Below are 54,609 nucleotides of genomic sequence, written 5' to 3' on the forward strand. Positions count from 1 at the left end.
GCGGCGGGGCTCTGAAAGGAGCACCACGATGGCCAAGCCGGCACTGCGCAAGCCTAAGAAGAAGGTTTGCCTGTTCTGCCATGACAAGATCTCCTACGTCGACTACAAGGACACGGCGCTGCTTCGGAAGTTCATCTCCGACCGCGGCAAGATCCGTGCCCGCCGGGTGACGGGCAACTGCACCCAGCACCAGCGTGACGTGGCGACCGCTATCAAGAACGCTCGTGAGATGGCGCTCCTGCCGTACATGAGCACCGCGCGCTAAGGAGGTCGGACAGATGAAGCTCATTCTCACCAGTGAGGTCACCGGCCTCGGCGCCCCCGGCGACATCGTCGAGGTCAAGAGCGGCTACGGCCGCAACTACCTGCTCCCCCGTGGCTTCGCGATCCTGTGGACGCGCGGCGGCGAGAAGCAGATCTCCTCGATCAAGAAGGCTCGCGACGCCCGCGAGATCCGCGACCTGGGCACCGCCCAGGAGGTCGCGGGTCAGCTCAAGTCCCTGAAGGTGGTCCTGAAGACGAAGGCCGGCGACTCCGGCCGTCTCTTCGGCTCCATCACCACGGGCGACGTCGCCGACGCCGTCAAGGCCGCCGGCGGCCCCCTGCTCGACCGCCGTCGCATCGAGATCGCGCCCGCGATCAAGAGCCTCGGCTCCCACCGGGTCAGCGTCAAGCTGCACCCGGAGGTCTCCGCGGCCCTCGACATCGAGGTCGTCGCGGCCTGACCGGTCACGCATCATGAGGGCTCTTCCCCGTCCGCGGGGAAGAGCCCTCATCCGTATGGCGAGACGATGTCACCCGGGGTCACCGCACATACGTAGAATTCGTGAGTCGTTGCTTGATTCTGGAGGTTTGTCATGATCCGTCCTTCGATGCTGCTCGCGCTCGGCGCCCTCGCGGTGGCCGCCGTAGCATGTGCGCCGGCCTCGGAAACGGCGGTTCAGGCAGCCCCCTCCGCCCCGGCCACCTGCGCCAAGGACCAGCTCACGCTGAAGACCCCGGGCAAGCTGACCATCGGCACCGACAAGCCCGCCTACGAGCCGTGGTTCAAGGACGACGACCCGGCCAACGGCAAGGGCTTCGAGAGCGCGGTGGCCCATGCCGTCGCCAAGCAGCTCGGCTTCGAGAGCGGTGAGGTGGCCTGGGCCACGGTGAAGTTCGACACCGCGTTCGCCCCCGGCGCCAAGCAGTTCGACTTCGACCTCAACCAGGTCTCCGTGACGCCTGACCGGGCCAAGGTCGTCGACTTCAGCAAGGGCTACTACACGGTCAAGCAGGCCGTGGTCGCGCTGGACGGCTCCAAGGTCGCCTCCGCGACGGACCTGGCCGCCCTCAAGGACGCCAAGATCGGCGTGCAGGTCGGCACCACCTCGCTGCAGGCGGTCAAGGACGTCATCAAGCCGGCGGCCGAGCCGAACGTCTACAACGAGCAGATCGACGCGGTGAACGCGCTGAAGAACAAGCAGGTCGACGCGGTGGTGGTGGACCTGCCCACCGCCTTCTACGTGACCGCCGCCCAGGTCGAGAACTCCAAGATCGTCGGCCAGTTCGGCGCCGCCTCCGGCACGCCCGAGGTCTTCGGCGCGGTCTTCGAGAAGGGCAGCCCGCTGGTCGGCTGCGTGAACGAGGCGATCGACAAGCTGACCTCCTCCGGCGAGCTCGCCAAGATCGAGACCGAATGGCTCGGCTCGGCCGCGGGTGCTCCGGAGCTGAAGTGACCGGGACGGCCTCACCGGGCACCGGCATGTCTGCGGCGCGGGCGGCGTCCCGCGGACGGGACGCCCGCACCCGGCGGACAGCGGTGATCGTGTGACGGCCCAGACGGCCTGGGTGAAGAGCGAGCGGCAGGCGGAGCGGGAGCGACTCCGCAGGAAGAGGTCGATCCGGTCGAGTTCGATCGCGACCACCTCGACGGTCCTGCTGATCGTCCTGCTCGTCTGGGTCTTCACCAACTCGCCCGGCTGGCCCCGGGTCCAGGAGACGTTCTTCAACCCCGAGCAGTTCGTGAAGGCGCTGCCGGACGTGCTGAGCGGCTTCCTGCTCAACATCAAGATCTTCCTGATCGCCGAGCCGCTGATCCTGATCGTGGGCCTGCTGGTGGCGCTGGCGCGCAACCTCAAGGCGCCGGCGTTCTTCCCGCTGCGTGCCCTCGCGGTGGCCTACACCGACGTCTTCCGCGGCGTGCCCACGATCCTGGTCATCTACCTCGTCGGCTTCGGCCTGCCCGCGCTCGGCCTGCAGGGCATGCCGACGGATCTGGCGACGCTGGGTGTCATCGCGCTCACCCTGTCCTACGGGGCGTACGTGGCGGAGGTGTTCCGGGCGGGCATCGACTCGGTGCATCCGAGCCAGTGGGCGGCGGCCCGCTCCCTCGGGCTGAGCCACGGCAGGACCATGCGGTACGTGGTGGTGCCGCAGGCCGCGCGCCGGGTGGTGCCGCCACTGCTCAACGACTTCGTCTCGTTGCAGAAGGACACCGCGCTGGTCGCCACGATCGGCCCGCTGGAGGCTCTGCGGCAGGCGCAGATCCACGCCGCCAGCACCTTCAACTACACGCCCTATCTGGCGGCGGCGCTGCTGTTCATCCTGCTCACCATCCCCATGGCCCGCTTCACCGACTACCTGGCGGCCCGGTCGCAGCGGCGGCGGGGCCAGTGAGCGCGCGCACCGGGCGGGCCGGTGGTCGCGGCGGCGGGTACGGCGGGCGGGCCGGCGGGTACGGCGGCCCCGGCTCACGGCCCGGCGAGCCGCCAGTCGAGGAGAACCCATGAGCCTGCTGAGCATCGAGGGCGTCTGGAAGAACTACCACGGCAGCAGCGTGCTGCGCGGAGTCGACCTGTCGGTCGAGGCGCACGAGGTGGTCTGCCTGATCGGCGCCTCCGGCTCGGGCAAGTCCACACTGCTGCGCTGCGTGAACCTGCTGGAGACCGTGGACGACGGTGTGATCTACCTGGACGGCGACGAGATCACCGACGTCCGGGTCGACGTCGACCAGGCGCGCAGGCGCATGGGCATCGTGTTCCAGGCCTTCAACCTCTTCCCGCACATGACCGTGCTGGACAACATCACGCTGGCCCCGCGCAAGGTGCACAAGGTCGGCCGGGGGCAGGCCGAGGAGGAGGCCCGCGAGCTGCTGGCCAGGTTCGGCCTGGCGGACAAGGCCGGCGCCTACCCCGACCGGCTCTCCGGCGGCCAGCAGCAGCGCGTCGCCATCATCCGGGCCCTCGCCACCCGGCCCAGCCTGATGCTGCTGGACGAGGTCACCTCGGCGCTGGACCCGGCGCTGGTCAAGGAGGTGCTTGAGATCATCCGGGAGCTCAAGGCGGGCGGGATGACCATGATCCTGACCACCCACGAGATGGGCTTCTGCCGGGAGATCGCGGACACCGTCTGCTTCCTGGACGGCGGCGTGCTCCTGGAGCGCGGCACCCCCGAGCAGATCTTCACCGATCCCCGGGAGCCCCGGACCCGGGAGTTCCTGCGGAGCGTGCTCGACAGCCGGCGGCTGTAGGGGCCTCAGCGGCGGTGCCGGCCGCGGCCCTCGACGCCGCGGCTCTCGGCGCCGAGGGGGGCGGCCGCCGGCCGGGCTCCGGCGAGCACGCTGTTGCGCCTGCCGTACAGCAGGTAGACCAGCACGCCGAAGGCCATCCAGGCGGCGAAGTACAGCCAGGTGATGACCTCCAGGTTCACCAGCAGCCACAGGCAGGCGAGGATCGAGGCGATCGGCACGCCGGGGGAGAGCGGGACCCGGAAGCCCCGGGGCAGGTCCGGCATCGTCCGCCGCATCCTGATCACCCCGCCGGCCACGGCGATGAAGACGAACAGGGTGCCGATCACCACCAGCGGTTCGAGCGTCAGCACCGGTACGAACTCGGCCAGCAGGATCGCCACCCCGCCGATGAGCAGAGTGACCCGGGTCGGGCTGTGGTAGGTCCGGTTGATCTTGGCCAGCGAGCGGGGGAACAGCCCGTCGCGGGCCAGGGCGAACATCACCCGGGTCAGGCCGACGAGCAGCACCAGGACGACCGTGGTGAGACCGAGGACCGCGCCGATGTTGATGATGTGCGCCATGAAGCCCTCCTCCGCCTGGCGGAAGGCGTTGGCGAGCGGAGCCTTGGAGCTCATCTTGTCGTAGGGGGTCATGCCGACCATCACCAGCGCGACCGCGATGTAGATGATCGTGGTGATCACCAGGCTGCGGATGATGCCCTTCGGGATCGACCGGGGGGCGTCCTCGGCCTCCTCGGCCGCGGTGGCCACGATGTCGAACCCGATGTAGGCGAAGGTGATGACCGCCGAGGCGGCGAAGATGCCGAACCAGCCGAACGCGCCCGTCTGGCCGAACAGGACGCCGAGCAGCGGGGAGTGCAGGGTGTCGTCGGCGGTCCCGGCGGGGGTCGCCGGGACGGGGATGGTGGAGAGGTTCCGCTGGTCGAAGTGGGTGGCGCCGACCACGATGACCGCGCCGACGGCCAGCAGCTTGGCGACCACGATGATCCACAGGGTGCGCAGGCCGACCCGGGCGCCCAGCGCCACCACGGCCGTCAGCACCACCAGGATGAACAGCGCGAACAGGTCGAACCCCTCGGCCTGGCCGGTGATCTTCGCCAGGAGGTCCGGGAGGCGCACGCCGAGGTCGGCGAGCATCTGGGCGGCGTAGAGGGACCAGGCGCGGGCCACCACCGCGGTGGCGAGCAGCAGCTCCATCACCAGCGCCCAGCCGACGAGCCAGGCCCACACCTCGCCGAAGATGACGTAGGTGAAGGTGTAGGCGCTGCCCGAGGTCGGCATGGCCGACGACAGCTCGGCGAAGCAGAAGGCCACGAGCAGGCTGGTGATTCCGGCGATCATGAAGGAGAGGATCACGCCGGGGCCGGCCATGGTGGCCGCCTGCCGGCCGGCGACGCTGAAGATGCCCGCACCGATCATGACGCCGACGCCCAGGACGACGAGGTCCGTACGGCCGTAGGCCTTGGGGAGACCGTGGCGCGCGCCGGTCCAGCGGTTCGTGACCTCGGTGGGTGGAAGGCGGCGTAAGATCGATAAAGACGTACCTTCGGGCACGGCGCGACCCAATCATTATGGGTGGAACACCTTCATAGCGGACGTGTTCACAGTGCCGCAGGGGGTTGCGTCGTACAAGAGGTAGCCGGTCACGTGGTGGACACCGCCAGATCACGCACCGATCACCAACCACGCCCTGCCGTAGGCGCGTGTTCCCAGAGTGACCAGCCGGGCCGTCATCCACACCCCCAGCGCCAGCCAGAGCGCGGTCAGGCCGCCGCCGGCACCGACCACCAGCAGCGCGGCGGGCAGGTAGGCGAGCGTCGTCCACATGCTCGCCCAGGCGAGATAGCGCTGGTCACCGGCGCCGATCAGCACCCCGTCCAGAACGAAGACCACCCCGGCGACCGGCTGCAGTGCCGCGATCACCCACATCAGGTCGAGCAGCTCCCCGGCCACCGCCGGGCCCGCGTCGAACAGGCCGGGCACGAACGGCCTGGCCACGACCACGGCGAGCCCCAGCACCACGCCCGAGCCGATCCCCCACATGACCATCCTCCAGGTCGCCGTCCGGGTCCCGGCGACGTCGCCGGCGCCCAGGGTGCGGCCGGTGATGGCCTGCCCGGCGATGGCGATCGCGTCCAGGGCGAAGGCCAGCAGGGTCCAGATCCTGAGGGCGACCGTGTGGGACTCGATCTGGTCGTCTCCCATGCGGGTGGCCACGGCCGCCGCGATGGTCATCACCACCTGCATGCAGGCCGTACGGATGACCAGGGCGACCCCGGCGGAGCCCGCCGCCCTGATGCCCGCCAGGTCCGGCCTGAGCGGCGCTCTGTGCCGCCCGAAGACCAGGGCGAGGTAGACCGCGGCGCCGAGCGACTGGGCCAGCACCGTGCCCCAGGCCGAGCCCGCGACACCCCAGCCCATGCCCAGGACGAACACCACGTTGAGCACCGCGTTGAGCGCGAAGGAGCCGACGGACACCAGCAGCGGGGTCGTGGTGTCCTGCATGCCGCGCAGCACGCCGGTCCCGGCCAGCACGAGCAGCATGGCCGGGACGCCCAGCAGGCTGATCCGCAGGTAGGTCACCGCCTGCCGGGCGAGCTCGCCCTCGGCGCCGATCAGGTGGACGAGCGAGGGCGCGAGGGGCCACACCACCGCGATGATCGCCAGGCCGACCCCGGCGGCCAGCCAGAGGCCGTCCACCCCCTGCCGCATCGCCCGCAGGGTGTTGCCCGCGCCGATCTGCCGGGCCACCGCCGCCGTCGTGCCGTAGGCCAGGAACACGCACAGTCCCACCAGGACGCTCAGCACGGTGCTCGCCACCCCCAGCGCGCCGAGCGCGGGGGCGGGCAGGTGGCTGACGATGACGGAGTCCGTCAGCAGGAACAGCGGCTCGGCGACCAGTGCTCCGAAGGCCGGCACGGCCAGCCGGAAGATCTGCCTGTCGTGTTCGCGGCCGGCTCTGGGGGTAAGAGGCACCCCTCTATTGTGCCTCTTACCGCTGGGGCGGCTCCCATGAGGATCAACGGGACGGGACACGCCATGTGAGGATAGTCTCGGCGTGTCGCCCCAACTTTCTTTCCTCCACAGGCAGTGGATGACGTTTTTGCTGGTCAGGCGGCCATGTGGGGCTGTGGACAAGAGTTATCCACAGAACTGTCCCCAGGCTGTCCCTGCCCCTGGGGAAGAACTGGCCACCTTATCCACACCCCTGTCTACAGGTCGCGTTGCCACTTGGTCCGGGGAGCGTGGAAACTGTCAGACTGGTCGGCTAAAAATGGGGATAGCGTAACTGTGTTCGAAAGAGGGGGTGTGCGGTGAGCATCGCGGAGCCACCGGTCTTCGAGCCGGGATTCGAGCGCACCCCACCGAACAACATCGAGGCGGAGCAGTCCGTCCTCGGCGGCATGCTGCTGTCCAAGGACGCCATCGCCGACGTCGTCGAGATCCTGCGGTCCGACGACTTCTACCGTCCGGCCCACCAGATCATCTACGACATCATCACCGACCTCTACGGCCGGGGCGACCCCGCCGACGCCGTCACCATCTTCGACGAGCTGCAGAAGCGCGGCGAGGTCGCCCGGGTCGGCGGCGGCGCCTACCTCCACACCCTGACCGCCGTCGTGCCCACCGCGGCCAACGCGGGCTACTACGCGCGGATCGTCCGCGAGCAGGCCATCCTCCGGCGGCTGATCGAGGCCGGCACCCGCATCGTCTCCTTCGGGTACGGCGGGCAGGACGAGGAGGTCGACGACCTCGTCGACCGCGCCCAGGCCGAGATCTACAAGGTCACCGAGCGCCGCACCTCCGAGGACTACGTCCCCCTGGCCGACATCATGCCCGGGGCCCTCGACGAGCTGGAGGCCATCGGCGGCCGGGGCGGCCAGATGGTCGGCGTCCCCACGGGCTTCCAGGACCTCGACGCCCTCACCAACGGCCTCCACCCCGGCCAGATGATCGTCGTGGCCGCCCGCCCGGCCATCGGCAAGTCGACTTTGGGGCTGGATTTCGCGAGATCTGCCGCTATCAAGCACGGTATGACGACTGTCGTGTTCTCGCTGGAAATGTCGCGTAATGAGATCACGATGCGTCTGCTGTCCGCCGAGGCGAGGGTGGCGCTGCACAACATGCGTTCGGGCACGATGACCGACGACGACTGGGCCAAGCTGGCCCGGCGGATGGGAGAGGTGGCCGAGGCGCCGCTGTTCATCGACGACTCGCCCAACATGTCGATGATGGAGATCCGGGCCAAGTGCCGCCGTCTCAAGCAGCGCAACGACCTGCGCTTCGTCATCATCGACTACCTGCAGCTGATGTCCTCGCCGAAGAAGACCGAGAGCCGCCAGAACGAGGTCTCCGAGATCTCCCGTGCCATCAAGCTCCTCGCCAAGGAGCTGGAGGTCCCGGTCATCGCGATCTCCCAGCTGAACCGTGGTCCCGAGCAGCGGACCGACAAGCGCCCCATGGTCAGCGACCTCCGTGAATCGGGGTGCCTCACAGCGGACACCCGCATCCTCCGGGCCGACACCGGTGCGGAGGTGCCATTAAGGGAGTTGCTGGACAGCGGGGAGCGTGACATTCCCGTGTGGTCGCTCGACGAACGGCTGCGGCTCATCCCGAGGACGATGACTCACGTTTTCTCGAGCGGAGTCAAGGAGGTCTTCAAGCTCCGGCTGAAGTCCGGCCGGGAGGTCGAGGCGACCGCGAACCATCCCTTCATGACCTACGACGGGTGGCGTCCGCTGGGCGAACTCCACCCAGGCACCCGGCTTGCGGTGCCACGTCATGTGCCGGCTCCCGCGCAGCTTCAGGAATGGCCGGACGAGGAAGTCGTTCTACTGGCTCACATGATCGGTGATGGGTCGTTCGTGAAGACCCAGTCGATACGCTACGCGAGCAAGGACGAGGCCTGCCTCGAAACGATGACCGAGGCGGCGAGGCACTTCGGCATCACCGCCGTCCGGGACGAATACGCGTCCGCCAGGGTGACCACCCTGCGTCTGCCCGCGCCTTATCGCCTAACCCATGGCAAGAGGAATCCGATCGCCGCTTGGCTGGACTCGCTTGGACTCTTCGGGCTGAGGAGCCACGAGAAGTACGTCCCTGAAGGGATCTTCTCGCTTTCCAAACGGCAGATCGCTCTCTTCCTGCGCCACCTCTGGGCCACCGACGGCTGTGTCTGGTGGGACGAGAAGCTTGGACAGGCCCGGATTCACTACGCCTCCACGAGCCGGCGCCTGATCGACGACGTCGCTCGGCTTCTTCTGCGCTTCAACGTGATGACCAGGGTGAAGGAGGTGCGGAAGGGTGACTGTCGGCCGGGTTATCAGTTGCTCCTCTACGGTGCTGAGAACCAACTGCGCTTCCTTGACGACATTGGTGTCCACGGTGAACGATCGGTGCAAGCGGAGTGGTGCACCTCTGCGTTGCGTGGAATAAAAGCGAACACGAACGTCGACACCGTCCCCCGTGAGGTATGGGACAGGGTGAGAAACGTACTGGCCGAGAAGGGCATGACTCAGCGGGAGTTCTCGGCTGAGCTCGGCACCCAGTTCTGCGGAAGCAGCCTGTGGAAGCGCGCCCCCGGTCGTGAACGCCTGGGACGGGTCGCCACGATTCTCGATGACGCCCAACTGGAGATGCTCGCCACGAACGACGTCTTCTGGGACGAGATCGTCTCCGTAGAAAGTCAGGGAGAGCAGGTCGTATACGACGCCACCGTTCTGGGCACCCATAATTTCGTAGCGAACGGCATCAGCGTTCACAACTCGATCGAGCAGGATGCCGACATGGTCATCCTTCTCCACAGAGAAGACGCATACGAGCGTGAATCGCCCCGGGCGGGTGAAGCCGACCTGATCGTGGCCAAGCACCGTAACGGCCCCACCGCCACGGTCACCGTGGCCTTCCAGGGCCACTACAGCCGCTTCGTCGACATGGCCCCCCACTAGGCCCGTCCTGTAGGGCCACGGTTTCCGTGGCGGAGTACGGCTTGGCGGGCGGAGTGCGGCCTCCTGGGGTGCGGCCGGAGTACGGCGGAAACTGTCACGGACAGTCCCTTCGCTCGTGTTCCGGCCCCAGCCTCAAGGCGAGCAGATCTTCGGCGGCCCCTTGCCGGGGGCGTGAGTCGATGTGTCCCCGTCAGTCGGTTCCGGACTCCATCGCGGCGCGGTCGAGCATCTCGTCGTCGTCGGAGATCGGGCCGCGTGAGGCGATGGCCTCGGCGCCGCCCTGCGGCATCGCGCCGATCAGTCCGGTGGAGGCCGCCTGGGCGGCGCCGATGAGCGCGGGATGGTCGGTGCCGACCATCCCGAGGCTGGCGTACTGTTCGAGCTTGGCGCGCGAGTCGGCGATGTCGAGGTTGCGCATGGTGAGCTGGCCGATCCGGTCCACCGGACCGAACGCCGAGTCCTCGGTGCGCTCCATCGACAGCTTGTCCGGGTGGTAGCTGAAAGCCGGGCCGGAGGTGTCCAGGATCGAGTAGTCCTCACCACGCCGCAGCCGCAGCGTCACCTCGCCGATGACCGCCGTGCCGACCCAGCGCTGCAGCGACTCTCGCAACATCAGCGCCTGCGGGTCGAGCCAGCGGCCCTCGTACATCAGCCGGCCGAGCCGCCGTCCCTCGTTGTGGTAGCTCGCCAGGGTGTCCTCGTTGTGGATGGCGTTGACCAGCCGTTCGTAAGCCGCGTGCAGCAACGCCATCCCGGGCGCCTCGTAGATGCCGCGGCTCTTGGCCTCGATCACCCGGTTCTCGATCTGGTCCGACATGCCCATGCCGTGCCGTCCGCCGATCGTGTTCGCCTCCATCACCAGGTCGACCGGGGTGGCGAACTCCTTGCCGTTGATCGTCACCGGGCGGCCCTGGTCGAAGCCGATGGTCACGTCCTCGGTGGCGATCTCGACCGCGGGATCCCAGAAGCGCACGCCCATGATCGGGTCCACGGTCTCGATGCCGGTGTCGAGGTGCTCCAGGGTCTTGGCCTCGTGGGTGGCGCCCCAGATGTTGGCGTCGGTCGAGTAGGCCTTCTCGGTGCTGTCGCGGTAGGGGAGGCCGTGGGCGAGCAGCCACTCCGACATCTCCTTGCGGCCGCCGAGCTCGGACACGAAGTCCGCGTCGAGCCAGGGCTTGTAGATGCGCAGGTGGGGGTTCGCGAGCAGGCCGTACCGGTAGAACCGCTCGATGTCGTTGCCCTTGAACGTCGAGCCGTCGCCCCAGATCTGCACGTCGTCCTCGATCATCGCCCGGACCAGCAGGGTCCCGGTGACGGCACGGCCGAGCGGCGTGGTGTTGAAGTAGGCGCGCCCGGCCGAGCGGATGTGGAACGCGCCGCAGGTGAGCGCGGCCAGGCCCTCCTCGACCAGCGCCGCGCGGCAGTCGACCAGGCGTGCGATCTCGGCGCCGTACGCCACCGCGCGGCCGGGCACCGAGGCGATGTCGGGCTCGTCGTACTGACCGATGTCGGCGGTGTAGGTGCACGGGACGGCACCCTTGTCGCGCATCCAGGCGACGGCGACCGAGGTGTCGAGGCCGCCCGAGAAGGCGATGCCGACGCGCTCGCCGGTCGGCAGGGAGGTGAGAACCTTGGACATGAGACAAGAGTATGCATTGCATCGCATGATCATGCAAAATCTCGATCGGCCCGCCCGAGGTTTGGCGGCCCGTGACGCGTTTCTTGACCGCACCCCGACTCGCCGGTACGGGGAACTCCTCGGTCGGCCGCGGCGGCTCGATCACGATGTCGCGGGCCTCGGCGTGGGGTGCGAGGGGGCTCCGGGCGCGGAGAGGGGGAGCCTACGCTCCGGTGGAGGCGATGCCGCCGTGGAGCACCAGGGCCCAGGCGAGGCAGCCGAACGCGGCCGTGGACGTCACCGCGCGGATGAGGTTCCAGCGGTTCCACGTCGCCTCGAAGGCCTCGCGTACCGCCGCGAGGTCGGCGATGCCGTCGGGCTGTCCGGCCGCGGCGAGCTGGTCGTTGAGCGGCACGTTGACGGCGGCGGTGATGGCGAACGTCAGCCCGTACAGCACCAGGGCGGCAACGATCCAGGGCAGCACGTGCCGCCCGTCCCCACGCAGGTGAAGCGCTCCCGCCAGGGCGATCAGGGCCAGCGTGCCCACGAAGGGGACGAGGAACCAGCCGTTGAGGATCTTCACATTGATCCACTGCATCGCGCTGACGAAGGTCCGGTCGTCCGTCCGGCCGAGACCGAGCATGACCGCGCAGGTGAACGCGTAGAACAGGCCCGCGATGAGCCCGGTGGTCAGTGTGGACGCGACCAGCGCGGCGCTCCGAAACAACTCGAACATCCCATCCTCCGTTACGGAAATCCAATGTGCGGTCACGGACGCCGGGCGTGCCCCCGCGGGATCCCGCCCGGCGTCCGTGGATCGCGGGTCTCTCAGCCGTTCCAGACGCCGGTGGCCGCCGCGTCCCGCGCGTAGTCGGCGAAATCCCGGGGCTCCCTGCCCAGGGCGAGCCGGACGCCGTCGGTCAGGTGGGCGTTGCGGCCGTCCAGGACCTTGGTGAACAGCTCGGTCAGCATCGTCGCCTCATCGGCCGGTACGCCGTGCTCCACGAGCGCGTCCGCGTACTCCTCGGCGGAGACCGGTACGTACCGTACCTCCCGGTCTGCCGCTTTGGCGATCTCGCCGGCGGCGTCGGCGAAGGTCAGCAGCCGGGGGCCGGTCAGCTCGTATGTCCGGCCCGCGTGTCCGTCCTCGGTCAGCGCCGCGACCGCGACGTCCGCGATGTCCTCGACGTCGATGAACGGCTCCGCCACGTTCCCGGCGGGCAGCGCCACCACGCCGCTGAGCACCGGCTCCAGCAGGTAGTGCTCGCTGAAGTTCTGGTTGAACCAGCTCGCCCGCAGGATCGTCCACTCGGCGCCGGACTCCTGGACCGTCCGCTCGCAGGCCCGAGCCTCCTCCTCGCCCCGGCCGGACAGCAGGACGAGCCGCCGGACGCCGCCGTCGGCCGCCAGTGCGGCGAAGGAGCCGATCGAGGCGGCGGCGCCGGGGGCGGCCAGGTCGGGGTAGTACGTCACGTAGACCGACTCCACGTCCCGCAGCGCGGCTGCCCACGTGGCCTGGTCCTCCCAGTCGAACGGGGGCGTGCCCGAGCGGGAACCGGCCCGCACCGGCAGGCCGCGGGCCGCGAGCCGTTCCACCACGCGGCGGCCGGTCTTGCCCGTTCCGCCGAGGACCAGCGTCGTTCCCTGTCGCGTGTTCTCTGTCATGCCACAAGTGAAGCGCCGACGAGGTGAGACTGGCCATGGCTGAGAGCCGCAAAACCATGTTCATGCGTCTAAAATCAGGCGCATGGACGTACTCGCGGGTCTCCTGGACGGGCCGAGGGCCCGGGGAGCGTTCCTGCTACGATCGATCTTGAACCCACCCTGGTCCCTGCGGATCCAGGACCGGGCGCCGCTCACCCTGGTGGCCATGATGCGGGGCCAGGCGTGGGTGATCCCCGACCACGGGGAAACGGTACGGCTGCGCCCCGGAGACGTCGCGATCATGCGCGGCCCGGATCCGTACACGGTCGCCGACGACCCGGCCACCCCGCCCCAGGTGGTGATCCAGCCCGGACAGCACTGCACCACCCCCGACGGCGAGTCCCTGGCCCAGGAGATGGCTCTGGGCGTCCGCACCTGGGGCAACGGCCCGGACGGCTCGACGGTGATGATCACCGGCACCTACCAGATGCACGGAGAGATCAGCCGGCGGCTGCTCGCGGCGCTGCCCGCGCTGCTGGTCCTGCCCGAGGACGCCTGGGACTGCCCGCTGATCCCGCTGCTCGGCGACGAGATCGTCAAGGACGAGCCGGGGCAGGAGGCCGTGCTCGACCGGCTGCTCGACCTACTGCTCATCGCCGTCCTGCGGGCCTGGTTCTCCCGCCCGGAGGCGGAGGCCCCGGCGTGGTACCGCGCCCACAGCGACCCCGTGGTGGGCCGGGCACTGCGGATGCTCCACAACAACCCGGCCCACCCCTGGACCGTGGCCGCGCTGGCGGCCGGGACCGGCGTCTCCCGCGCGTCGCTGGCGCGTCGCTTCACCGACCTGGTCGGCGAGTCGCCCATGGCGTTCCTCACCGGCTGGCGGCTGGCCATGGCCGCCGACCTGCTCCGCGAGACCGACGCCACCATCGGCGCGGTGGCCCGGCAGGTCGGCTACGGCAGCTCCTTCGCACTGAGCACCGCCTTCAAACGCGTGCTCGGCGTCAGCCCGCAGGAGCACCGAGCCATGTGAGGGCGCGGGCCGCCTCGCCGTAGGCGGTCAGAGGACCGGGCGCATGTGGGTGGTGAGACGGCCGTCGTCGAAGACGTGCACGGCGATCTGGGGCGGCAGGTCGAAGTCGCGGGGGTCCGGTGAGGCGTACTCCTGGGGGAGCAGCGCGGTGGAGACGACCCCCGGGGCGACGATCAGCGGCAGACCGGCGAAGGTGGTGCTCGCCGGAGTGTGGGCGTGGCCCGCCAGCACGGCCACCACCTGGGGGTGCCGCCGCAGGACCTTCTCCAGCCGCTCCGGCTCCCGCAGCCCGATGGTGTCCACGTAGGGGATGCCCAGCGCCACCGCCGGGTGGTGCATGCCCACGATGACCGGGGTGGCGGGGGATTCGGCGAGCACGGTCTCCAGCCAGGCGATCGTCTCGTCCTCCAGGACACCCTCCGGCCGCCCGGGGACGCTGGAGTCGCACAGGGCCACGGTCAGGCCGTCGAGCCGCAGGACCTGGTTGACCGGGCCGTCGCCGTCCTGGCCGAGAAGGACCTCGCGGAAGGCCGGGCGGACGTCGTGGTTGCCCGGGCAGACAACCGTCGGGTAACGCGAGGCCAGCAGCTCGCGTGCGGTCGTGTACTCCTCGGCCGTACCGTGGTCGGCGATGTCCCCGGTTACGATGACGGCGTCCAGCGGGCCGGGCAGGTCCTCCAGGTGTCGCATTACGGCCCGCGCCCGCTCGACGCTGCGGGGGGAGCCATCGATGTGAATGTCACTCACATGCGCCAGTGTCAGCATGCCCCACAGGGTGCCACGCGCCGCCCTCCGCCCACCCACCCGGTACGGCCCGCGGCGTGCCGGCCGTACGGGGCGGTCAAGAAGCGAGGCGGGACGTCAGGGGAGCAGGACGAGGCGCCCGCGGTGAGCCGCCCGCGGGCTGGGTTGATCAGTCCAGGACCGTGAGCGCCTGGGCGGCGGCGTCACGCAGGCGCGCCGGATCCGACAGCCCCTTGGACGTCAGCCGCAGCCCCTGCAGGAAGACCAGCAGGAACCGGGCCAGCGCCCTCGGGTCGCGGTCCCCGGCCAGCTCCCCCTGCGCCTGGGCCCGGATGAGCGCCGAGGCCAGCGCGGTCTCCAGCGCGGTCCAGTTGGCGTCCACGAACCGGGCCACCGTGTCGTCGCCCGGAAGCATCTCCCCGGCCGCGTTCACGATCATGCAGCCGCGTCGCCGCTGGTCGCGGATGGAATCCTCGGTGTAGGACTCGACCAGCCCCCGTACGGCCGGCAGCGCGGGCCCCGGCTGCGACAGCGTCTCCACCGGCGACGGCTCCCTGGTCTCCAGGTAGCGCCGCAGGGCCTTCAGATAGAGCTCGTGCTTGCCGCCGAACGTGGCGTACAGGCTCGCCCTGCCGATCCCCAGATGTTCCACCAGGTCGGCCATGGAGGTCGTCTCGTAGCCGCGCTCCCAGAACAGCTCCATCGCCGCCTGGAGCGCGACCTCCGGATCGAACTCCTTCGTCCTCGCCATGGGAAAACCGTAGAACAAATTGGAATGACCAGTCAAATAATGTACGGCCCACCCCTCTCCGGGGCGGGCCGTACCGGATCGGGGACTACTCCCACCGGAACAGCCGCGCGGACAGCACACCGGTGACGAGCACGGTCGCGGCCATCACCGCCAGGTGCAGCGGCTGGGGCGCGTGACCCGCCCACGTGTCGCGGAGCGCCTGGGCGAACGGCGCCATCGGCAGGAAGTCGCCGATCCGCTGCGCCAGGTCCGGCAGGAACTCCCGGGGGACCCACATGCCCGCCATGAAGAGCAGCGGGAACATCAGGAGCGAGCCGATGCCCGGCGCGGCCTTGGCGCTGGGCGCCACGGCGGCGATCAGCAGGCCGAGACCGAACATCGAGGCGCTGCCGAGCAGGAAAACACCCGCGAACGCCAGGAGACTCCTGGGCACGGCCACGCCGAGGACGAGGTTGCCCAGGCCGATCAGCAGGACGGTCGCGACGACCGCCACCGCGACGTTGTTCACCACCTGGGCGACCAGCAGCCGGACCGGCCGGACCGGGGTGGTCGACATCCGGCGCAGCACGCCGCTCTCCCGGTAGGCCACCAGGGTGCCCGGCAGGGCGGTCAGCGCCATCGTCACCACCGACAGCAGCACCATCATGCCGGGGAGCTGGGTGTCGATCACCCGTTGCCCGCCCAGGGCGGGGTCCGCCGTCTGGAAGCCGGGGATGCTGCCCAGCCCGAGCAGGAGCGCCAGGGGGAGCAGGATCGCGAAGATCGGACCACCCGGCTCCCGCAGGAAGAGCTTCGCCTCGGTCAGGATCATCTTGTTCATCAAATCTCCTTGAGCGTGGATACCCCGCCCTCGGGTGGGGAGGAAGCGCGGCGCGGCGGCGCGCGATTCGGTAATGTGTTCGGCGGCGGCGATAACCAAGCCGTTACTTGCGTGATCGGCTATACCCTCGCCGCCGGGCCGGTGGAGAGGTGAAACGCCTGTGGAGCCGGTGTAAGACCTCAACGGAGATCCTTCCGGGCGGGCTACCGGCGGTGAAGCAGGAACTCTCACGGGCGACCGTGGGAATCCCCTCCCCTCAGGGAGAGGAGGAGGTCAAGCGGAGATCTTCTTTCCGGTGAGGGCGAGGAAGGCATCGTCAAGGGTGGCCTGCTCCACCCGCAGGTCGGCGGGGACGGCCCCGGCCGCGGCCACCGCGGCGGTGACCGCGAGGAGCAGGTCGCCGGTGCCGGTGACCTCGACCTGGCCGCCGTCGCGGCGCACCCCGGTCACCTCGGGCAGGGCGCCGAGCACCGCGTCATCGAAGGTGCCGGAGGGCCGGAACCGGACGCGTTGCTGACCGCCGGCCCGGGAGATCAGCCCGGACGGGCTGTCCACGGCGACCACCCGGCCGGAGTCGATCACCGCCAGCCGGTCGCAGAGCCGTTCCGCCTCCTCCATGAAGTGGGTGACCAGCACGATCGTCACGCCGTCCGCGCGGACCTGCTCGATGAGCTCCCAGGTGTCCCGGCGGGCCTGCGGATCGAGGCCGGTGGTCAGCTCGTCCAGGATCGCCACGCGAGGGCCGCCGATCAGCGCGAGCGCGATGGACAGCCGTTGCTGCTGGCCGCCGGAGAGCTTGCCGTAGGGGGTGTCCCGCTTGCCGGCGAGCCCGACCCGCTCCATCAGCGCGCCCTGGTCCGCGGGCGTCCGGTAGAAGGAGGCGTAGAGGTCCAGCGCCTCCCAGACCTTGATCTTCGCGGGCATCGCGGAGCTCTGCAGCTGGACGCCGAGCCGCTCCTTGAGCTCGGTGCCGCTCAGGCCGCCGAGCACCTTCACGGTGCCGGAGTCGGGTGTGCGCAGGCCGGCGACGCATTCGACGGTCGTCGTCTTGCCCGCGCCGTTGGGGCCGAGAACGCCGAATATCTCGCCCTCCTCGACGGTGAACGACACGTCGTCCACCGCGAGGTGATCGCGGTACCGCTTGCGGAGGTTGCTGACCTCGATGACCTTCATGCCGACGACCCTAGGAAACCCGCGGGCCGCGCGGAATCCGGCTGAGCACCCGGCGGGGGTGTGGCTACCTCCACCCCGGTACGGCGTCCAGCGCCATTGGTACGGCGAGGGCGGATGGGCGAGACTCCATGACATGAGGCGACATGTGGTGGCGATCGGCCAGGCCCTGGCACTGGGGCTGCTGGCGCTGACGGACATCGTCCTGATCGCGCTGTCCCTGGTCAGCGCCATGCTGACGGCGCTGGGGATGATCTTCGTCTTCCCTCCGTTGGTCGGCCTGATCAGGCGCCGCACCATGCTCGTCAGGGAGCTCACCGGCCGGTGGCTGGGCACTCCGGTGGCGCCGTCCTACCTGCCGCCCCCGCCCCCGCCCCGGCCCCAGCCCGACGGCTGGTACCGGTACGAGCGCCAGCTCTACAAGACACCGTGGTGGCCCGAGTGGAACAACCGCTGGAAGTGGTTGTTCACCGACCCGGCCACCTGGCGGGACGGGCTCTGGCTGTTTCTGAACCCGGTGGTCGCCGGGACGTTCCTGCTGCTGCCCTTCGCCGTGGCCGGCTGCTTCCTGGCGGCGCCGTGGTACCCGAACCCGGTCGCCACGCCCGCGGCGGCGGTGGCGGCCCTCGCCGCGGTGATCGCGATGCCCTGGCTGCTGCGCGGCTACGGGTGGTGGAACCACCTGCTGCTGTCGCCCACGGCGCGGTCCGTCCTGGCCGGCCGGGTCCAGCGGCTCGACCGGGTCCGCCTGGAGGCGGCGGACTCCCAGGCGGCCGAGCTGCGGCGGATCGAGCGAGACCTGCACGACGGGGCCCAGGCCAGGCTCGTCGCCATGGGGATGACGCTCGGCGCGGTCGAGGAGCTGATGGACAGGGATCCGGCGGCGGCCAAGGCCCTGCTGGCCAAGGTGCGCGAGGCCTCGTCCACGGCGCTCGTCGAGCTGCGCGACCTGGTCCGGGGCATCCACCCGCCGGTCCTGGCCGAGCGCGGCCTCGGCGACGCCGTACGGGCCTTGGCGCTGGACAGCCCGATGAAGGTCAAGGTCACCGTCGACCTGAAGACGCGCCCGGACTCGCCCGTCGAGTCGGCCGCCTACTTCTCGATCAGCGAGCTGCTCACCAACGCGGCCCGGCACGGCGGCGCCGAGCGCGTGTGGATCGACATCAGCAGGCAGGACCGGACCCTGCGCGTCACCGTCACCGACGACGGCTCGGGTGGCGCCGACCCGTCGCGGGGCAGCGGCCTGCGCGGCATCGAGCGGCGGCTGGCGGCCTTCGACGGGGTGCTCGCGATCAGCAGCCCGCCGGGGGGACCGACCACGGCCACCATCGACCTGCCGGACGCGCTGCTCTGGTCCGAGCCGGAGACCAAGGTGCCGATGCCGCGCTGGAAAGCCGTCGTCGTCGGGCTGGGCTGGAGCCTCGGCTGGCTCCCGCTGTTCCCCCAGGGGCTGGTCCCGATGGTCGTCAAGATCGTCGGCGGTGAGGAGTCCAGCTGGTGCCTCGCGCTCTACCTGCCCGAGCCGTGGCAGTGGCCGATGATCGTCTTCAACATCCTGCTGGGCCTCGGCATGTACAGCGTGGCCCTGGCCCTTCCCATCGCGCATTCGCGGCGGCACTCCGTGACGGAGAACACCGCGCGCCGTCTAGTGTTGGACCGATGAGCCCGAGAGTCGTCATCGCCGAAGATCTCTACCTGCTCAGGGACGGCCTGGTCCACCTGCTTCAGGCGCACGGCTTCGAGGTCGTCGCGGCGGTCGAGTCCGGGCCCGAGCTGCTGAAGGCGCTGACCGACGAGCGGCCCGACGTCGCCGTGGTGGACGTACGGCTCCCGCCCACGTTCACCGACGAGGGCCTCCAGGCGGCGCTGGCCGCCCGCAGGGCCGTCCCCGGCCTGCCGGTGCTCGTGCTCTCCCAGCACGTCGAGCAGCTCTACGCGCGCGAGCTGCTGGCCGACGGCTCCGGGGCGATCGGCTACCTCCTCAAGGACCGGGTGTTCAACGCCGAGCAGTTCGTCGACGCGGTCCGCCGCGTCGCCGCCGGAGGCACCGCGATGGACCCCGAGGTGATCGCCAAGCTCCTGGCCAGCACCGCCCGGCACGAGCCGCTCGGCGCGCTGACCCCGCGTGAGCGCGAGGTGCTGGAGCTGATGGCCGAAGGCCGGTCCAACGCCGCCGTCTCCCAGCGCCTGTTCCTCAGCGAGAGCGCGGTCGGCAAGCACACGGCCAGCATCTTCGGCAAGCTCGGCCTCGCCCCGTCCGACGACGACAACCGCCGCGTCCTGGCCGTCCTGACCTACCTCAACGCGGCCCGCTCCCAGCCGTAGCCGCCTTCCGGACCGCCCCTCCCCGCATGCGCGCGAGGACGTCAGCGGCTTCCAGCCTGCCGCCATCCCGCCCCTGCCGCATGCGCGAGGACGTCAGGCGCGCTGGATCAGCCCGGTCTCGTAGGCCGTGATGACCGCCTGGACCCGGTCGCGCAGGCCGAGCTTGGTCAGCACGTTGCTCACGTGGGTCTTGACCGTGTGCTCGCTGACCACCATCGTGGCCGCGATCTCGGCGTTGGACAGGCCGCGGCCGAGGAGTTCGAGGGTCTCGCGTTCCCGGGCGGTCAGCATGTCGAGCCCGGCCGCCGGCGCCGGGGGCCTGGCCCGCCTGCGCACCATGTCGTCGATCAGCCGCCGGGTCACCGACGGCGCGAGCAGCGACTCGCCGCCGGCCACCACCCGGACCGCCTGCACCAGGTCGTCGCGGCGCACGTCCTTCAGCAGGAACCCGCTGGCCCCGGCGTGCAGCGCGTCGTAGACGTAGTCGTCCTGGTCGAACGTGGTCAGCATGAGCACCTTGGTGTCCGTCTCCTCGCAGACCACCCGGGCCGCCGCGATGCCGTCCATCCTGGGCATCCTGATGTCCAGGAGCAGCAGGTCGGGCCGGTGCTCGCGGACCGCGGCGACCGCCTCGGCCCCGTCGCCGGCCTCGGCCACGACGGCGATGTCCGGCTGGGCGTCCAGGATCATGGAGAACCCGCCCCTGACCAGCTCCTGATCGTCGGCCACCACCACACGGATGCCCATCACCCAACCGCCTTTCGGTTTTCCCGGAGCCGGGCCGGTAAACGAGGAACCTCGCATGTCTGACCATATTGGTCAGCTCCTCCGGAACGTCCCGGCGGGTCATCGGTCAGCTCCTCCGGAAAGACCCGGCGGGCCGCGGTCCTCCGTCCAGCCGGGGCACGGCCGGCGACGGCCCTCCTCCGCTGCCGTACGGCCTGCCCCTCCCGATCACACCGGCCCCGCGGCCTCGCCCGCATGAGGCATCACGCGGCATATGGGGTGGCTCGGCGGTTCTTGTCGGACCCACCGGCTACCGTTCTGTTGACGTACGGCTCCCGCGTGTGGCGGTGCCGTTCAGGACGAAGGGATGATCAGGTGAAGTTCCAGGTTAACCGTGATGTCCTGGCCGACGCGGTGGCCTGGGTCGCCCGGGCGCTGCCGAACCGTCCGGCACTCCCCGTGCTCTCCGGGCTGCTCCTGGAGGCCGACGACGACCTCATGCTGTCGGTCTTCGACTACGACGTCTCCGCCCGCGCCTCGATCGAGGCCGACGTGGCGGAGCCGGGCCGGGTGCTGATCCCCGGCCGGATCCTCGCCGAGATCACCCGGAGCCTGCCCGCCGAGCCGGTGGAGATCGTCACCAGCGGCTCCGAGGCGGTGCTGACCTGCGGCAGCGCCGAATTCGGCCTGCTCACCATGCCGGTGGAAGACTTTCCGACCCTGCCGTCCATGCCACCGAAGATCGGCGCGGTCGGCGGTGGCGTCTTCGCGAGCGCGGTCGGCCAGGTGGCGCCCGCGACCAGCCGTGACGAGACCCTCCCCATGCTGACCGGCGTCCGGATCGACATCTCCGGCGAGACCGTGGCCATGGCCGCCACCGACCGCTATCGCATCGCGGCGAGGGAGTTCGGCTGGCGCCCCGAGGAGCCCGGCGCCGCGGCCGCGGCCATGGTGCCCGCCCGGGTGCTCGTCGAGGTGGCCAAGTCGCTGCGCGGCGGCGAGGTGTCGATGGCGCTGGGCGACGGTGTCGCGGGCTTCGAGAGCGTCGGCCGCAGCACCACGGTCCGCCTGCTCGACGAGCAGTTCATCGACTACCGCGCGCGGCTGACCGACGACTGGTCGATCCGGGCCGACCTCCGGGTGGCTCCGTTCATCAGCGCGATCAAGCGCGTCGCGCTGGTCGCCGAGCGCAACACCGCGGTCCGGCTGTCGTTCAGCCAGGGGCAGGTGCTCATCCAGGCGGGCGGTGGCGACATCGGCCGCGGCACCGAGGTCATGGAGGCGGAGCTGTCCGGCGACGGCATCCAGATCGCCTTCCAGTCCCAGTGGCTGCTGGACGGCCTGGCCGGGGTCGAGACCGAGTTCGTCCGGCTCAACATGGAGTCCCCGAGCAGGCCGGCCCTCATCACCGAGGTTCCCGGCGACGCCGACCCCGCCTTCCGCTACCTCGTGATGTCCCTGCGCCTCACCTGACCGGGTCCCGCCCGATGTGCGAAAGGGCCCGCTCCCTCAAGGAGCGGGCCCTTTCGCACATCGGGGGTCTTCGCTGCCGATCACGTCCGGCTGTCGGCGACGCTCGTGGTCGACGCGGCTAGGAGGAGAGCTCCTGAGCCTCGGTCAGGGCGATCAGGATGTGCTCCATGCACGCGTGGCCGGCGCGTTCGGCGGCGGCCGCGTCGCCGGCCGCGATGGCGCGGGCGATGGCTTCGTGCGGGATGTAGGTGCTGTTGAGCGAGGTGCCCGCGGCGGTGATGCTCGCCCGCAGGGCGGCCGAGAAGTCCTCGTAGAGGTCGATCAGGACCAGGTTGTGGGTGGCCTGGACGACCGCGATGTGGAAGGCCAGGTCGGCCTCGACGAACGCGTTGGGCTCGCCGATCTCCCAGGCCCGCTCCCGTTCGGCCAGGGCGGCTTCGATGCGGACGATGTCGGCGTCGCTGCGCCTCGTCGCGGCCAGCCTGGCGGCCTCCACCTCCAGCGCACGCCGTACTTCCAGGATCTCCAGTTGCTCGGCGGTGCGCAGCCGCCGCAACATGGCACCCGACAGCTCGCTGGTGGCGCGGACGTACGTGCCGTCGCCCTGACGGCACTCCAGCAGGCCCGCGTGAGTGAGCGCCCTCACCGCCTCGCGCACGGTGTTGCGTCCGACCCCGAGCTGTTCGGCGAGCACGGTCTCGGTGGGAATCTTCGCGTGCATCTGCCAGGAGTTCGAAGTGATCTGCTCTTTGAGCTGATCGATCACCTGGTCGACGAGGGACGCTCGCTGCGCCGTACGCAGACTCACAGTCCGCCTCCTCCGGGGAAACCAATCATCCTATGAGTCAATGACTGGTCGACCCTAATTATTCCGGAGGCAGAAAAACAAATCCAGAGGCCTGAAGAGTGAGTTGTTTTACCGAACCAGCGCCGAATCGACCGTCACACCAACCATCGCACTACGCACTCCGGCGGCTTCGAGCGCCATACGATATGCGCTCGCCTGCTCCTCGCCGGCACCGACCCGGCTGTAGAGGTCGCCGAGCTCGCGCCAGACCCGTGCGATCTCCCGGTCAGGGCTGGAGGCCCCGGACCGAAGCTCGTTGAGCAGCCCGCGGGCACTGTGCAGGATGGTCGTGACGTCGCCTTCGCCGCAGGCGAGCGCGACCTGGGCGAGGACCAGGTGTGCGGTGGCCGCCGTGGCGCCGATCCGGCCGCTCAGCGCGTCGAGGGCGGACCCGGCCAGGTCGGCCGCGCCGTCCGGATCGCCGCTTCTGAGCTGGACGTAGGCGAGCACCACCAAGCTCTTGGCGTGGTCGTCCACCCTGTCGGGGAACGCGCCGAAGACCTCGCTCGCGGCGGTCGCGAACCGGTGGGCCTCCTCAAGCGGTTCCTCGCCGTGGGAGGCGGTGAAGCGCGACCAGTCCATCGCGATGCGGGCCAGCCGGAAGGCCATCCGGGTCGGACGTCCGGTCGCGATCGCGTCGTCGGCGAGGCGGACGGCCAGCGCCGAGTCCTCCCCCTCGGCGGCGGTGATGCTGGCCTGCCAGAGGGCGTGGATCTCGGCGGTGCGGTTGACCGCGGCCGGAACGCCGTTGACCGACAGGATGTGCCGGACGTAGGACAGGCCCGGCGAGCGCGGTCCGCGGGAGATCTCGGTCTCTATCAGGGAGGCGGCCAGGTCCACGGCGATCTCACCCTGAGCCAGGGCCAGCCGGTTCACCTGGGTGAGGGCGTGCGTGGCCAGGTCATGGGCGCGCAGGGCGTCGCCGGCGTGCTGGTAGCAGCGGCTCAGCGCCACCGTCAGGGGCAGGTCGGCCAGCCGTTCGGGATGGGCGGCCGCCTCGCGCCGGAGCCGTTCGAACGCCTCCACCGCCGGGCCGATCCTGCCCTGGGACTCCAGGGCGCGGGCCCGGCCGAACCGCGCGTGCGCGGCCAGCATGGCGTTCTCCTCGCCGGCGACCTTGACGATCTCGCCGAACCGCTCGGCGGCGGCGGACGGGTCGCCGTGCTGCAGCTCCAGCTCCGCGTGGCGCAGGCCCAGCTCGGTGTCGATGCGCTGGCGCGGCTCGATCCCGTGCAGCAGGAACTCGGTGGTGCACCCCAGCCGTTCGGCGAGAAGGCGCGCCACCACCGGAGTCGGCGTGCGCTTGCCCGACTCGATGAGGGAGACATAACTGTCGGAGAGGTCAGGCCCTGCTAGCTGGGCCTGAGACATGCGCCTACTCAGCCGCAGTCCGCGGACGCGGTCACCGATGGTTCCCTGACTCGGCATCTGATCTCTCAGGGCGGGGGATGGTCAATGTTCCCGCCATGATTGCATGAAGCAGTCGAATCGGGTAACCCCACGTGAAAAATCCTCAGACGGACTCTTCCCCAGCCTCATGCCATAAAGGACTATGAGGGACTAATCATCCGAGTCGTTGCCTCCGGGGAACAGCATCTGGCAGACCTCAAGGTAGAGGGTCTCCGGATAGGGGATATAGGTCACCGTCGACAATGCCTGATCTTGACCGGCCGATTCCAGGACGAACTCGCCGTATCCCAGCATCCGGCCGAGCAGTGAGCGCTGGAAGCTCATGTCCGTCACCTTGCCGAGCGGCATCATCGCGACCTTGCGCGTGATGAGCCCCGTGGTGAGCAGCATGCGCTTGGACGTGACCACGAAGTAGTCGACCGACCACTCCGCCACCTTCCACACGAAGCGGATCAGCAGCAGGAGCCATGCCCACCAGACGATGACGAGCGCGCCGCCACCGCCCTGGTCGCCGAACCACTTGCTGAGCAGCCCGGCGAGAATCAGGCCGCCGAAGACCTCGGCGACAGGGCGGAGCAGTACGGCCGGGTGGCGCCGCACCATGATGACCTGGTGTTCGTGGGGGAGTAGGTAGCGGTTGACCGACGAGGGAGCTGAGTCCCCGTGGGTCACAAGTCTCATGACAGATGGGAAACGAACTGGGCCAGGGAATTGGCCGCGGTGTATACCGTGTCCATGGCACCCCTCACTGCGTTCGCGGCGTCACCTGGTCGTGTGAACAGGAAAAACGCTACGAAGGCTGCCCCGCCATACGTTAGAACTTTCTTGACCTGCACTGCGGCCTCCTACTACCACTGACCCACTGCACCCGCCGTATACATTACCCACGCCATAGGCGAGGTAAAGCGCATCAACCCATTACGGTCTCGGCCCGTCCCGAAGACCTGGTGGGAGTGATGTGATATCCGTCACCCGCGTTCGCTCGCGACCAGCGCGAGGACTTCGAGGTGTTTGCGGGCGATCCGCTCGACCAGCCCGGGATGGGCGTGGCCGGTGACCTCCAGCGCGCCGTAGTGCGCCGCCTCTATGCAGCGGGTCACGGTGGTCGCCGGGTGTACTTCGGAAAACTCATCCCGCAACGCGGCGCTGACGTCCTCGTAGGGATCCGGTTCCGGGTCCGGGATGATTCGCTCGCTCATGGTTCTCCCTGGTGTGCGCCCACCGCCGCCGTGGGCCGGGGACACAGAAGAGATGTCTTCGTCACTATCGGTACCCACATAAGCACACCGTGTAACGGAGAAACGGCGAAACGACCCTCTCTTGGGGAGGAAGATTACTTAGACGACGCCGTAAAGCCGGTCGCCGGCGTCGCCGAGACCCGGAACGATGTAGCCGTGCTCGTTCAGCCGCTCGTCCAGAGCCGCGGTCACCAGGCGGATCGGCCTGTCGGTGCCCGCGAAGACCTCGTCCATGTGGGCGATGCCCTCGGGGGCGGCCAGCAGGCACAGCGCGGTCACGTCGTCGGCGCCGCGCTCGAAGAGGAACTCGATCGCCGCGGCCAGGGTGCCGCCGGTGGCCAGCATCGGGTCGACCACGTAGACCTGCCGGCCCGACAGGTCGTCGGGCAGCCGGGTGGCGTAGGTCTCCGCCTTCAGAGTCGACTCGTTACGGATCATCCCGAGGAAACCGACCTCGGCCGTCGGCAGCAGCCGGGTCATGCCGTCCAGCATGCCCAGGCCGGCGCGGAGAATGGGGACCACCAGCGGGTACGGCTGGGCCAGCCGCACGCCCGGGGCGGCGGCGACGGGGGTGTTCACCGTCACATCGGTGGTGCGGACCTGACGGGTCGCCTCGTAGGCGAGCAGCGTCACCAACTCGTCGGCGAGGCGCCGGAAGGTGGGTGAATCCGTGTTCACATCCCGCAGCACGGTCAGCTTGTGGGCCACCAGCGGGTGGTCAACGACCAGGGTCTCCATGGGCGTCAACGGTATCTCGGATGGCAGCTCAGGAGATAACGGACCACAGGCGCATCACATCGCCCGCTCACGCGGATTTGATCACAATTTGGTCGGAGGGGCGTACGGTGATGGGCTGGTTCTGAAAGCATTGACATCCGTAGAGAACGCATCGGTGGGGATGGCCATGGCAGACGAAGACTCGCTGGACTTTGCCATCGTGGTCTATCGCGAGGACGAGATCTGGGAAGCGGAGATGCTCCCGGTGGCGCTCACCTCGGATCTCGACGGCCTGATTCACGCTCTGCGCCAGCAGCCGAGCATGAACGGAACGATTGGCCTGGTCGCCGTGGGGGATGAGTTCTTCGTGGCGCTACGGGTGTTCGGTGAGCGGGTGGAGGTCTTCCTCTCCGACATCGCCGCGTCCTGGGACTTCGCGCTCGCGCAGCAGGCGCTGGAATACCTCGACGTGCCGGTCCCCGACGAGGACGAGCTTGAGGCGATCCTCCAGGACGAGGAGACGGCGCTCCCCGCCGGGGATCTGTCGATCTTCGCCGACCTGGGCCTCGACGAGATGGAGCTCGGCATCCTCTCCGGGGACATCGACCTGCTCCCCGAGGACGTGCTGTCCAGCATCGCCGCGCGGCTGGGATTCTCCGAGCCGTTCGAACGCGCCATCGACTCGGTGTTCGGCTGACCTCGGGAGATCGGCCATGGCCTCCAGACCATCCGGAAACAGCGTGTTCTCGGCAGCCTTCGTCCGCACCGCGGACGGATGGAACGGCGCGGAGGTCGATCTCAGCGCCGCCGAGATAGCCGACGACCTGGGCGACGCCGTCCAGGAGCATCTCGGGCTCAGCGGCGACGAGCTGGCCCTGCTCTGCGTGGAGGTGGAGGACGAGTGGTTCGCGATCGTCCGTTACCAGGGCGACCTGGAGCCCCGCGCGTTCCTGTCCGACGCCCAGGCCGGGCTATCCGACCAGCTCGGCGAGCTCTTCACCGAGCTGGCCGGGGTCGCGCCGGACAAGGAGACCCCCGATCTGGGCGTACGGCCTGCGGGTGACTTCGAGCTCCTGAGCGACCTCGGGGTGACTCCCGAGGAGCTCATCGAGCTCAGCATGGAGGAGGGCGTCCTCCCCGCGGACACGCTCTCGGTGATCGCCGAGCGGCTGGCCTTCGCGGATGAGCTCGACCGGCTGCGGTGACGGACTACGTCCCGGAGATGCGGCTCGCCCTGGCGCAGGCCGCGGCGGCCGGTGCCCGCGGTGAGGTCCCGGTCGGCGCGGTCGTCCTCGGCCCGGACGGATCGGTGCTGGCGCGGGCCGGAAACGACCGGGAGTCCCTGAACGACCCCACCGCGCACGCCGAGGTCCTCGCCCTGCGGGAAGCCGCGCGGGCCCGCGGGGAGTGGCGGCTGACCGGCTGCACGCTGGTGGTCACGCTGGAGCCCTGCACGATGTGCGCGGGGGCCTCGGTGCTGGCCAGGGTCGACCGCATCGTCTACGGCGCCGTGGACGCCAAGGGCGGAGCCGCCGGCTCGCTCTGGGACGTGGTGCGGGACCGCCGTCTCAACCACCGGCCCGAGGTCGTCATGGGGGTGCTGGCCGAGGAGTGCGCCGGCGTTCTCACCGAGTTCTTCACCGTCCGCCGGATGCGCGAGCAATAGCGGTTATCCGGTAAGCTGCTCGGCGGTGGTGTCGCCTAGTGGCCGAGGGCGCACGCCTCGAAAGCGTGTGATGGGGCAACTCATCCGTGGGTTCAAATCCCACCACCACCGCCACAGAAAAGGCCTCCGGCCCCGTCGAACGGGGCGGAGGTCTTTTGTATGTCCACGCCTTCCGAAGCCCTCCGCGCCGAGGTCTTTCCGCCGGGACGGGCGCAGTCGGTCGCGGGGGCGCTCGTTCCGCCATGACGGCGAAGGGCCCCCGGGATCACACCGGGGGCCCTTGCGCGGTCCTCAGTCCTCGGAGGGGAGTTCCAGGACGCGCGCGTGCAGGACCGAGCGCTGGTGCAGGGCCGAGCGCAGCGCGCGGTGCAGGCCGTCCTCAAGATAGAGATCACCACGCCACTGCACCACGTGCGGGAACAGGTCGCCGTAGAACGTGGAGTCCTTCGCGAGCAGGGAGTGCAGGTCGAGCACCGCTTTGGTGGTGATCAGCGTGTCGAGCCGGACCTGTCGCGGCGGTATCTGCGCCCACTCGCGATGCGAGAGGCCGTGCTCGGGGTAGGGCCGTCCATCACCGATCAGCTTGAAGATCACAGTATGTAGTTTAGGAGAGATTCGGACCCTTTGCCTTCCGGGCGGCTCTCATCGCAGGTCAGCGGCCTCTTTCAGATGCCGCCGGCGAAGGTGTCGCACCGGTTGGGGTCGCCGCTCTCATAGCCGGTGGTGAACCACTTGACACGCTGCGCCGACGTTCCATGGGTGAAGCCGTCGGGGTCGACCCGGCCCTGGGTCCGCTCCTGGATGCTGTCGTCGCCCACGGCCGAGGCCGCGCTGAGCGCCTCGTCGATGTCCGTCTTGGTGAAGGGCTTCTCGAACAGGCCGGTCTCGTAGGCGTTCTTGGCCCAGGCGCCGGCGTAGCAGTCGGCCTGAAGCTCCAGCCGGACCGAGCCGCTCTCGGGACCCTGCCGGTCCCCCTCCGCCCTGGCGTTGGTGCCGAGCAGGTTCTGCACGTGGTGGCCGTACTCGTGCCCGATGACGTAGGCCTGGGCGAACGGCCCGCCCTTGGCGCCGAACCTGGTCTCAAGCTGCTTGAAGAACGACAGGTCGAGGTAGACCGTGCGGTCGGCCGGGCAGTAGAAGGGGCCGACCGAGGAGTCGGCCGCGCCGCAGGCGGTGTCGACCTGCTGGGAGAACATGACGGTCTTGGCCGGCTCGTAGTTCTGCACGGCCTTGGGCCAGTAGTCCTGGATGCTGTTGACCACGCCGACCACCCGGCACTCCTCGTTCTGGTCGGCGTCCTGCCCGGTCTTGCACTGGGCGCTCAGATCGGAGCGGGGGCCCACCGGCGCGGGGTCGCCGCCGGTGATGTCTCCGGGGTTGATCCCGAATATCAGCGCCACGATGAGCGCGAGGATCCCCGCCGCGCCGCCGCCGACCGCGAGCCCGCCGCCGGGGATCCTGCCCCGGCCGCGGCTCTCGACCTGCGAGCTGTCCAGCTGGGCATCGTCCTTGAAATCCATCGCCGACGTCCCTTCGATCCGCTAGGACCCTCCGACTGCCCTCAGAAGGGCTGGACATGCCGGTGGGTTCGGATACCCCCGGAGGAGACGCGGCAGGGCTCTGTGGCTCGCCGATCCGGTGGCCGGCACCGTCCCGCCCGGCCGTGACCTCACGGCCCGGCGGACCCCTCCCCGTTGGCTGTCTCAGACATTCCCCGGACGGCTCCGTCTACGCCACGGCACGGCGACGGCCCCGAAGGCGGAGGACACGGCCCTGGTCGCGGCCTAGCCGAACCTCTTCTCCGCTTCCTCGTACTTCAGGAGACGCTCCTGCTCCTGGTTCCGCGGCTCCCATAGATCCTCCTCGGTTCTATGGTCGTTCATCAGCCTCTCGTTAAGGTCCGGCCGTAGCTCGTCAATCCTCGTGCGGGACTCGGCGAGGGTTTGGTCGGTGATGAGCAGACCGGGCAGATTTTGCTCGATGCGCTTGGGCATGCCCTCGTAGAGGGTCATGAACTCCCGGTTCGGTTCCTCGAGGAAGGCGCGGGTCCGGCTGTCGGGGGTGCCACCGAAATCCCAGAACTCGCGCAGGCCGCTGCGGTCCGGATCCGCCCCGCGGTCGAAGTTGTGCCTGCACCAGTCAAGGAGCTCCGCGTACCTGCTGGTCGCCGTGGCCAGGCCGCCCGCGACGACAGCCAGGGCGGTCGCGTTCCCGTAGATCTGCCGCAGCGCTGTCTGGGCGTTGTCCGCGGCCGCGCCACGCCACGGCGAGTCCCGCAGGTCCTGAGCCCGGCTCTGCAGTGCCCTGACCAGTTCGATCAACGCGTCGGTGGCCTGGCTGTAGTGCGGGGAGTTGTCATGGAAGCGCTTGTCGGGAGAGAAGTCCTCCTTCGCCCTCTCCGCGGTCATGTGGCCGACGCCGTAGTCGACCTCCTCGGAAAGCTCCAGTGACAGGCTGCTCTTGGGATAATCCTTGCTCGGGGTAGTGAAGAGCCTGCTTCTGGGCGAGTTGCCCCCCAGCATCGCGGCGATCCGCTCCTCGAACCTGGACCGGGCGATGTCGCCGAGCAGTGGCTCCTCTAAAAGATCATATCGCTGGGCGCACTGCTCGATCAGTAGCCCGGCCATCGCCGTCTCCGCGTACAGATCCGCCCAGAAGCGGGAGAACGCGTCACCGGCGTAGTAGAGCAGCTCGCCGATAGACCCGGGTAAGTTCCAGTTGAGCGACAAGCAGAAGCGATCGGGGTATTGGGCGAAATATTTGTCGTTGCCCGCAGAGGTGCCGATTTTGACGAGGCCGAGGGCGGCCGCCCGCACTCCGGCACGGTCGATCTCGTAGCCGTCGCTGTGCTCGTTTCCGAGGCCCGGCCAGTATCCGGGGGACTTGGGGACGGCGTCCCACTGGGACAGCAGCTCGGTGGAAGTGGGGCTCGGATCACGCATGTCAGCCTCCGAAGATCAAACTCGGGTGGCCACCCTATGGACATGCCAGATGTGCGGGCAACCGTCGGCTAGGGCTGGAACGCCGAAGGGCCGTGCCGCAGATCGCGGCACGGCCCTTCCGGACTGGCGGAGGATAGGAGATTCGAACTCCTGAGGGGTTGCCCCCAACACGCTTTCCAAGCGTGCGCCCTAGGCCAACTAGGCGAATCCTCCGTGGAGAAGCTTACCGAACTTTCAGGACTGTGCAGACCATGTTTTCGGGACCCCGAGCACTCCGTTCAGAGGCTAGACTGTGCCAGGACCCCTCGCGCGGCGTCATCCTGTGAACCTCCCCAGGGCCGGAAGGCAGCAAGGATAAGCAGGCTCTGGCGGGTGTGCGAGGGGTCTCTTCGTTTCAGGCCCCTCGCAGGTGGGAGCGTCGCATGAGTCTTGCGCTCTACCGCAAGTACCGGCCCGGGACCTTCGCGGAGGTCAAGGGACAGGAGCACGTCACCGAGCCGCTGCGGCAGGCGCTGCGGAGTGGCCGGATCAACCACGCCTACCTGTTCAGCGGCCCCCGAGGGTGCGGCAAGACCTCCAGCGCCCGGATCCTGGCCCGCTCCCTCAACTGTGAGAAGGGCCCGACCCCCGACCCATGCGGGGAGTGCGAGTCCTGCGTGGCGCTGGCTCCCACCGGCCCCGGCCACCTCGACGTCATCGAGATCGACGCCGCCTCGCACGGTGGCGTGGACGACGCCCGCGACCTGCGCGAGCGGGCCTTCTTCGCGCCCGTGTCGGCGCGCTTCAAGATCTACATCATCGACGAGGCGCACATGGTGACCCGCGAGGGTTTCAACGCGCTGCTCAAGCTCGTCGAGGAGCCCCCTCCGCACCTGAAGTTCGTCTTCGCGACCACCGAGCCCGAGAAGGTCATCGGGACGATCAAGTCCCGGACCCACCACTACCCGTTCCGGCTGATCCCGCCCACGGCGCTGCGCACCCTCATGGAGGAGATCCTCACCTCCGAGAAGGTCCCGTTCGAGCCCGCCGCGCTGCCGCTGGTGGTCCGTGCGGGCGCCGGGTCGGCCCGTGACTCGCTGTCGATCCTCGACCAGCTGTTCGCCGGGTCGGACGAGGCGGGCATCACCTACGCCCGCGCGGTCTCCCTGCTGGGCTACACCGACGGCGACCTGCTCGACGACGTGGTCGCCGCCTTCGCCGCCCGCGACGGCGCGCAGGTGTTCCAGGCCGTGAACCGGGTGATCGAGGGGGGGCACGACCCCCGACGGTTCGCCATGGACCTGCTGGAGCGCTTCCGCGACCTGGTGATCCTGGCCAACGTGCCGGAGGCCGCCGGCAGCGGGCTGCTCGACAGGCCCGCCGACGAGCTGGAGCGGCTCCAGGCGCAGGCCGCCTCGATGGGACCGGCCGAGCTGACCCGCGCCGCGGAGATCTTCAACGCGGGCCTGACCGAGATGCGCGGGGCGGCCTCGCCCCGGCTGCTGCTTGAGCTGATGTGCGCCAGGACGCTGCTCCCCGGAGCCGCGCAGGGCGAGGCCGCGCTGCTGAGCAGGCTGGAGCTGCTGGAGAGGGGCGGCGCCGCCCCGGCCCCGGCGGCCTACGCGGCCCCCGCCCCGGCCGCCCACACGGCCCCCGCCCCGGTGATCCACGCGGCCCCGGCGGCCCAGGTCCCGCCGCCCGTGCCGCCTGCCGCGGGTACGGCTCCCGCCGCTCCCGCCGGGCAGTCGCGCCCCCAGGGGGACGGCGACTGGCCCGCCGCGGCCCGCCCCGGCGCTCCGGCGTCCGAACCTCAGGTCCAGCAGGCGCCCGGCGCTCCGGCCGCCGCACCGGTCTCCGGGGCCGGCGGCGGAGCCGTCCAGCAGGCATGGCCGCAGGTGCTCGGGGTGCTCAAGCAGCGCAGCATCGTCGTCTGGGCGAACGTGAACACCAACGCCCAGGTCGTCGGGGTCGAGGGCAAGGTCGTCACCCTCGGGTTCACCCAGGTCGGCGCGATGCGCAACTTCACCGGCGGCGGCAAGGACGCGGTGGTCGCGGCGGCGCTGCAGGACGTGCTGGGCGGCAACTGGAAGGTCGAGGCCGTCGTTTCCAGCGGCGGGGGGCCCGCCCCGTCCGGCGGCGTCCGTCCTCCGGCAGGGCCGCCCCAGAGCCCACCCCCGCCGCGCCAGGAGCCCGCTCCCAGACCGGAGCCCGCGCCGGCCCCGGCTGCTCCGGCTGCTCCGGCGGCACCGGTGGCACCGGTGGCTCCCGCCGTTCAGGAGGCCCCGGCCCGTCAGGCTCCGCCCGCCACCGACGAGTCCTGGCCGGACGCGCCGCTCCCGGACGATCCCGGTTCGCCCCCCGCCCCGAGCCCCGGCCTCGCCGCCGCCCGCTCGGCGGCCAGGGCCGCCGCCCAGTCGGGCCCCAGGGCCGCCGCGGGCGGCAAGTCGGCCTGGCCGGACGCGGTGCCCGGCCGCAAGCCCGCCGTCGAGACCGACGAGGTCGACCCGCTCAACGACGCCGACGCCGACGCCGACGCGCTCAGCGGAATGGCTCTGCTCCAGCGCGAGCTCGGCGGCCAGATCATCGGAGAGATCGACCACACCTGACGGGCGTCCCGCCTCGCGGGCACCGGCGGGGGTTTAGCGCCCGTCCCTGGGGAACACGTGCTCACGCCAGTACAAGACCTGGCCGGAACCCCGTAGGCTCGTGACGACTGATGTCACGGACGAGGAGCACACGACGGTGAACCCAGGGGATGTCAACCTGCAGCAGCTGCTGGAGCAGGCACAGCTCATGCAGCAGCAGCTTGTGAGCGCCCAGCAGGAGCTGAACGACGCGGAGGTCGAAGGCTCGGCGGGCGGCGGACTTGTCGTGGCCACGGTCAACGGCGGCGGCGAACTGCTCGAGCTGAAGATCAGCTCTGATGCGGTCGACCCCGGTGACCCCCAGGAGACGGCCGACACCATCGCCGACCTGGTCATCGCCGCGATCCGGGATGCGGTGCGCGCCGCAGCCGACCTCCAGCAGGAGAAGCTCGGCCCACTCGCACAGGGGCTGGGAGGCGGGAGCGGGCTCGGCCAGCTGCCCGGTTTCTGAGTCATGTACGAAGGGGTCGTCCAGAACCTGATCGACGAGCTGGGGATGCTCCCCGGCGTCGGTCCCAAGAGCGCGCAGCGGATCGCCTTCCACCTGCTGGCCGCCGAGCCGGCCGATGTGAAGCGGCTCGCCCACGCCCTGCTGGAGGTCAAGGAGAAGGTCCGCTTCTGCCGGGTCTGCGGGAACGTCGCGGCCGAGGAGGAGTGCCGGATCTGCCGTGACGTCCGGCGCGATCCTCACGTGATCTGCGTCGTCGAGGAGTCCAAGGACGTGGTCGCGATCGAGAAGACCCGCGAGTTCCGGGGCCGCTACCACGTGCTCGGCGGGGCGATCAGCCCGATCGACGGAGTCGGCCCCGACGACCTCCGGATCCGCGAACTGATGACACGCCTGGCCGACGGCCAGGTGACCGAGCTGATCCTCGCCACCGACCCCAACCTGGAGGGGGAGGCGACGGCGACCTATCTCGCCCGTCTGGTGAAGCCGATGGGTCTGAAAGTCACACGACTGGCCAGCGGCCTGCCCGTGGGCGGTGACCTCGAATATGCCGACGAGGTCACCTTGGGCCGCGCGTTCGAAGGAAGGAGGCTGCTGGATGTCTGACGCATGGGGTGCTCTCGCGGAACGGATCGCCGAGCACGCGGAGAACTACATCGACGGCCTGACCCGGCTGGCCGGTGGCGAGGGCGGAGACGCCATCCTGCCGTTGCTGCTGGTGGAGGTGGCACAGGTCAGCTCGGCGGGCGCCCAGCTCGGCGCCAGCCAGGACGTGATCCTGTCCGGAAACTGGGAACCGCACCTGAGCGAGGACCCGGACGTCGACGTCGTCCGTACGACCCTCGCCGAGCGGTTGGGCCCGGTGGACGACTACGCCGAGGTCTTCGACCCCTACAAGGACACCGCGGTCACGCCGTACCGGCTGTCGGACGACCTGACCGCCGTGGCCGCCGATCTCATTCACGGTCTCCGGCACTATCAGGCGGGCCGCCCGCTGGAGGCTCTGTGGTGGTGGCAGTACTCCTACTTCAACACCTGGGGCAACCACGCCGGAGCGGCGATGCGGGCCCTCCAGGCGCTCGTCGCGCACACCCGTCTCGATGTGGCAGAAGAGCGCACAATGGTGTGATTGTCCACATGCTGGGCCGGATCAGGGGTGATCTACCGGAGCGCCAGTAGACTGTGAGCTCCACAGCCCTAGATTGCTTCGGAGACATCTCGTGGCGCTCGTTGTTCAGAAGTACGGTGGTTCGTCCGTCGCCGACGCGTCCTGCATCAAGCGGGTCGCCCAGCGGATCGTCGCGACGAAAAAAGCCGGCAACGACGTCGTGGTGATCGTCTCGGCGATGGGCGACACCACCGATGAGCTGCTGGATCTCGCCCAGCAGGTCTCGCCGCTGCCGCCGGGCAGAGAGCTCGACATGCTGCTGACCTCCGGTGAGCGCATCTCGATGGCGCTGCTGGCGATGGCGATCGCCAACCTGGGGCAGGAGGCGCGCTCGTTCACCGGTTCCCAGGCCGGTGTGATCACCGACTCGTCCCACGGTCGCGCGCGCATCATCGACGTCACGCCCGGCCGGATCCGCGGGGCCCTCGACAGCGGCCAGATCGCGATCGTGGCCGGGTTCCAGGGCGTCTCCCAGGACAGCAAGGACATCACCACGCTCGGCCGGGGCGGTTCGGACACGACCGCCGTCGCACTCGCCGCCGCTCTGAGCGCGGACGTGTGCGAGATCTACACCGATGTGGACGGCATCTTCACCGCCGATCCCCGCATCGTCCCGGTGGCCCGCAAGATCCCTCAGATCTCCTACGAGGAGATGATGGAGATGGCGGCCTGCGGTGCGAAGATCCTGCACCTGCGCTGCGTGGAGTACGCTCGCCGTTTCAACGTGCCGATCCACGTCAGAAGCTCGTTCAGCACCAAGGAAGGCACGTGGGTCGTCTCCGACCCCGACAGTGAAGGAACAGAGATGGAGCAGCCCATCATCTCCGGCGTCGCGCACGACCGGAGCGAGGCCAAGATCACCGTTGTCGGGGTGCCCGACAAGGTCGGCGAGGCTGCCACGATCTTCAAAACGCTGGCCGACGCCGAAGTCAACATCGACATGATCGTGCAGAACGTGTCGGCGGCGGCGACCGGTCGGACGGACATCTCCTTCACGCTGCCCATGAGCGACGGCTCCACGGCACTCACCGCACTGAAGAAGATCCAGGAGCGCATCGGGTTCGAGTCGCTGCTCTTCGACGACCAGATCGGAAAGGTCTCGCTGATCGGCGCGGGCATGCGCTCGCACCCCGGCGTCACCGCGACGTTCTTCGCCGCCATCGCCGACGCGGGCGTGAACATCGAGATGATCTCCACCTCGGAGATCCGCATCTCGGTGATCGTCGGGCAGGACGAGGTGGACGCGGCGGTCACCGCCGCGCACCACGCGTTCAATCTCGACGCCGACCAGGTTGAAGCTGTGATCTACGGAGGTACCGGCCGATGAGCCGCAAGCCCACCCTTGCCCTGATCGGTGCGACCGGTGCCGTCGGCACCGTCATGCGCGACATCATCTCCACCCGGGAGGACGTCTACGGCGAGATCAAGCTCGTCGCGTCCGCCCGGTCGGCAGGCAAGATCCTGCGGGTCCGCGGGGAGGACCTGGTCGTCCAGGAGCTGACCCCCGAGGTCTTCGACGGCGTCGACATCGCGATCTTCGACGTGCCGGACGAGGTCTCCGCGGTCTGGGTGCCGGTCGCCGCCGAGCGCGGCGCGGTCGCCATCGACAAGTCGGGCACCTTCCGGATGAACCCCGAGGTCCCGCTGGTCGTGCCGGAGGTCAACCCCGAGGCCGCGCGCAACCGGCCGCTGGGCGTCATCTCCACCCCCAACTGCACCACGCTGTCGATGATGGCCGCGATGGGCGCGCTCCACGAGCAGTACAACCTGCGTGAGCTGGTGGTCGCCTCCTACCAGGCGGTCTCCGGCGCGGGCGTGGCCGGTTCGGCCCGTCTCTACGACGAGGTCGAGGCCCTCGCGGGCGACCGGACGGTCGGGCAGACCGCCGGTGACGTGCGCAAGGTCCTGCAGAACAAGCTGGGCGAGGCCGAGTCGCCGTTCCCGGCGCCGGTGGCGTTCAACGTCGTGCCGTGGGCGGGGTCGCTCAAGGACGGCGGCTGGGCCTCCGAGGAGATCAAGCTCCGCAACGAGTCCCGGAAGATCCTCGGGATCGACGACCTGAAGGTCTCGGCGACCTGTGTCCGCGTGCCGGTGATCACCACCCACTCGCTGGCCGTGCACGCGACCTTCGAGCGTGAGATCACCGTCGCCGACGCGCACCGGATCCTGGAGGCCGCGCCGAGCGTGGTCGTCATGGACGACCCGGCCAACGGCGTCTTCCCGACCCCGGCCGACGTCGTCGGCACGGACCCGACCTACGTGGGCCGTGTCCGCCAGGCGCTCGACTTCCCGAACACCCTGGACCTGTTCGTCTGCGGTGACAACCTCCGCAAGGGCGCGGCCCTGAACGCGGCCGAGATCGCCGAGCTGGTCGCGGCCGAGTTCGCGTAGCCGCCTCTCCGCCCCACGGGGCGGAATCCGCCTTCCGGCCGTACGGCGGCGCAGGTCGCCGCCGTACGGCCGTCGCGTGCGGCCCCGTGCCGGAACGCCCTCGTACGGCTCCCGTCCGGACGGCCGTGCCACGGCCTCCGGCCGGGACGTCGCGGTGCGGTTCCTCCGGCTACCGTCGTACGGCCTGCCCGTGGCGATGCCCGCCGTACGGACTCTGGTTCGGGTGTCGCGGGGGCGGGGCGCCACGGGGTCCGGCGGGGCGGCCGGGGGAGGCGGGACGGATCTTCGGGTCTCCGCGTGGTCCGTGGACGCCGCCGGTGTCAGCGGAAGAGAATGTCCCAGTGATCGGACTCGCGGGCGTACACGGTCCCCGAGTCCCGGTAAAGGGGGGCTCCGTCTCCGCGGATGCCGTCCAGGACGTGCTCGCGCGTGATGTAGCGGTTGATGCAGTCGTTGGGCTTGATGTCCAGCTTGTAGCCCCGGTGATGGCTGTAGCGGCCGGGAGCGTGGCCGACCTCGGTGCCGCCGGTGACGACGACCGGGCAGCCGCTGCGCTGCTTCAGCGCGATCACGTCGGTCACGGTGGCGGCCCGCACCGCCTCCAGCGAGGTGCAGGTCCTCACGCTGCGGTCGGTGCACCCCCCGGACGACTTCCAGCGCAGACCGGCCTTCCGGAGCTGCTGGGTGGCCTGCACGTGGCCGATCCGGATCGGCTGTATCGGATGGCTGGACGCCGCCGCCTCCGTTCTCGACGTGGTTCCCGCCTCCGCTCCCGCTTTCGTCTTCGTCTTCGTCTCCGCCCGCGTCTTCGTCTCCGTCCGGGTCGCCGTCTCCGTCCGGGTCGCCGTCTCCGTCTGGGGCGCGGTCTCCTGCCGGTACGGGCTCCGGGCGGTGGCCAGGACGTCGGCGTCGTAGGTCCCGGTGACCGCGGTCCGGGCCCCGGCGGGCCGGATCGCCGAGACCGGCACCGAGGCCCGCACCGAGGTCGTCGCGGCGGTCGACGAGCGCGGCGCGTCGGCCGCCGCGGCGTCGTGCGAGGCCGACGCGATGAGCGATATCTGCAGAGCCAGCAGTGCTCCGGCGGTGAGCCGGGCACGCCTCTGTTTACAGGGACGTGTCCCCATCGTTTTATCCCTTGTGACGGGAGCCCTCCCACCAGAAGGATCAATCCCACTTTGGAACCGGTATGACCCCTCTGGGAGGCGGGATTTTGCCCTGGAATGGTGATCATCGTGAGCAGCGATGACCTAACGGCGTCATGGGTCGTACAGTGACGAACGTGGCCGAGCCGACCCAGAGAAGCAGGGGATCAGACAAGACCCGCGAAATCATCGTGGAGACGGCCTTGCGGCTGTTCCGCGAGCGCGGATACGAGGCCACCACCATGCGGGCCATCGCCGCGGAGGCGGGGGTCTCGGTGGGCAACGCCTACTACTACTTCGCCTCCAAGGAAGCCCTGATCCAGGCGTATTACGACCGGGCGCAGACCGAGCACGAGGCCGCCTGCGAGGAACTGCTGGCCACCGAGCGGGCCTTCGCGCCGCGGCTGGGCGGGGTGCTGCGGGAGTGGGTGCGCGTCTCCGAGCCCTACCACGAGTTCGCGGTGAAGTTCTTCAAGCACGCGGCGGAGCCGAGCAACCCCCTCAGCCCGTTCAGCGCCGAATCGTCGCCCGCCCGGGAGTCGGCGATCGCGATCTACCGCAAGGTGGTGGAGGGGTCGGCGGACCGGATGGACGCCGAGCTCAGGGCGGAGCTGCCCGAGCTGCTCTGGCTGATGTCGATGGGGGTCGTGCTGTTCTGGGTGCACGACACCTCGGAGGGGTGCCGGCGGACCTACCGGTTCATCGAGCTCAGCGTGCCGCTGGTGGACCGGCTGGTCGGGCTCTCCCATCTGCCGGGCCTGCGGGGGATCGCGCGGGACTTCATCGCGGGGGTTCACGAACTTCGCGCGTGACGTCCTGGCGAACCACGAGAATTCGAGTAACGAACACATTACCCTCGGTAGTTACTTTGGTGACGAGTTCGAGGGAGTCTCATGGGCTGGGTAACGGTGCTGGTCGTGGCGGCTGTCGCGATCATGCTGATCGCGCTTCTCGTGCTCAGGCGGAGGGGCAAGGCGGACGAGGGCGGCGGTTCCGGGTCGGTGGACTTCTCCGCCAACCTCGCCCTCGCCGTCTACCTGCTGGTGCTGGCCTACGCCGCGGTGCTCTGCCGGGACGCGCTCTCGACGGCGCAGACCGACGTCCAGGCCGAGGCGGAGACCCTCACCGAGATGTACTGGTCGGTGGCGCCGATCCCCGAGGCCGCGCCGATCCGGGCCCAGATCCGGGACTACGCCGCCAGGAGCGTCGACCTCGACTGGCCGCTGATGGCCGAGGGGCAGCTCTCCCCGATCCCCACGCGGATGCTCGAGGACATGCGGGCGGCCACGATCCGGCTGCGGCCCGTCGGCGAGGAGAGCAAGAACCTCCAGCAGGACGCGCTCAGCCATGTCTCCGAGGCCGCCCACGCGCGCGCCGTCCGCGCCGACGACGCCGACGCGGGCCTGGAGAGCATCTTCGTGATCTCAATGATCATCTCCGGGCTGCTGGTGATCGCGCTGCCCTGGACACTCGGGACGAAGCCCACGCTCCCGTCGGTCGTCGGCGACGCCGTGAGGGTGGGCGTGGTCGTCGTCGGCATCGGGTTCATCATGCTGATCAGCCACCCCTTCGCGGGGCTGGGCGCGGTCGGGCCCGACGCCTTCAAGGCGGCGCAGACGCAGTACGACCAGATCGACGACCGGTTCCCGGTGCAGTCGGCGGCGGAGTAGCGGACCCTCCGGTCACCTGGAAGCCCGCCGGCGGAACGTCCGCCGGCGGGCTTCCGCGTCCGCTACCCGCGTGTCCTGGCGGTCAGCGCGGTGACCGCGGTGACCGGGATACGGAACGTCCGCCGACGGGTTTCCGCGTCCGCTACCTGCGCGCCTTGGCGTTCAGCGCGGAGACCGCGGTGACCGAGATCACCCCGGTGAAGACGACCAGGATGACCAGCCTGCGGTCGGTGCCGCGGCGTCGTTCGGCGTAGCGGTCGAGCACCAGCTGCCGCTTCACGACGCCGGGGGCGGCGGACGGCACGACCGGCCGGGGGGTGGGGGTCGGGGTCGGGCTCGGCGTGGGGACGGCCTCCGGCGGGACGGCGGGCTGGTAGGGCCGGGGTCTCGGCTGCGGGGGCGGCTCCACGGGCCGGACCACGGGTGGCCGGGGGGTGGGCGGTTTCGGGGGCGTGGGGGGCGGGGGCGTCGTCGGATACGGCGGCTCGGGCGCGGTGGGGTATCCCGGGCCGGGATATCCCGGCTCCGACGGATATTCCGGCTCGGGCTCCGGATCCTCCGGTTCGGGCTCGTCGGCCTCAGGCGCGGTCCTGAGGGCCGTCCTGGGGGTGGCGGCGGGCGCCGGTGCGGGATGGGGGGCCAGGCCCGCGCACAGCCGCACGGCGATCACGGGCGGCGGCCCGCCGATCTCGGCCGCCAGGCAGTGTCCGGAGGGATCGCTCCCGTCGCCGGCCGCCGCCGGGGCGCCGGCCGCCACGGACGCGGCCGTGCATGCCGCCAGGACCGCCGCGCCGAGTATTCCCTGTCGTCGTCTCATGCGCCGCTTCATCGTCACTCAAACGTTCTAACACCTGACGCATGGTGATGATGGGGTAAGTGGGGATGCGGTAAAGATCGTTCCCTGTTTGCATACCGTCCGGTTGGTACGGTCAACCTATTGACGGCCCCCCGATCGGGTACGGCAAGCTACATCAGAATATCGTTCTGGACGGCGACCATGGATCATGGAGGCGCGGATGACTACCGGCGCACGCTGGGGGATGACGGTCCCCTTCTACGACCGCACACTGGCCGCCTCCCGGGAACTGGTGGCCGAGCTGCCCGCACTCGGCTACACCGACGTCTGGTCCGCCGAGGTCAACGGCGTCGACGGCTTCGTGCCGCTGGCACTGGCCGCCGAATGGGCCCCCGGCGTACGGCTCGGCAGCGCGATCGTCCCGGTCTCCACCCGGGGGCCCGGCCTGCTGGCCATGTCGGCCGCCACCCTCGCCGACCTCGCCCCGGACCGGTTCGTCCTGGGCATCGGAGCCTCCTCCCCGGCCATCGTCGAGCGGTGGAACGCCGGTGAGTTCGTCAAGCCGTTCGCCAGGACCAGAGACACCCTGCGCTTCCTGAAGAAGGCCCTCGCGGGGGAGAAGGTCACCGAGAGGTATGAGACGTTCGAGGTCAAGGGCTTCAGGTTGGAGCGCGCCCCCAAGGTCCCGCCGAAGATCGTGCTCGCCGCGCTGCGGCCCCGCATGCTCCGGCTGGCCGCCGAGGAGGCCGACGGCGCGATCACCAACTGGCTCTCGCCGCAGGACGTCCGCAAGGTCAGGTCCGAGATCGGGCCGGACACCGAGCTGATCGCCCGGCTGTTCGTGTGCGTCAGCGAGGACGCGGAGAAGGTGCGGGAGCTCGGCCGGCGGATGCTCGCCGGCTACCTGACCGTCCCGGTCTACGCGGCCTTCCACGACTGGCTGGGACGCGGTGAGGTGCTGCGGCCGATGCACGAGGCCTGGGCCGCCGGCGACCGTCCGGCGGCTCTCAGGGCCATCCCGGACGAGGTCGTGGACGCGCTCATCGTGCACGGCGACGCGGCGACGTGCCGGGCCAGGATCCGCCAGTACGTGGACAACGGGCTGAGCACCCCGGTGCTCGCCCCGATCCCCGGCGGTGGGATCCCGATCGCGCAGGCCGTACGGGATCTGGCCCCCACGGGGGAATGACGCGGCGCGCCCGGGGAACCCCGTCCGGAGGGCACGCGTTATATCGTGAGACGGCAGGGTAGGGGGCCGTCAGACCACGGTGCTCCCGAGGAGGTTCCCCCATGGCGAAGGCGGCACGTGCGGCACAGGCCTGGCGGACGTACAAGAACGTGACGGAGCCGGGCTCCCCCGGCCTCGGCGCCCGCCTGCGAGCCATCCCGAAGCTGATCGGCGCGGTGACGCGCGGGCAGTATCCCGGCATGGGCAAGGGCAAGCTGGCCATGATGGGCCTCGGCGTGCTCTACATCCTCTCGCCGATCGACATCGTCCCGGACTTCCTGGTGCTCATCGGCGTGGCGGACGACTTCGGCGTCTTCCTCTGGCTGATGGGCTCGCTGCTCGGGGAGAGCGGCCGCTACGTCGACTGGGAGCGCAAGCAGGTCAGAGCTTTTCCATCCTGAGCCAGGCCCGGGAGGGCAGCGGGTGGCCGAACAGGCGGGCGGCGTTGCCGTAGGCCACCCTGGCGATGTCGGCGGGCGGCAGGCTGCCCAGGTTGGTCGCGACGGCCTTCTGCGTGTCGGGCCAGGTGGAGTCGGAGTGCGGGTAGCCGCTCTCCAGCAGGACGTGCTCCAGGCCCACGGCGAGGCGCACCCCCGACAGGGCGTGGTCGTTGAGCGTGCCGAAGAAGAAGTTGCGGCGCAGGACCTCGCTGGGCTTCAACCCGCCCTCCCAGGACGCCTCGCCCGCCACCGGATGGTCCAGGGCGTAGTCGGCCCGTTCGGCCAGCATCGGCAGCCAGCCCACGCCGCCCTCCACGATCAGGATCCGGAGCGCGGGGAAGCGCAGCGGCACGCCCGACCAGAGCCAGTCGGCACAGGCGAACATGGCGCTCGCCGGCATCAGCGTGGTGATCGCCTCGATCGGGGTGTCCGGGGAGGGCACCGGGGCCCAGGAGCCCGCGCCGGCGTGCAGGCAGACCACGGTCCCCGTCTCCTCGCAGGCCTGGAAGAACGGGTCCCAGTGGTCGCTGTGGATGGACGGCAGGCGCAGCCGCGTGGGGAACTCGGGAAAGAGGACCGCCTTGAAACCGCGGGCCGCGTTGTCCCGGATCTCCTTGGCCGCGGTCTCGGGGTCGGTCAGCCAGGGGAGCTGCAGTGCGATGATCCGCTCCGGGTAGGTGCCCGCCCAGACGTCGACGTGCCAGTCGTTCCACGCCCGCAGGACCGACAGGCCCAGCTCCTGGTCGCGGGTCTTGGCGAAGACCATCCCGGACTGCCCGGCCAGCATGCCGGGGAAGCAGAGCGCGGCCCAGAGGCCGGCCCGGTCCATGTCCTCGATCCGGGCCTCGATGTCATGGCAGCCCGGCCGCATGTGCTCGAACCGCACCGGGTCGAGCGTCCACTGCTCGCGCGGCAGGCCGGCGCCCACGTCGAGCCCGGCGCACGGGTAGGTGGCCCCGCCGTAGCGCCAGACCTGGTGGCCGGAGTCGGTCTCCACCACCTTGGGGGCGAGATCGGCGTATTTCTCGGGGAGCCGGTCCTCGAACATGTCGGGCGGTTCGATCAAGTGATCATCGGCTGAAATGATCACATAGTCCCGCCGCCTGGGCTCGGGGTCGGGCAGCAGCGGCGTAGTCACGCGGTAAACCGTACGTGGCTGGCATAACACTCATCAAGCTGCGAGGTCTCCGCTTGGTATCTCTGTCCGTCTCGGATGGGCCCCGGGACCACCGTCGGGGGAAAGGCAGCGGCCCCGGGGGGCGGACCCGCCTGGAGGGTGCTGCTCGCGGCGGGCCCTGGCATGTGCCCCTACCCGGAGATCGTCCGAATATCGGGATTTTCCAAAAGATGATTCCGGAGAATGGCCGTTACCTCTCCGACCGGCGGCGGAGAGGTCACGGGAAGTGCTTTCGGAATGGTCGTGGTCAATGCCTGTTCATGAGGTAGTAAAGAGAGTGTGACCTCCGACCTCGGCGAGGTGAAGGACGGCTGGCGGATCGCCGGGCTCGTCGTCCGGATCGCGCTGCTGCTGATCCTGCTCGCGGGTGCTCTTGTCGTCGCGCTGAGCTTCGCCCCCTCCACGCGGACGATGGGCGAGTTCCGGGCCGCCGTGGCCGCCGACCGGGTATCCGCCATCGTCTATCGGTCGGGAGGCGAGCAGCGGGAGCTCTACGAGCTGCGATGGTCGGAGGGGCCGCTGGTCTGGCATGAGATCGGCATGGTGCCGGTCCGCGACGGTTCACGGAGCTACACCGTCGTGGAGCTCACGCGCGACATCGCCGGCGGCTCGGCCAATGTGACCCGGCTGGAGAGCCGCTCCGGTGACGGGGGGATCATCCCCGGCTGGCCGTTCCAGGTGCCCCTGCGCGGCTGGGTGATCTGGACCGGCGCGGCCTGGTGGGTCACCGCCCTGATCATGCTCGCCTCGGTCCCCCGGCTGGGCAACCGGTGGGCGTGGTTCTGGCTGTTCACCGTCGGGCAGATCGGCGCGATCGTCTTCCTGCTGCTCGAACCCCGGCCGCTGTGGTCCAGGGCCGGGGAGCGGCCCGCGCCGCGAGGCAGGCTGGACGGCGGGCAGGGATGCCTGGCCTCGATCGGCCTGGGTCTCCTCAGCGCGGCCTGCGCGGCGGGGGTGGGCCGGCTCGCCGGCCTCGTCCTGGGCTAGGTGTGGTGACCGCCGGTGTTCCCCCGGTCCCCGGATCAGGCCTCGACGGGCTGCTCCTGCTCCTGCCCCTGCTTGGCCTTCTCGGCCCTGAGGTCCGCGGCCTCCCTGCGGATCAGCAGCGCCCAGCCGCCGATCGCGATCCCGATGAACAGCCACCACTGCACGCCGTACGCCAGGTTGAGGCCGCCGCCCGCGCCGACGTCGGGCTCGGGCACCGGCGCGGGCGCTACGGCGGCCTCGGGCGACTGCCCGGTCAGCTCCACGTAGCCGCCCAGGAGCCGGTACGGCAGACCCCGGCCGATCGTCTCGGTGTTGATCAGCAGGACCTGTCCCGCGGGAAGGCCCTCCCTGTCGCGGATGCCCGAGGACTCCTCGGTCTCGCTGGGACGTAGCCGGCCGGTGACAGTCACCTGACCCGTGCTCGGCACGGGGACCTCGGGAGGGGCGTCGGCCGTGGCGCCCGCCTTGATCCAGCCCCGGTTCACCAGCACGCCCTGGCCGTTTCCGGTGTCCAGCGGGGTGAGCACGTAGAAGCCGACCACGCTGTCCTGGGTGCGGCGGCGGACCAGGAACTGGTGGGCCGGGTCGAAGGTCCCCGTGGCGGTCACGGAACGGTATTTGTCCTGCGTGCGCACGCTCCCGCCCGGCGTGGTCAGCCGCTCCACGGGCACCGGCGGGGCGGCGAGGTTGCCGGTGATCTGGTGGCTGCTGGTGGACCGCACCTCATAACGCCCGAACTGCCACTGGCCCAGGAACACGAAAGCGGGGATGACCAGCAGGACCACCACGTGAAGGGCGATCCATCGAGGAGTCAGAAGGAACCGGTACACGCTCCCAAGGGTAGGCACCACGGGCACCGCCCTGTCCTCCGAGTAGGTCTTTCGCCGTAGTAGGGTGCCCCGAAGCGCTCGATCGTCGACGTCATGGAAAGTCCGCCGGACGCTCCGGACATCCCACACGGTCGGGGAACGTTCCATGATCTCCGGAGCCCGCGCCTGATGACTCTGCTCCTGTCACCCCCCGTGGTTCCGATCGCCCTGCCCCGTCTCGGGGCGATGCTGCGACACGCCGCCCCCCGGGTGCTGGAGGGGATGATCCTCCCGGTCGCCGTCTTCTACGCCGGGATGGTCCTGTTCGGTCTGTACGGCGCGCTGGCCGTGGCGGTGGCCTGGGTCTACGGCGGGATCGCCTGGCGGCTGGTCAAGCGCAGGCCGGTGCCCGGCACGGTGATGCTGGCCGCGGGGACGATCACGGTCAGGGCGGTGCTGGCCGGCGCGACGGGGAGCCCGGTCCTGTTCTTCCTGCAGCCCTGCCTCGGCGTCTTCTGCGCGAGCATGGGCTTCCTGTGCACCGCGAAGCTGCGGCGGCCGCTGGCGCAGCGGGTGGCGACCGACCTGGTCCCCCTCCCCGAGCACCTGCTGGAGCATCCCCGGATGCGCCGCTTCTTCGTGTGGCAGTCGGTGCTGTGGGGCTGCGCGCAGCTCCTCAACGCGCTGCTGAGCCTGTGGTTGCTGCTCAGCCAGCCCCTGGAGACCTACCTGCTGGTGCGGACCGCGGCGGTCGCGGTGCTGCTCGGCGGTGCGGCGCTGATCTCGGTGCTCAGCCTCCGGCACTGCCTGCGCGCGCTGCAGCGCTGAGGCGGGCGCCGGGCCCGGGGAGCGGGGTGACCTCGCGGGGGCCGGCGACCTGGTGGCCCTCGGCGCAGCGGAAGTGCTGCTCGACGACGGCTCCGCAGCCGCGGTGGGTGAGGATCACCGGCGGGCCCTCCTGGCCGGAGAGATGCCGGTCGCCCCAGTGCATCAGCGCGATCAGGGCCGGGTAGAGGTCGAGCCCCATCTGCGTCAGCCGGTATTCGTCCCGCCGGCGCTGGCCGGGCTCGCGGTAGGGGACCTTGCGGAGCAGTCCTTCCTCCACCAGGCGGGTCAGCCGGGCGCTGAGCACCTGTCTGGGCGCCCCCGTGGCGGCCTGCATGTCGGCGAACCGGCGCACCCCGCTGAACGCCTCCCTGAGCACGAGGAGCGTCCACTTCTCGCCGACGATGGCCAGGGCGCGCTCGATGGAACAGTTTTCCACCCGGAAGGACACGTTGCCGAGGGCCGCCTCACTCATGTCCGCATCGTAAGTCGCCATGGCTCCACCTCCAACGCCACCTAAGTCTAGTTGACATACCCAGGTGTCCGGCGGGACTCTAAGTCCATGATGCGAACTCAGCTTGCGCGGCCGCGCCGCGACCCGGTGCGGGCCCTGCCCGGCGACGGCGTCGAGATCCGGCCGGTGCGGGCGGACGACGAGGAGCGGGTCCGCCGCTTCCTGGCGGGGCTGTCGCCGCGCACGCAGACGCTGCGGTTCTTCACCGGGGTGAACCGTCCGAGCGCGAGCCTGGTCAGGGCGCTGCTCGTGATGGACGAGCGGCGGGACGTGCTGCTCGCCGTACACGGGGAGGTGGTCGTCGGCCACGCGATGAGTTTCAAAGGGGGGCAGACCGACATCGAGATCGCCCTGGTGGTGGCCGACGAGTGGCAGGGGCGCGGGGTCGGCGCCCGGCTCGCCCGGAGACTGCTCCGCCGGGCCGCCGTCGCCGGGGCCCGGACGCTGGGGATGGACGTGCTCGGCGACAACCGCAAGGTGCTGTCGATGGTCCGCAAGGCATGGCCGGAGGCGACCATGAAGGCCTCCTGCGGGGCCGTCGAGGTGACCGCGACGGTGGACCTGTGAGCCTGCGGCGCGGCGGATCCGGGGCCCGGGGGCAGGGCGGGAGGTGTCCTCGCGGTGGGGGCGCTATGATCAACCCGGTCTGAGGCGTCCCCGCGGTATTTGCGGAACAAGGTTCTGTTGCCGCACCATTGACCTTGTGAAGAGTGCCAAGAACGGACGCGACGGCCGTACCCGGATCGTCGAGGGTGCCCTGCGTCGATTCAGCCAGGACGGTGTCTCGGCCACCACGCTGGCCAGCCTCCGCGAGGAGAGCGGCGTCAGCGTGGGGAGTTTTTACCACCACTTCGCCAGCAAGGAACACGTCTTCGGCGTGCTCTACGCCGACACCCTCCGGATGTACCAGGAGGCGTTCCTCGCCGAGCTGCGGCGCCACGAGGGCGCCCGCGAGGGCATCGAGGCCATCGTCGCGCTGCACATGGCCTGGTGCGGCGAGAACCGCGAGCGGGCTCACCTGCTGATCAGCGAACGGCCGCCCAAGCGTGACGAGCCGGGCGGCACCGAGGTGTCGGATTCGCGGCGGGCGTTCTTCAAGCAGGTCTCCGAATGGTGGCGCCCCCACATGAAGAACGGTCTGCTCCAGCCCGTCCACCCGACCATGTGCTACGTGCTCTGGCTGGGGCCCGCCAACGAGATGTGCCGCCTGTGGTTCGCCGGGGCCCACCACCCCACCCAGGAGGAGATAACGGGCCTCTGCGAGGCCGCCTGGCAGAGCCTGCGCCAGCAGCCCGCCTGATCCCGCCGCCGCGCGGACGTCACCGGCCGGCGGGGAGCGACGCGGAGACCGCCGGCGTGAAGGTCTGGGAGCGGTCGGAGCCGCCGCCTGAGTTCTCCGGCCCGGGCGTGGAGGGCCGGGGCCGCCGGGGCCGCCGCCTGAGAGCTCCGGCCCGGGTCGCGGGGGCTCCTCCGGGCCGGAGCGGTCTCAGCGCGCTCCCACCAGCCCGCGCAGCCGGGTGGGGACCCGCCAGACCTCCTTGTCCAGCGAGATGTCCAGCCGCAGGTCCTGGCGACGGCGTCGCAGGCCGGGAACGCGCACCCGGTCGCAGACGTCGAACCTGCCGTGCCGGGGATAGCCGAATCCCAGCTCTCCGGGGAGGACCCGCAGTTCGTCCCGGTTGCCGCACCGCGGGCAGGTCCAGGCGACCAGGTCCATCCCGCGGTGGTAGTCGTGGCAGGCGCGGAAATACTCATCAGGGCGGAAACGGGACTCACAGGCGAAGCATGGGATCAACATGGCGGATCCTTTGGAGCGGGTGACGCAGCTATATATCGCGGCCATAAAGAATTACCGCTCCGTGCTTGAGGTCCGCTTGCAGAACGCTTACGTCGGTCTGTAACAGTCTCATCACTCTGAGCATCGAGAGTCGCCCTTGACCTTGAGGGGGCGCTGGGGCCGCTGGTGCGAAAATGGCCCGGTGAACGATCTGCCTGACCGGCTCAGAGAGCTGCTGCTCGACGCCGGCTACACCATCGACGGCGTCCGCGAGCGACTCGGCGAGGTCGCCGCCACCGCGCTCTCCCGCGAGGAGACGGTGCCCGCGCTGCGCGCCACCCGCGACGGAGACCTCCTCGGCACGCTGATCCGGCTGTGGTGGCTCGGCGTGCCGGTGGACGCCCCCGCGGCCCTCCCGGTGGCCGAGCTGGCCGCCGCGGGCCTGGTGACCGCGGAGGCCGGCCGGATCGCCGCCACGGTCCACCTGCAGCCCTGGGAGACGGGCGGCTACGTCGTCTCCGACCGCAAGGTCAGGCCCGGCGACCCCGCCCTCCGCAGGGACCACGTCGTCGGCGCGGGCGGGGCCTCGGCGAACCTGGCCCAGCTGGTCTCCCGCCGCCCGGTGGAGCGCGCCCTCGACCTCGGCACCGGGTGCGGGGTCCAGGTGCTGCACCTGGCGGACCGGGCCCGGGAGATCGTGGCCACCGACGTCAACCCCCGCGCGCTGGAACTGGCCCGGCTGAGCTGGGCGCTGTCCGGGATCAAGGGGGTGGACGCCCGGCAGGGCTCCCTGTTCGACCCCGTCGCGGACGACCGCTTCGACCTGATCGTCGCCAACCCGCCGTTCGTGATCTCTCCCGGCGGCCGGTTCACCTACCGGGAGTCCGGCTTCGAGGCCGACGGCTTCTGCCGCGACCTCGTACGGCTGGCCCCCCGCTTCCTCGCCCCCGAGGGCACCTGCCAGCTCCTGGCCAACTGGCTGCACGTCGACGGGGAGGACTGGCGGGACCGGGTGGGCGGATGGCTGACCGGCACCGGCTGCGACGGCTGGGTGGTGCAGCGGGACGTGCAGGACCCGGCCGAATACGTGGAGCTGTGGCTGCGGGACGCCGCGGAGCAGGGCACCCCCCGCTACCGCGAACTCTACGACGACTGGCTCGGCTGGTTCGCGTCCATGAACGTCACCGGGGTCGGCTTCGGCTGGATCACCATGCACGACTCCGGCAGCCTCGACCCGGTCGTGCGGGTGGAGGAGTTCGGCCAGCGGGTGGAGCTGCCGGTCGGCGGATACGTGGACGGGGTGCTCGACTCGATCACCCGGGCGCACCGGCTGGCCGACGCGGAGCTGCCGGGCGCCCGGCTCGCGCTGGCCGACGGCGTGCTGGAGGAGCGGATCGGCCCGCCCGGTGCCGAGGATCCGGCGCGGATCATCCTCAGGCAGACCCGGGGGCTGCGCCGCAGCGCACAGGTGGGGACCGTGGAGGCGGCTCTCGCCGGGGTCTGCGACGGCGAATATCCACTGGACCCGCTGCTCGCCGCGATCGCGGAGCTGACCGGGGAAAACCTTGATGACCTGCGGGCGAAGGCTCCCGAAGCGCTCCGCCCGCTGATTGCCGAAGGGTTTTTCCACATATCCACAGGGTGATTCTCCACAGGCTGTGGATATCTTTGCCGATCGGTTGTTGATCGGATGTTGAGCGCCGGGGAGCAGGCTCTGGCTGTGGGCACGGACCCGGGGGGGATGGGACCGTGTCGAGTCCGGCCGGTCGTCAACGTGAGGCGGCCGGCCACCGGGTGACGCACCGGATAACCGGGCCCCCTACGCGTCACCCGGTGGTCTGACGGCCGGCCGGGCACCCACATCCGACTTCCAGGCTCAGAGCGACGGGAACTCCGGTGATCAACCACTTTTGGATGACGCGTCTCGACGACGACTTGTACGACGGACTCGGGTCAGTTGCCGACGTGATCACGATCGAGCAGGGCGCGCAGGTCCGCGGCCTCGGGCGCGCCGAGCCTGACGAAGATGTCATGGGCGCGTTCGAGACAGTCGTGACTGCGGCTCGTGTTGCCGAGCCCGGCGAGCGCCCTGCCTAGCACCCACAGCGACAGCGCCTCGCCGTACGGATGACCGATCTCGCGGCTGACCGTCAGGGCCTGCTCCGCGTGACGGGTCGCGTCGGAGAACCGGCCGGCGGTGATGAACGTCTCGGCCAGCCGGGAGCAGACCCGCTGCTCCCACACCCGCTGCCTGCTGGCCCGGAAGAAGGCCAGGCACTCGGCGTGATGGTGGACCGCCTCGTTGAGCCGCCCGACCCGCGACAGGATCATCCCCAGGTGGTAGCGGGCCCTGGCGGTGCCGGCGCTGAAGCCGAGCTCGATGAAGACGGCCAGGCCCTGTTCCGCGGCGGCGATCGCCTCCGCCTGCTGGCCCAGGAACAGGTGGTCACGGGCGGAGTAGCTGAGCGTCAGCGCCTCGCCGCCCCGCGCGCCGACCTCCCTGAACACCCTGCGCGCCGAGTCGAACCAGGCCAGGGCCTCCACGTGGCGGCGCTGACGCCCGGCCACGACGGCCAGCGCGTTCATCGCCTCGCCGGTGACGATCCGGTCGCCCCCGGCGGCCAGGTCCAGCGACGCCCGGAACTCGCTCTCCGCCTCGGTCAGCCGGTTGGCGCCGAACAGCACCCTGCCCAGCACGTAGCGGCAGCGCAGCTCGCTGGAGGTGTCGCCGAGCCGCCGGGCGGCGGCCAGCACCTCCTTGGCCCGCTGGTCGAACTCCCGGGCGTGGCTGCCCGACTCCAGCAGCGGCTCCATGGCGAGCAGCAGGTCGGCGCCGGGCAGCAGGGCTCCGGCCTCCTCGGCGCCGCTCGCCTGGGCGATCGACGCGAACAGCGCCTCCGCCTCGACCGACAGCCAGGCCACGGCCTCGTCGGCGGAGCCGAACGCGTGACCCGGCCCGGTCACCGCGAGCTGGTCGGCGACCGTGCTGCCCTCGTAGGCGAGCCGGTGCGCCGACCGCGCGGAGGCCAGGTAGAAGTCGAGCAGCCGGCGCAGCGCGGGCGGGCCCTCCCCGCCGGCGCTCCCGGTCGTGGATCCGGCCCCCCGCTCCGCGCCCGCCTCGGCCCGTTCGCCGGTACGGCGGGCGAAGAGCTTGAGCAGGTCGTGGAAGCGGTAGCGGCCGGGGGCGGGAGCCTCCAGCAGGCTGGCGTCCACCAGGGACTCCAGGATGTCCTCGGTGTCCGTCGGGTGCAGCGCGAGCAGCGCGGAGGCGGCCCCGGCCGAGATGTCCGGGCCGCCGGGCAGGGAGAGCAGCCGGAACGCCCGGGCCTGCGCCGGGCTGAGCTGTCCGTAACCGAGGGCGAAGGTCGCCTCCACGGCGAGGTTGCCCACGCGCATCTCGTCGAGGCGGCGGCGCTCGTCGGCCAGCCGGGGCACCAGCGAGGCGACCGTCCAGGAGGCTCGGGCGGCCAGGCGCGCGGCCACGATCCGCACCGCGAGCGGCAGGAAGCCGCAGGCGGCGACGACGTCCATGGCGGCGGCGCGCTCCGCGGCCACCCGTTCGGCGCCGGCGACCGTGCCGAACAGGGTCAGCGCCTCGTCCGGCTCCATGACGTCCAGGTCGACCAGCCGGGCCGCGGCCAGGTCGGCGAGCTTGCCGCGGCTGGTCACGATCGCCGCGCAGCCGGTCGATCCGGGCAGCAGGTGGCTGACCTGGGCGGCGTCCCTGGCGTTGTCGAGCAGCACCAGCATCCGCCGGTCGGTCAGCAGCGAGCGGAACAGCGCCGACCGCTCGGCCAGGCCGTCCGGGATGATGTCGGCGGGCAGGCCGAGGGCGCGCAGGAACGCCGCCAGCACGGACTCGGGCGCGACCGGCTCCTCGCCGTATCCGCGCAGGTCGGCGTAGAGCTGGCCGTCGGGGAACAGGTCGTGCAGGGTGTGGGCGACGTGCACCGCCAGGGTCGTCTTGCCGACGCCTCCGATGCCGGAGATGGCGGCCACCGGCACGCCGTCGGCGCCGCCCTGGGTGGACAGCAGGGTGCACAGCCGGGCGATGATCTGGCGGCGGCCCGTGAAGTCGTTCACGGCCGCGGGGAGTTGCGCCGGGCGCGGCAGCTCGGGGGCGCCGGCGCCGGGCTCGGCGGTCTCCGGCTGCCGGGCGGGCTCCGGAGGGTCGGCGGGCGCGAGCCGTACCGGATCGGCGGCGGGGAGCGGGGCGGGGGCGAGGCCCGGATCGCCGGTGAGGATGCGCTGGTGCAGGGCTGCCAGGTCGGGCCCCGGCTCGATGCCGAGCTCCTCGATCAGCGCGGCGCGGGTGTCGGCGAAGGTCGCGAGCGCGTCCGCCTGCCGTCCGCACCGGTAGTAGGCCAGCATCAACTGGGCGCGGAGCCGCTCGCGGAGCGGGTGGTCGGCGGTCAGCGCGATCAGCTCGGAGACGACGTCGGCGTGCCGGCCCAGCTCCAGGTCCAGGTCCATCAGGGTCTCCAGCACGCTCATCCGGCGCTCGACGAGCCGGTCGCGCTGATGCTCGGCATAGGGGCCGACGGCTCCGGCCAGCGGCTCACCGGTGCACAGCGCCAGGCTCGCGCGCAGGCTCTCGGCGGCTGCGGCGCGGTCTCCGGCGCGGCGGGCGATCTCGCCCTCCTGGAGGCCCCGGTCGAAGAGGGTCAGGTCGAGGACTGCGCCGTTCAGCCGCAGCGCGTAGCCCCGGCCCACCGAGATGAGCAGCTCGGGGCGGGTGCGGGGGGACCTGCCGGGCTCCAGTACGGCCCGCAGCCGGGAGACGTAGGTGCGCAGCGCGCCGAGCGCGCGCGGCGGGGCGTCCTCCCCCCAGACCGCGTCGATCATCTCGGCCGGGGTGACCGCCCGGCTCTCGCGCAGGAGCAGCATCGCCAGAATGGAACGTTGCAGGGGTGTTCCCAGATCGAGTTCGGTGCCGTCACGCCACGCCTGCACCGGGCCGAGCACGGCGAAGCGCAACCCGTCTTCGCTGCCGTGAACAGCCATTTCTTTGATCTCCGTCTTAATGGAAAGTTTTGTGGCCAATGATAGATCCTCGGTTGCTTAGTCCATAGATGGCTACTCACCCGTTAACCGAAGCGTTGATTGGCCGTTAATCGGGTGTTGAGCCATGAGCGTGATGCTGAGGGCTGTCGGGCATGGCGCCATACGGGGGCTGTCATGCCCGACATGTCAGTAGATTGCAGGTGCCGATCAGGCGTTGATAAAGGCGCTGTAAGCGCGGTGCAGGCGGTTCGCCCTATCAATGAGCCATGGCTCCTCGACCAGGAAAAAGGAGTCGCTCCCACCCTCAAGGAGAACCACCATGCGCCGCACGACCCGCACCCTCCTGGGCCTCGCCGCCGCCACCGCCGTCATCGCGGCCGGCGCCCCGGTCCTGGCCACCTCCGCCTCGGCCGCCACGGTCACCGCGAGCACGACCGCCGCGAGCGACTACGACTACTGGGGCTACGACTACTCCAAGTACTACGACGACTCCCGCGCCAAGGCCAAGGGACGCGTGTGGATCGACCGCTTCGACCGGGTCCACGTCGAGGGCAGGCTCTACGACAAGTACTCGCCGAGCTGGCTCTGCGGCTACGTCCAGGTCAAGTTCGAGAACGCCGACGGCGACGAGACCTACTACTGGGCCAAGAAGTGCGGCTCCAGCGGCTACCAGCCCTTCCACTTCCGGCAGGACGACGTCGACAACGTCCAGGTCCGGGTCTGCTACTGGGACAACAACCAGGCCAAGAGGAAGCTCTGCGGCAAGTGGGACTACGTCTACGAGGTCGACGGCGGGGACGAGGACGACGAGTAACCGTCCGCCGGACGAACATCAGGCCCGCCCGGAGTCCCGGGCGGGCCTTTAGTTCCATGAGGTCATCGAAGTGACGGGGTCGCCTTTACGCGGCTTCGACCAGGCCGAGCCGCGCGTGGAGCCGTTCTCGCACGAGCGGCCATTCCGAACTGAGGATCGAGTAATAGGCGGTATCTCGGACCGTGTCGTCGGCGCCTCGGGTCTCCGCCCGGC

The 54,609-nt window shown here is 70.2% G+C and carries 55 protein-coding genes, 2 tRNA genes and 1 other RNA gene (1 of these 58 running past the window's edge); 31 read left to right on the top strand and 27 right to left on the bottom strand.

Annotation, left to right across the window (positions count from 1 at the left end; all coding sequences use genetic code 11):
• Positions 1-28: 28 nt before the first annotated feature.
• The 5 genes from rpsR to BM085_RS16075 all read left to right on the top strand — a co-directional run bounded on the left by rpsR (position 29) and on the right by BM085_RS16075 (position 3,511).
• Entirely contained in the window at positions 29-265 is a 237-nt protein-coding gene (gene rpsR, locus BM085_RS16055) for a 30S ribosomal protein S18 (protein ID WP_012895699.1), read from the top strand.
• A gap of 13 nt (positions 266-278) precedes the next feature.
• A complete protein-coding gene (rplI, locus tag BM085_RS16060; RefSeq protein ID WP_012895698.1) occupies positions 279-725 on the top strand; it encodes a 50S ribosomal protein L9 in 447 nt (148 codons plus the stop codon).
• A gap of 132 nt (positions 726-857) precedes the next feature.
• Positions 858-1,718, top strand: a complete 861-nt coding sequence (locus BM085_RS16065; RefSeq protein ID WP_093887775.1) for an ABC transporter substrate-binding protein — start codon at positions 858-860, stop codon at positions 1,716-1,718.
• A gap of 91 nt (positions 1,719-1,809) precedes the next feature.
• Positions 1,810-2,658, top strand: coding sequence for an amino acid ABC transporter permease (locus tag BM085_RS16070; protein WP_093887776.1), 849 nt, complete (start codon positions 1,810-1,812; stop codon positions 2,656-2,658).
• 109 nt (positions 2,659-2,767) lie between these two features.
• Positions 2,768-3,511 carry an amino acid ABC transporter ATP-binding protein gene (locus tag BM085_RS16075; RefSeq protein ID WP_093887777.1) on the top strand — a complete coding sequence of 248 codons (744 nt, stop codon included), beginning with the start codon at positions 2,768-2,770 and terminating at the stop codon, positions 3,509-3,511.
• A 5-nt stretch (positions 3,512-3,516) separates the two neighbouring features.
• On the opposite strand, the gene BM085_RS16080 is transcribed toward BM085_RS16075, so the two are convergent.
• Positions 3,517-5,064, bottom strand: a complete 1,548-nt coding sequence (locus tag BM085_RS16080; protein WP_093887778.1) for an APC family permease — start codon at positions 5,062-5,064, stop codon at positions 3,517-3,519.
• 111 nt (positions 5,065-5,175) lie between these two features.
• Positions 5,176-6,486, bottom strand: coding sequence for an MATE family efflux transporter (locus BM085_RS16085; protein ID WP_093887779.1), 1,311 nt, complete (start codon positions 6,484-6,486; stop codon positions 5,176-5,178).
• A gap of 338 nt (positions 6,487-6,824) precedes the next feature.
• On the opposite strand from BM085_RS16085, the gene BM085_RS16090 reads away from it, so the two are divergent.
• Positions 6,825-9,458 (top strand): replicative DNA helicase, encoded by a 2,634-nt coding sequence (locus BM085_RS16090; protein WP_093887780.1) that lies wholly within the window; start codon positions 6,825-6,827, stop codon positions 9,456-9,458.
• Between the two features lie 190 nt (positions 9,459-9,648).
• Here the strand turns inward: BM085_RS16090 and argG are convergent, their stop codons facing one another.
• The 3 genes from argG to BM085_RS16105 all read right to left on the bottom strand — a co-directional run bounded on the left by argG (position 9,649) and on the right by BM085_RS16105 (position 12,741).
• Positions 9,649-11,097 (bottom strand): argininosuccinate synthase, encoded by a 1,449-nt coding sequence (gene argG, locus BM085_RS16095; RefSeq protein ID WP_093887781.1) that lies wholly within the window; start codon positions 11,095-11,097, stop codon positions 9,649-9,651.
• 202 nt (positions 11,098-11,299) lie between these two features.
• The gene (locus BM085_RS16100; protein WP_093887782.1) at positions 11,300-11,812 is read right to left on the bottom strand and encodes an anthrone oxygenase family protein; all 513 of its coding nucleotides are present in this window, start codon (positions 11,810-11,812) and stop codon (positions 11,300-11,302) included.
• 92 nt (positions 11,813-11,904) lie between these two features.
• Positions 11,905-12,741, bottom strand: a complete 837-nt coding sequence (locus BM085_RS16105; protein WP_093887783.1) for an NAD(P)H-binding protein — start codon at positions 12,739-12,741, stop codon at positions 11,905-11,907.
• A gap of 82 nt (positions 12,742-12,823) precedes the next feature.
• On the opposite strand from BM085_RS16105, the gene BM085_RS16110 reads away from it, so the two are divergent.
• Positions 12,824-13,753 carry an AraC family transcriptional regulator gene (locus BM085_RS16110; RefSeq protein ID WP_093887784.1) on the top strand — a complete coding sequence of 310 codons (930 nt, stop codon included), beginning with the start codon at positions 12,824-12,826 and terminating at the stop codon, positions 13,751-13,753.
• A 27-nt stretch (positions 13,754-13,780) separates the two neighbouring features.
• Here BM085_RS16110 and BM085_RS16115 read toward each other — a convergent pair whose 3' ends face one another.
• From BM085_RS16115 to BM085_RS16130, 4 genes are all read right to left on the bottom strand, one after another.
• Positions 13,781-14,500 (bottom strand): phosphodiesterase, encoded by a 720-nt coding sequence (locus BM085_RS16115; protein WP_245789346.1) that lies wholly within the window; start codon positions 14,498-14,500, stop codon positions 13,781-13,783.
• Between the two features lie 166 nt (positions 14,501-14,666).
• On the bottom strand, positions 14,667-15,248 hold the full coding sequence (locus tag BM085_RS16120; RefSeq protein WP_093887786.1) for a TetR/AcrR family transcriptional regulator: 582 nt from the start codon (positions 15,246-15,248) through the stop codon (positions 14,667-14,669).
• A gap of 85 nt (positions 15,249-15,333) precedes the next feature.
• A complete protein-coding gene (locus BM085_RS16125) occupies positions 15,334-16,068 on the bottom strand; it encodes an ABC transporter permease (RefSeq protein ID WP_093887787.1) in 735 nt (244 codons plus the stop codon).
• Between the two features lie 273 nt (positions 16,069-16,341).
• Complete coding sequence (locus BM085_RS16130) at positions 16,342-17,241, bottom strand: ABC transporter ATP-binding protein (RefSeq protein ID WP_093887788.1); 900 nt, start codon at positions 17,239-17,241, stop codon at positions 16,342-16,344.
• Positions 17,242-17,374: 133 nt separating this feature from the next.
• Here BM085_RS16130 and BM085_RS16135 point away from each other — a divergent pair, with 133 nt between their 5' ends.
• Together BM085_RS16135 and BM085_RS16140 are read left to right on the top strand one after the other, a co-directional pair.
• Positions 17,375-18,901 (top strand): sensor histidine kinase, encoded by a 1,527-nt coding sequence (locus tag BM085_RS16135; RefSeq protein ID WP_093887789.1) that lies wholly within the window; start codon positions 17,375-17,377, stop codon positions 18,899-18,901.
• A complete protein-coding gene (locus BM085_RS16140; protein ID WP_093887790.1) occupies positions 18,898-19,563 on the top strand; it encodes a response regulator transcription factor in 666 nt (221 codons plus the stop codon). Before BM085_RS16135 ends, BM085_RS16140 begins: the two co-directional genes overlap by 4 nt.
• 93 nt (positions 19,564-19,656) lie before the next feature.
• Here the strand turns inward: BM085_RS16140 and BM085_RS16145 are convergent, their stop codons facing one another.
• The gene (locus BM085_RS16145) at positions 19,657-20,310 is read right to left on the bottom strand and encodes a response regulator (protein ID WP_093887791.1); all 654 of its coding nucleotides are present in this window, start codon (positions 20,308-20,310) and stop codon (positions 19,657-19,659) included.
• A 354-nt stretch (positions 20,311-20,664) separates the two neighbouring features.
• Here BM085_RS16145 and dnaN point away from each other — a divergent pair, with 354 nt between their 5' ends.
• Positions 20,665-21,762: a DNA polymerase III subunit beta gene (dnaN, locus tag BM085_RS16150; RefSeq protein ID WP_093887792.1), complete on the top strand. Its 1,098-nt coding sequence runs from the start codon at positions 20,665-20,667 to the stop codon at positions 21,760-21,762.
• 118 nt (positions 21,763-21,880) lie between these two features.
• Here the strand turns inward: dnaN and BM085_RS16155 are convergent, their stop codons facing one another.
• From BM085_RS16155 to upp, 5 genes are all read right to left on the bottom strand, one after another.
• Positions 21,881-22,570, bottom strand: a complete 690-nt coding sequence (locus BM085_RS16155) for a FadR/GntR family transcriptional regulator (RefSeq protein WP_093887793.1) — start codon at positions 22,568-22,570, stop codon at positions 21,881-21,883.
• Between the two features lie 108 nt (positions 22,571-22,678).
• Entirely contained in the window at positions 22,679-24,037 is a 1,359-nt protein-coding gene (locus tag BM085_RS16160; RefSeq protein ID WP_093887794.1) for a helix-turn-helix domain-containing protein, read from the bottom strand.
• Between the two features lie 132 nt (positions 24,038-24,169).
• The gene (locus tag BM085_RS16165) at positions 24,170-24,700 is read right to left on the bottom strand and encodes a PH domain-containing protein (protein WP_012895669.1); all 531 of its coding nucleotides are present in this window, start codon (positions 24,698-24,700) and stop codon (positions 24,170-24,172) included.
• A 287-nt stretch (positions 24,701-24,987) separates the two neighbouring features.
• A complete protein-coding gene (locus BM085_RS16170) occupies positions 24,988-25,218 on the bottom strand; it encodes a hypothetical protein (protein WP_012895667.1) in 231 nt (76 codons plus the stop codon).
• Between the two features lie 138 nt (positions 25,219-25,356).
• Positions 25,357-25,995: a uracil phosphoribosyltransferase gene (upp, locus tag BM085_RS16175; protein WP_093887795.1), complete on the bottom strand. Its 639-nt coding sequence runs from the start codon at positions 25,993-25,995 to the stop codon at positions 25,357-25,359.
• 166 nt (positions 25,996-26,161) lie between these two features.
• On the opposite strand from upp, the gene BM085_RS16180 reads away from it, so the two are divergent.
• The 4 genes from BM085_RS16180 to BM085_RS16195 all read left to right on the top strand — a co-directional run bounded on the left by BM085_RS16180 (position 26,162) and on the right by BM085_RS16195 (position 27,754).
• Positions 26,162-26,671, top strand: a complete 510-nt coding sequence (locus BM085_RS16180) for a tRNA adenosine deaminase-associated protein (RefSeq protein ID WP_177245123.1) — start codon at positions 26,162-26,164, stop codon at positions 26,669-26,671.
• A 16-nt stretch (positions 26,672-26,687) separates the two neighbouring features.
• Entirely contained in the window at positions 26,688-27,179 is a 492-nt protein-coding gene (locus BM085_RS16185) for a tRNA adenosine deaminase-associated protein (protein ID WP_093887797.1), read from the top strand.
• 17 nt (positions 27,180-27,196) lie between these two features.
• The gene (gene tadA / locus BM085_RS16190; RefSeq protein WP_086569957.1) at positions 27,197-27,640 is read left to right on the top strand and encodes a tRNA adenosine(34) deaminase TadA; all 444 of its coding nucleotides are present in this window, start codon (positions 27,197-27,199) and stop codon (positions 27,638-27,640) included.
• Positions 27,641-27,664: 24 nt separating this feature from the next.
• Positions 27,665-27,754, top strand: a tRNA-Ser gene (locus tag BM085_RS16195).
• A 177-nt stretch (positions 27,755-27,931) separates the two neighbouring features.
• Here BM085_RS16195 and BM085_RS16200 read toward each other — a convergent pair.
• From BM085_RS16200 to BM085_RS16215, 4 genes are all read right to left on the bottom strand, one after another.
• Positions 27,932-28,234 (bottom strand): type II toxin-antitoxin system VapB family antitoxin, encoded by a 303-nt coding sequence (locus tag BM085_RS16200; protein WP_093887798.1) that lies wholly within the window; start codon positions 28,232-28,234, stop codon positions 27,932-27,934.
• 71 nt (positions 28,235-28,305) lie between these two features.
• Positions 28,306-29,160: a KPN_02809 family neutral zinc metallopeptidase gene (ypfJ, locus tag BM085_RS16205; RefSeq protein ID WP_093887799.1), complete on the bottom strand. Its 855-nt coding sequence runs from the start codon at positions 29,158-29,160 to the stop codon at positions 28,306-28,308.
• A gap of 264 nt (positions 29,161-29,424) precedes the next feature.
• Positions 29,425-30,582 carry a WXG100 family type VII secretion target gene (locus tag BM085_RS16210; RefSeq protein WP_093887800.1) on the bottom strand — a complete coding sequence of 386 codons (1,158 nt, stop codon included), beginning with the start codon at positions 30,580-30,582 and terminating at the stop codon, positions 29,425-29,427.
• Between the two features lie 124 nt (positions 30,583-30,706).
• A tRNA-Ser gene (locus BM085_RS16215) sits at positions 30,707-30,795 on the bottom strand.
• 83 nt (positions 30,796-30,878) lie between these two features.
• On the opposite strand from BM085_RS16215, the gene ffs reads away from it, so the two are divergent.
• The 7 genes from ffs to BM085_RS16250 all read left to right on the top strand — a co-directional run bounded on the left by ffs (position 30,879) and on the right by BM085_RS16250 (position 37,213).
• Positions 30,879-30,974, top strand: an RNA gene (ffs, locus tag BM085_RS16220) — signal recognition particle sRNA small type.
• Positions 30,975-31,004: 30 nt separating this feature from the next.
• On the top strand, positions 31,005-33,167 hold the full coding sequence (locus tag BM085_RS16225) for a DNA polymerase III subunit gamma and tau (protein ID WP_093887801.1): 2,163 nt from the start codon (positions 31,005-31,007) through the stop codon (positions 33,165-33,167).
• A gap of 136 nt (positions 33,168-33,303) precedes the next feature.
• A complete protein-coding gene (locus BM085_RS16230; RefSeq protein WP_012895658.1) occupies positions 33,304-33,657 on the top strand; it encodes a YbaB/EbfC family nucleoid-associated protein in 354 nt (117 codons plus the stop codon).
• A gap of 3 nt (positions 33,658-33,660) precedes the next feature.
• On the top strand, positions 33,661-34,260 hold the full coding sequence (gene recR / locus BM085_RS16235) for a recombination mediator RecR (protein ID WP_031158292.1): 600 nt from the start codon (positions 33,661-33,663) through the stop codon (positions 34,258-34,260).
• Positions 34,253-34,783, top strand: a complete 531-nt coding sequence (locus tag BM085_RS16240; RefSeq protein ID WP_012895656.1) for a DUF5063 domain-containing protein — start codon at positions 34,253-34,255, stop codon at positions 34,781-34,783. Before recR ends, BM085_RS16240 begins: the two co-directional genes overlap by 8 nt.
• Before the next feature lie 91 nt (positions 34,784-34,874).
• Positions 34,875-36,149 (top strand): aspartate kinase, encoded by a 1,275-nt coding sequence (locus BM085_RS16245; protein WP_093887802.1) that lies wholly within the window; start codon positions 34,875-34,877, stop codon positions 36,147-36,149.
• Entirely contained in the window at positions 36,146-37,213 is a 1,068-nt protein-coding gene (locus tag BM085_RS16250) for an aspartate-semialdehyde dehydrogenase (RefSeq protein ID WP_031158287.1), read from the top strand. The genes BM085_RS16245 and BM085_RS16250 overlap by 4 nt, the downstream gene beginning before the upstream one ends.
• 320 nt (positions 37,214-37,533) lie before the next feature.
• Here the strand turns inward: BM085_RS16250 and BM085_RS44440 are convergent, their stop codons facing one another.
• Positions 37,534-38,337 (bottom strand): hypothetical protein, encoded by an 804-nt coding sequence (locus BM085_RS44440; protein ID WP_093887803.1) that lies wholly within the window; start codon positions 38,335-38,337, stop codon positions 37,534-37,536.
• Positions 38,338-38,492: 155 nt separating this feature from the next.
• Between BM085_RS44440 and BM085_RS16260 the strand changes: the two genes are divergently transcribed.
• Together BM085_RS16260 and BM085_RS16265 are read left to right on the top strand one after the other, a co-directional pair.
• Positions 38,493-39,167 (top strand): TetR/AcrR family transcriptional regulator, encoded by a 675-nt coding sequence (locus BM085_RS16260; RefSeq protein WP_245789348.1) that lies wholly within the window; start codon positions 38,493-38,495, stop codon positions 39,165-39,167.
• 81 nt (positions 39,168-39,248) lie between these two features.
• Complete coding sequence (locus BM085_RS16265) at positions 39,249-40,025, top strand: bestrophin-like domain (protein WP_093887805.1); 777 nt, start codon at positions 39,249-39,251, stop codon at positions 40,023-40,025.
• 142 nt (positions 40,026-40,167) lie between these two features.
• Here BM085_RS16265 and BM085_RS44445 read toward each other — a convergent pair whose 3' ends face one another.
• Positions 40,168-40,842 carry a hypothetical protein gene (locus BM085_RS44445; protein ID WP_093887806.1) on the bottom strand — a complete coding sequence of 225 codons (675 nt, stop codon included), beginning with the start codon at positions 40,840-40,842 and terminating at the stop codon, positions 40,168-40,170.
• Positions 40,843-41,041: 199 nt separating this feature from the next.
• Between BM085_RS44445 and BM085_RS16275 the strand changes: the two genes are divergently transcribed.
• Both BM085_RS16275 and BM085_RS16280 read left to right on the top strand, forming a co-directional pair.
• Positions 41,042-42,010: an LLM class F420-dependent oxidoreductase gene (locus tag BM085_RS16275; protein ID WP_093887807.1), complete on the top strand. Its 969-nt coding sequence runs from the start codon at positions 41,042-41,044 to the stop codon at positions 42,008-42,010.
• A 101-nt stretch (positions 42,011-42,111) separates the two neighbouring features.
• Positions 42,112-42,450 (top strand): YkvA family protein, encoded by a 339-nt coding sequence (locus BM085_RS16280; RefSeq protein WP_093887808.1) that lies wholly within the window; start codon positions 42,112-42,114, stop codon positions 42,448-42,450.
• On the opposite strand, the gene BM085_RS16285 is transcribed toward BM085_RS16280, so the two are convergent.
• Entirely contained in the window at positions 42,431-43,627 is a 1,197-nt protein-coding gene (locus BM085_RS16285) for an amidohydrolase family protein (protein ID WP_012895647.1), read from the bottom strand. The two genes, BM085_RS16280 and BM085_RS16285, sit on opposite strands and share 20 nt — an antisense overlap.
• Before the next feature lie 318 nt (positions 43,628-43,945).
• Between BM085_RS16285 and BM085_RS16290 the strand changes: the two genes are divergently transcribed.
• Positions 43,946-44,653 (top strand): hypothetical protein, encoded by a 708-nt coding sequence (locus BM085_RS16290; protein WP_093887809.1) that lies wholly within the window; start codon positions 43,946-43,948, stop codon positions 44,651-44,653.
• Positions 44,654-44,688: 35 nt separating this feature from the next.
• Here the strand turns inward: BM085_RS16290 and BM085_RS16295 are convergent, their stop codons facing one another.
• The gene (locus BM085_RS16295; protein ID WP_245789349.1) at positions 44,689-45,483 is read right to left on the bottom strand and encodes an SURF1 family cytochrome oxidase biogenesis protein; all 795 of its coding nucleotides are present in this window, start codon (positions 45,481-45,483) and stop codon (positions 44,689-44,691) included.
• A 168-nt stretch (positions 45,484-45,651) separates the two neighbouring features.
• Here BM085_RS16295 and BM085_RS16300 point away from each other — a divergent pair, with 168 nt between their 5' ends.
• On the top strand, positions 45,652-46,290 hold the full coding sequence (locus BM085_RS16300; protein ID WP_031158271.1) for a VC0807 family protein: 639 nt from the start codon (positions 45,652-45,654) through the stop codon (positions 46,288-46,290).
• Here the strand turns inward: BM085_RS16300 and BM085_RS16305 are convergent.
• Positions 46,253-46,762, bottom strand: a complete 510-nt coding sequence (locus BM085_RS16305) for a winged helix-turn-helix transcriptional regulator (protein WP_093887811.1) — start codon at positions 46,760-46,762, stop codon at positions 46,253-46,255. The genes BM085_RS16300 and BM085_RS16305 overlap by 38 nt on opposite strands.
• An 87-nt stretch (positions 46,763-46,849) precedes the next feature.
• Here BM085_RS16305 and BM085_RS16310 point away from each other — a divergent pair, with 87 nt between their 5' ends.
• Positions 46,850-47,368: a GNAT family N-acetyltransferase gene (locus tag BM085_RS16310; protein ID WP_093887812.1), complete on the top strand. Its 519-nt coding sequence runs from the start codon at positions 46,850-46,852 to the stop codon at positions 47,366-47,368.
• A gap of 136 nt (positions 47,369-47,504) precedes the next feature.
• Complete coding sequence (locus BM085_RS16315; RefSeq protein WP_093887813.1) at positions 47,505-48,101, top strand: TetR/AcrR family transcriptional regulator; 597 nt, start codon at positions 47,505-47,507, stop codon at positions 48,099-48,101.
• A 186-nt stretch (positions 48,102-48,287) separates the two neighbouring features.
• Here BM085_RS16315 and BM085_RS16320 read toward each other — a convergent pair whose 3' ends face one another.
• Positions 48,288-48,599: a hypothetical protein gene (locus tag BM085_RS16320; protein ID WP_093887814.1), complete on the bottom strand. Its 312-nt coding sequence runs from the start codon at positions 48,597-48,599 to the stop codon at positions 48,288-48,290.
• A 181-nt stretch (positions 48,600-48,780) separates the two neighbouring features.
• Here BM085_RS16320 and BM085_RS16325 point away from each other — a divergent pair, with 181 nt between their 5' ends.
• Positions 48,781-50,223 carry a DUF7059 domain-containing protein gene (locus BM085_RS16325; protein WP_093887815.1) on the top strand — a complete coding sequence of 481 codons (1,443 nt, stop codon included), beginning with the start codon at positions 48,781-48,783 and terminating at the stop codon, positions 50,221-50,223.
• A gap of 308 nt (positions 50,224-50,531) precedes the next feature.
• On the opposite strand, the gene BM085_RS16330 is transcribed toward BM085_RS16325, so the two are convergent.
• A complete protein-coding gene (locus BM085_RS16330) occupies positions 50,532-53,582 on the bottom strand; it encodes an AfsR/SARP family transcriptional regulator (protein ID WP_093887816.1) in 3,051 nt (1,016 codons plus the stop codon).
• A gap of 319 nt (positions 53,583-53,901) precedes the next feature.
• Here BM085_RS16330 and BM085_RS44450 point away from each other — a divergent pair, with 319 nt between their 5' ends.
• Positions 53,902-54,396, top strand: a complete 495-nt coding sequence (locus BM085_RS44450) for a hypothetical protein (RefSeq protein ID WP_093887817.1) — start codon at positions 53,902-53,904, stop codon at positions 54,394-54,396.
• An 85-nt stretch (positions 54,397-54,481) separates the two neighbouring features.
• On the opposite strand, the gene BM085_RS16340 is transcribed toward BM085_RS44450, so the two are convergent.
• A protein-coding gene (locus BM085_RS16340; protein ID WP_093887877.1) for a GNAT family N-acetyltransferase crosses the window boundary here: on the bottom strand, positions 54,482-54,609 show its end. It continues 517 nt past the right edge of the window; 128 of the gene's 645 nt are visible here — the last part of the coding sequence; the start codon falls outside the window, past its right edge — the gene reads right to left on this strand; the stop codon is at positions 54,482-54,484.

It is taken from the genome of Streptosporangium canum (genome assembly GCF_900113865.1).
Taxonomy (GTDB): domain Bacteria; phylum Actinomycetota; class Actinomycetes; order Streptosporangiales; family Streptosporangiaceae; genus Streptosporangium; species Streptosporangium canum.

What these genes read in the sequence shown, in the direction of transcription:
- rpsR (WP_012895699.1), top strand. Translation starts at nt 29, where the DNA reads ATGGCCAAGCCGGCACTGCGCAAGCCTAAGAAGAAGGTTTGCCTGTTC.
- rplI (WP_012895698.1), top strand. Translation starts at nt 279, where the DNA reads ATGAAGCTCATTCTCACCAGTGAGGTCACCGGCCTCGGCGCCCCCGGC.
- BM085_RS16065 (WP_093887775.1), top strand. Translation starts at nt 858, where the DNA reads ATGATCCGTCCTTCGATGCTGCTCGCGCTCGGCGCCCTCGCGGTGGCC.
- BM085_RS16075 (WP_093887777.1), top strand. Translation starts at nt 2,768, where the DNA reads ATGAGCCTGCTGAGCATCGAGGGCGTCTGGAAGAACTACCACGGCAGC.
- argG (WP_093887781.1), bottom strand. Translation starts at nt 11,097, where the DNA reads ATGTCCAAGGTTCTCACCTCCCTGCCGACCGGCGAGCGCGTCGGCATC.
- BM085_RS16100 (WP_093887782.1), bottom strand. Translation starts at nt 11,812, where the DNA reads ATGTTCGAGTTGTTTCGGAGCGCCGCGCTGGTCGCGTCCACACTGACC.
- BM085_RS16105 (WP_093887783.1), bottom strand. Translation starts at nt 12,741, where the DNA reads ATGACAGAGAACACGCGACAGGGAACGACGCTGGTCCTCGGCGGAACG.
- BM085_RS16110 (WP_093887784.1), top strand. Translation starts at nt 12,824, where the DNA reads ATGGACGTACTCGCGGGTCTCCTGGACGGGCCGAGGGCCCGGGGAGCG.
- BM085_RS16120 (WP_093887786.1), bottom strand. Translation starts at nt 15,248, where the DNA reads ATGGCGAGGACGAAGGAGTTCGATCCGGAGGTCGCGCTCCAGGCGGCG.
- BM085_RS16125 (WP_093887787.1), bottom strand. Translation starts at nt 16,068, where the DNA reads ATGAACAAGATGATCCTGACCGAGGCGAAGCTCTTCCTGCGGGAGCCG.
- BM085_RS16130 (WP_093887788.1), bottom strand. Translation starts at nt 17,241, where the DNA reads ATGAAGGTCATCGAGGTCAGCAACCTCCGCAAGCGGTACCGCGATCAC.
- BM085_RS16135 (WP_093887789.1), top strand. Translation starts at nt 17,375, where the DNA reads ATGAGGCGACATGTGGTGGCGATCGGCCAGGCCCTGGCACTGGGGCTG.
- BM085_RS16140 (WP_093887790.1), top strand. Translation starts at nt 18,898, where the DNA reads ATGAGCCCGAGAGTCGTCATCGCCGAAGATCTCTACCTGCTCAGGGAC.
- BM085_RS16145 (WP_093887791.1), bottom strand. Translation starts at nt 20,310, where the DNA reads ATGGGCATCCGTGTGGTGGTGGCCGACGATCAGGAGCTGGTCAGGGGC.
- BM085_RS16160 (WP_093887794.1), bottom strand. Translation starts at nt 24,037, where the DNA reads ATGCCGAGTCAGGGAACCATCGGTGACCGCGTCCGCGGACTGCGGCTG.
- BM085_RS16165 (WP_012895669.1), bottom strand. Translation starts at nt 24,700, where the DNA reads ATGAGACTTGTGACCCACGGGGACTCAGCTCCCTCGTCGGTCAACCGC.
- BM085_RS16170 (WP_012895667.1), bottom strand. Translation starts at nt 25,218, where the DNA reads ATGAGCGAGCGAATCATCCCGGACCCGGAACCGGATCCCTACGAGGAC.
- upp (WP_093887795.1), bottom strand. Translation starts at nt 25,995, where the DNA reads ATGGAGACCCTGGTCGTTGACCACCCGCTGGTGGCCCACAAGCTGACC.
- BM085_RS16180 (WP_177245123.1), top strand. Translation starts at nt 26,162, where the DNA reads ATGGCAGACGAAGACTCGCTGGACTTTGCCATCGTGGTCTATCGCGAG.
- BM085_RS16185 (WP_093887797.1), top strand. Translation starts at nt 26,688, where the DNA reads ATGGCCTCCAGACCATCCGGAAACAGCGTGTTCTCGGCAGCCTTCGTC.
- tadA (WP_086569957.1), top strand. Translation starts at nt 27,197, where the DNA reads ATGCGGCTCGCCCTGGCGCAGGCCGCGGCGGCCGGTGCCCGCGGTGAG.
- ypfJ (WP_093887799.1), bottom strand. Translation starts at nt 29,160, where the DNA reads ATGGATTTCAAGGACGATGCCCAGCTGGACAGCTCGCAGGTCGAGAGC.
- BM085_RS16210 (WP_093887800.1), bottom strand. Translation starts at nt 30,582, where the DNA reads ATGCGTGATCCGAGCCCCACTTCCACCGAGCTGCTGTCCCAGTGGGAC.
- BM085_RS16225 (WP_093887801.1), top strand. Translation starts at nt 31,005, where the DNA reads ATGAGTCTTGCGCTCTACCGCAAGTACCGGCCCGGGACCTTCGCGGAG.
- recR (WP_031158292.1), top strand. Translation starts at nt 33,661, where the DNA reads ATGTACGAAGGGGTCGTCCAGAACCTGATCGACGAGCTGGGGATGCTC.
- BM085_RS16240 (WP_012895656.1), top strand. Translation starts at nt 34,253, where the DNA reads ATGTCTGACGCATGGGGTGCTCTCGCGGAACGGATCGCCGAGCACGCG.
- BM085_RS16250 (WP_031158287.1), top strand. Translation starts at nt 36,146, where the DNA reads ATGAGCCGCAAGCCCACCCTTGCCCTGATCGGTGCGACCGGTGCCGTC.
- BM085_RS44440 (WP_093887803.1), bottom strand. Translation starts at nt 38,337, where the DNA reads ATGGGGACACGTCCCTGTAAACAGAGGCGTGCCCGGCTCACCGCCGGA.
- BM085_RS16265 (WP_093887805.1), top strand. Translation starts at nt 39,249, where the DNA reads ATGGGCTGGGTAACGGTGCTGGTCGTGGCGGCTGTCGCGATCATGCTG.
- BM085_RS44445 (WP_093887806.1), bottom strand. Translation starts at nt 40,842, where the DNA reads ATGAGACGACGACAGGGAATACTCGGCGCGGCGGTCCTGGCGGCATGC.
- BM085_RS16275 (WP_093887807.1), top strand. Translation starts at nt 41,042, where the DNA reads ATGACTACCGGCGCACGCTGGGGGATGACGGTCCCCTTCTACGACCGC.
- BM085_RS16280 (WP_093887808.1), top strand. Translation starts at nt 42,112, where the DNA reads ATGGCGAAGGCGGCACGTGCGGCACAGGCCTGGCGGACGTACAAGAAC.
- BM085_RS16300 (WP_031158271.1), top strand. Translation starts at nt 45,652, where the DNA reads ATGACTCTGCTCCTGTCACCCCCCGTGGTTCCGATCGCCCTGCCCCGT.
- BM085_RS16305 (WP_093887811.1), bottom strand. Translation starts at nt 46,762, where the DNA reads ATGAGTGAGGCGGCCCTCGGCAACGTGTCCTTCCGGGTGGAAAACTGT.
- BM085_RS16310 (WP_093887812.1), top strand. Translation starts at nt 46,850, where the DNA reads ATGATGCGAACTCAGCTTGCGCGGCCGCGCCGCGACCCGGTGCGGGCC.
- BM085_RS16320 (WP_093887814.1), bottom strand. Translation starts at nt 48,599, where the DNA reads ATGTTGATCCCATGCTTCGCCTGTGAGTCCCGTTTCCGCCCTGATGAG.
- BM085_RS16330 (WP_093887816.1), bottom strand. Translation starts at nt 53,582, where the DNA reads ATGGCTGTTCACGGCAGCGAAGACGGGTTGCGCTTCGCCGTGCTCGGC.
- BM085_RS44450 (WP_093887817.1), top strand. Translation starts at nt 53,902, where the DNA reads ATGCGCCGCACGACCCGCACCCTCCTGGGCCTCGCCGCCGCCACCGCC.